Raw genomic sequence first — 43,859 nt, 5'->3', positions numbered from 1 at the left:
GACGAGGGGCACGACGGCCAGCGAGGCCGCCGCGACGATCAACGATGCCCAGCGCCAGCCGTGTTGCGTGGTGACGGCCGCGACGACAGGCAGGAACAGCAGTTGACCGGTGGCGCTGGCGGCGGTGAGCACACCGGTGACCAGTCCGCGGCGCTGTTCGAACCAACGGGTGGCGATGGTCGCCACGAATCCCATCGAGATCGACCCGGTGCCGATACCGACCAGCACGCCCCACAGCAGCACCAGCTGCCAACTGGCCGTCATCGCGATGCTGCACGCCGATCCGGTCGCGATCAGCAGCAGCGACACGGTCAGCACCGGCCGGACCCCGAAGCGGTCCATGAGCGCCGCGGCGAACGGCGCGGTGAGTCCGTACAACATCATGTTGACCGACATCGCCAGCCCGACCGTGCCGTGTGACCAGCCGAACTCGTGGTGCAGCGGATTCATCATCACGCCCGGAATGGACCGGAATCCGGCCGCGCCCAGGATCGCCACGAAACTCACCGCGGCGACCACCCAGGCCCAGTGGATGCGGATTCGCGTCGGGTTCGGTGGCGAGGTCACCTGACCACTGTCGTCGAGGGCGGCCGGATGGACCAGTGGCATAAACGACAGCAATCATCAAAAACGTGCCACACTGGCGTCGTGCACCGTGTTGCGGTTCTGCTGCTGGCTCCGGTGGTCGGCTTCGACGCCACCATCGCGCCGCTGTTGTTCTCCAACGCCTCCGACGGCGACGGGAATGCCCTCTACGACGTCGTGACGTGCGGGCTCACCACCGACCCGGTGCCGTCGACGAGCGGATTCGCGATGGTTCCCGCCGCGGGAGCCGAGGCGCTGGAGTCGGCCGACACTGTGGTGATCCCGGGTACCAGGTACGCCCCGGCGCGGGCCGACGGTGTGCTGGGCGCCGACGTCGCGGCCGCGCTGTCACGGATCCGCCCCGGCACCCGGCTGGTGTCGATCTGCACCGGGGCTTTCGTACTGGCCGCGGCGGGCCTGCTGGACGGCCGGCCGGCCACCACGCATTGGCGCTTCGCCGCGGACATGCGCCGGTTGCACCCCGAGGTTCTCCTCGACGAGGACATCCTGTTCGTCGACGACGGCGACGTGCTGACCTCGGCCGGCCTGGCTGCCGGAATCGACTTGTGCCTGCACATCATTCGCTCCGACCACGGTGCCCAGGTGGCGAACGCGGTGGCCCGCTACTGCGTGGTTCCACCGTGGCGCGAGGGCGGGCAGGCGCAGTTTATCGACCACGGATTCACGGTCACCGATCACGCCTCGACCGCGGCCACACGAGACTGGGCGCTGCGGCATCTCGACGAGGAACTCACCGTGACGCGGCTGGCCGCCCATGCCCACATGAGCGCCCGCACATTCAACCGTCGATTCCGTGAGGAGACCGGGCAGGCGCCGGGTGCCTGGATCCGCAGCCGCAGGCTGGATCTGGCCCGCGAGCTGCTGGAATCAGGGGGCCTGTCGGTCGACGAGGTGGCCAGGCGTTCGGGTCTGGGCACCGCGGGCAACCTGCGTCATCATCTGCGGCGCGGGCTCGGGATGTCCCCGTCGAGCTACCGCAAGGTGTACCAGGGCGCGTGAGCCGGCCGGTCGGCTGTCTACCATGACCGGCATGCCAGAGCCGCTGATCGTCTCCGTCGCCGGTCATACCCCGCAGATCGACCCGGACGCCTGGGTTGCGCCCAATGCCAGTGTGATCGGCCAGGTTTCGCTGGCCGCCGGTGCCAGCGTCTGGTACGGCGCCACGCTGCGCGCCGAGGTCGAGCCCATCGAGGTCGGTGAGGGCAGCAACATCCAGGACGGGGTGACCGTCCACGTCGACCCGGGTTTCCCGTGCCGGATCGCCACGGGGGTGACGGTGGGTCACAACGTGGTGCTGCACGGCTGCACCGTCGAGCAGGACAGCCTGGTCGGGATGGGTGCGGTGGTGCTCAACGGCGCGGTGATCGGCGCCGGCTCACTGGTCGCCGCCGGTGCGGTGGTGCCCCAGGGCATGGTCGTACCGCCGCGCTCGCTGGTGGCCGGTGTGCCCGCCAAGGTGCGCCGAGAACTCAGCGACGACGAGGTCGGCCACAACCAGCTCAACGCCACGGCCTACACGCACCTCACCGGGTTGCACCGAGAGGCGGGTTGAGCTGCGCGAACCCGTCTTGGCGGAAGTACGGGAAGTAGGGATACGGCGCGTCGCGGGTGCTTGCGGCGTCCAGTCGCGCAATCTGGCCGGCATCCAGTGCCCACCCGACCGCTCCGAGGTTGTCGCGTAACTGCCGCTCGTCACGGGCCCCGATGATGACCGACGACACCGTGGGTCTGCGCAGCAGCCAGTTGAGCGCTACCTGTGGCACGGTTCTGCCGGTCTCTTCGGCGATCGCGTCGAGTTCGTCGACGACACCGTAGAGAAGTTCGTCGTCGACCGGTGGCCCCGCGTCGGCGGTCGCGTGCAGTCGGCTGCGTTCCGGCAGGGGCCGGCCGCGCCGGACCTTCCCGGTCAGCCGGCCCCAGCCCAAGGGGCTCCACACCAATGCGCCGACCCCTTCGGCCATCGCCAACGGCATGAGCTCCCATTCGTAATCGCGCCCGATCAGTGAGTAGTACACCTGGTGTGCGATATACCTTGGGCGATGGTGCTTTTCGGCGAGGCTCAGGGACTTCATCAGCTGCCAGCCGGAGAAGTTCGACACTCCAGTGTGGCGCACCTTGCCCTGATCGACCAGTGTGTCGAGGGCCTGCAGCACCTCATCGATCGGGGTGAATGCGTCGTACGCGTGCAACTGGAACAGATCGATGCGGTCGGTCTGCAGACGTGTCAGCGCGGAATCGACGGCCCGCAGCAGCCGTGCCCGCGACGTTCCCCAGTCGTCGGGGGCGGTCGGCAGGGCGGCCTTCGTGGAGATCAGTACGCTGTCGCGGCGCCCGCGTAGCGCTGCGCCGAGTACCTCTTCCGAGGCGCCGTCCGAGTACACGTCCGCGGTGTCGAACAAATTGATGCCGGCCTCCAGGCTCAGGTCGACCATCGCCCGCGCCTGGTCGACCCCGGTGTCGCCCCAGGCGCCGAAGAACTCTCCTGTTCCGCCGAAAGTCGCTGCGCCGAAGCTCAGTTCGGAGACCACGAGCTCAGAGTCGCCAACCCTGCGATATTCCATTCCCACTCCTTAACGAGATTGTCTTCTCGATAGGGAAACGCAACTAACGGGACAATATTCCTAATAAGATGAGCCGAATGGCAGCCGAACGCCCGGGCGGGCGCACCGCGGCCGTCCGCGCTGCGGTGCTGCGCGCGACGGCCGACCTACTCATCGAGGCCGGGCTGGAGGGTCTGGAGCTGACGGCGGTCGCCGAACGGGCCGGCGTCGGCAAGTCGACGGTGTACCGGCGTTGGGGTTCGGTGCCGGCGTTGGTGGCAGACCTCTTGGCCGACATGGCCGAACACTCGGTGCCACGGACCGACACCGGTTCACTGCGCGGCGATCTCCGGGCCAACGCGACACTGGTACGTCGCACCCTCAACGATGCCCGCCAAGGCAGGTTGTTCAAGGCCGCCATCGCCGCGGCGACGTGCGACCAACGCACTGCGGCGGCGCTGCAGGTGTTCTACGACCGGCGGATCGCCGAGTGGGCCGGGTGTGTGACCGACGCGGTGGAGCGGGGCGAGGTGCCTGCCGGGACCGATGCCGCCGCGGTCATCCGGCAGGTCTCCGCCCCGCTCTATTACCAATTCCTCATCAGTACGAGGACTCTCACGGTCGCCGACGCGCATCGTGCGGTCGACGCCGCGATCGCCGCTGCCGTGGCGGGGGTGTTCACCTAGCGCAGCGGGTGCGCCAGCTCGTCGCGCGGCATTCGTGCCGCGGTGACGGCCACCGCGGCCAACACGGCAGGCAGCACCCCGGCCACCAGGAAGATGGACTCCATCGAGACCACCTTCGACAGCGGGCCGACGATCGCGAACGACAGCGGCATGAACGCCAGCGACACGAAGAAGTCCAGGCTTGAGACCCGGCCCAACATCTCCGTCGGCACCCGGCGCTGCAGCAGCGTTCCCCAGATCACCATTCCGGCACCGTCGGTGACGCCGATGCAGAACGTGGCCAATGCCATCAACGGGAACGACGAAGTGACGCCGACGACCACCAACGGGACCGAGCCGAGACCCCACATCAGCATCATCGTGGTCAGGTAGCGCCGCGGCATCCGGCGTGAGGACACCGTCAATGCCCCTAGCGCGCTGCCGAATCCGAAGAACGCCAGGATGAATCCGTAGGCCCGCGCGCCGTCGGCAAACCGGTCCTGGGCGATGAACGGCAGCAGTACCTCGATCGGCCCGAGGACGACGAGCACGAACATGCTCGCGAACAACAGTGTCGCCAGCAGCCACGGTGTGCGCACCATGAACGCGAAACCTTCACGCAGATCGCGTAATACGTGCGGGCGCTCGCCATCGTCCTGTGCCGCAACCGAATCCACGGTGGGGCGGGTGGCGACCAGCAGCGTCAGGCCCGCACCGAACAACGCCGCCACCACGACCGCGCCCAGCGACGGGAAGGTCGCGGCGATCACCATGCCTGCCACCGCCGGGCCGACCGAGCGCTGGAAGACAGGGCGCACCACGCCCTCGACGCCGTTGGCCGCCAACAGTTGTTCGGGCGGCAGGATGCGGGGCAACAGCGCGCTGTAGGCCGGGAAGAAGAATGCCGCGGCAATACCGAGAAGGCCTGCGGCGACGGCCAGATGCCAGATCTTGAGCAGATCGAGCAGGCCCAGCGCCGCGACGGTCGTGACCGTCACCAGATTGACCGTCTCCACCGCGATGATGATCGTGCGCTGGTTGATCCGGTCGGCGGTGATCCCGCCGATGAGAACGAAGGCCACCAGGCCGACACCCATGCAGGTGGCCACCAGCGACAGCGAGGTCGGATTGTTGTCGATCGCGATGACCTGCAACGCCATTACCACCGACCACATGCCCTCGGCGAAGATCGACAACGTGACCGCGGCGATCAGCAACCGGTATTCGCGGATGCGGAAGGGTGCGAGCACACGCCAGCCGCCGGTCTGATCAACCGGCGTCTGGATGTCGTGCGGCATGCTCACAACATTCGATGGTGCCCACTCGGAGTGGGTTGAGTCCAACGATTTTCGCCGGCGTGCGCCCCGGCGGACGCTTATTGCTGGGTGAACTCCGGGCGTCGGTTCTGCTGGAAGGCCTTGGTGCCCTCGCGGAAATCGTCGGACACCAGCAGCTGCAGCTGGCCCTGGCGCTCGCGGGCGAAGGCACCCTCGAGCTCGGTGAGAGTGGCCGCGTTGACGGCCTGCTTGGTCTCGCGCAGGGCCACCGCCGGACCTGAACGCAGCTTGGCGATGACCTTGTCCACCGCGGCGTCGAACTCGTCGGCCGGGTACACGGCGCTGATCAGACCCCAGTCGTAGGCGTCGGCGGCGGTGAGGCGGTCGGCCAGCAGCGCCAGTCGCATGGCCCGGATCCGGCCGATGTTCGCGGCGACGAGCGCCGATGCACCGCCGTCGGGCATCAACCCGATCTTGGTGAAGGCCAGCAGGAAGAAGGCCGCCTCCGAGGCCAGCACGACGTCGGACGCCAGTGCCAGTGACACCCCGACGCCTGCGGCGGGTCCCTGCACCACGGCCACGACCGGCTTGGGCAGCGCCACGATGGATGCGACGGCGCGGTTGGCGGCGTCGAGCACGCCTTCGGCGTCGTGGCTCTTGGCGTTCTGGTCTTCCTCGCTGATGCCGGCGCCCGAACTGAACCCGCGGCCCGCGCCGCCGAGGCGAACCACGCGCACCTCGGGGTCGGTGGCGGCGAGTTCCATGGCATCGGCGATCGCCACGAGCATGTCCTGGGTCAGCGAATTGAGGCTGTCGGGCCGGTTCAGCGTCACCGACAGCACGCCGCCCTCGAGGGACACGGTCACGTCTTTGACGTCGGGGTACTCGCGGGTCACGGTCATCTATGCACCTTAGGTCTGAAGGGCCAGTGGCCCGGTCCGGGCGGGGCCGGCTATGGCCATGCCAGTCGAGAAGGTTATACAAGTAAGCTATGTCACCGGTCAACCAAGGCCTAACACGCGAAGGGCGGAAGAGCATGGCAGGACCACTGCAAGGTTTGCGCGTTGTGGAGTTGGCCGGTATCGGCCCGGGCCCGCACGCGGCGATGATTCTCGGCGATCTGGGTGCCGACGTCGTGCGCATCGAACGGCCGGGCAAGGGCGCAGGCACGCCCAGCGCTGACACCATGTTGCGGAACCGCCGATCGGTGGCCGCGGACATGAAGAGCGACGAGGGCCGCGCGCTGGTGCTCAAGCTCATCGAGAAGGCCGACGTGCTGATCGAGGGTTTCCGTCCCGGCGTCACCGAGCGGTTGGGTCTGGGGCCTGACGATTGCGCCAAGGTCAACGAACGGCTGATCTACGCCCGCATGACGGGCTGGGGCCAGGAAGGCCCGCGGGCCCTGCAGGCCGGCCACGACATCAACTACATCTCCCTCAACGGCCTGCTGCACGCAGTCGGGCGCAAGGGCGAGCGGCCGGTGCCGCCGCTGAACCTCGCCGGTGATTTCGGTGGCGGCTCGATGTTCCTGCTCGTCGGCATCCTCTCGGCGCTGTTCGAGCGGCAGACCTCGGGCAAGGGGCAGGTGATCGACGCGGCGATGATCGATGGCTCGTCGGTGCTGATGCAGATGATGTGGAGCTTCCGTAGCCAGGGTCTCTGGTCAGACGAGCGCGGCACCAACATGCTCGACACCGGCGCTCCGTACTACGACACCTACGAGACCTCCGACGGCCGCTACATGTCGATCGGGGCGATCGAGCCGCAGTTCTATGCCGAGCTGCTCAAGGGTCTGGGACTGGACGATGCTGACCTTCCGGACCAGAACGACATGGCCCGCTGGCCCGAGCTGCGCGAGGCGTTCACCAAGGCCTTCGCCGCGCACGACCGTGATCATTGGGCCGAGGTGTTCGCGGGGACCGACGCGTGCGCGGCGCCGGTGCTGTCCTTCGCCGAGGTCCTCACCGAACCGCACATCGCCGAGCGCAACACGTTCTTCGACGAAGGCGGCAACCTGCAACCGATGCCGGCACCGCGGTTCTCCCGCAGCGTCCCGGCGGTGCCGACCCCGCCGGGCCCGCGCGGCGCCGACACCGAAGCCGTTCTGCGGGAATGGGTTTAGTTCACGTTTCGGTTCAACCACATCAATGGGTCGGCGGCATGCCGGCCGGAAAGGAATGCGGTAAGTGGAGATCAAAGACGCGGTAGCCGTCGTCACCGGCGGCGCTTCCGGCCTGGGGCTGGCCACCACCAAGCGCCTGCTGGACGCGGGTGCTCAGGTGGTGGTGATCGACCTCAAGGGTGAAGAGGTGGTGGCCGAACTGGGGGATCGGGCCAGGTTCGTCGGCACCGATGTCACCGATGAGGCGGGTGTGTCCGAGGCGCTCGACGTCGCGGAATCGCTTGGCCCGGTGCGCATCAACGTCAACTGCGCCGGCATCGGCAATGCGATCAAGACCCTGTCCAAGAACGGTGCGTTCCCGCTGGACGGGTTCCGCAAGGTGGTCGAGGTCAACCTGATCGGCACGTTCAACGTGATCCGGCTGAGCGCTGAGCGCATCGCCAGGACCGAACCGCTGAAGAACGAAGAGCGCGGGGTCATCATCAACACCGCCTCGGTGGCGGCGTTCGACGGTCAGATCGGGCAAGCCGCCTACTCGGCGTCCAAGGGCGGTGTGGTCGGCATGACCCTGCCGATCGCGCGGGATCTATCGCGTGAGCTGATCCGGGTGTGCACCATCGCGCCGGGTCTGTTCAAGACCCCGCTGCTGGGTTCGCTGCCCGAGGAGGCGCAGAAGTCGCTGGGCCAGCAGGTGCCGCACCCGGCCCGGCTGGGCGATCCCGATGAGTACGGCGCCCTGGCCGTGCACATCATCGAGAACCCGATGCTCAACGGCGAGGTGATCCGCCTCGACGGCGCGATCCGCATGGCACCCCGATGAGCGCTTGCGCGAAGAGTAGAAAGCACAGGAAGTAGGTCCGTTTATGGCATTGAAGACGAAGTTCACCGAGACGTTCGGGATCGAGCATCCCATCGTGCAAGGTGGCATGCAGTGGGTCGGCCGCGCCGAACTCGTTGCGGCCGTGGCGAATGCGGGTGCATTGGGTTTCATCACCGCGCTGACCCAGCCGACCCCGGCGGATCTGGCCCGCGAGATCGAGCGGTGTCGTGACCTCACCGACAAGCCGTTCGGTGTGAACCTGACGATCCTGCCGACGATCAACCCGCCGCCATATGACGAGTACCGCCAGGTGATCGTCGACTCCGGGATCAAGATCGTGGAGACCGCGGGCTCCAACCCGGCGCCGCACCTGCCGATGTTCCACGACAACGGCATCAAGGTGCTGCACAAGTGCACCTCGGTGCGCCACGCCGTCAAGGCGCAGAGCCTGGGTGTGGACGGCATCAGCATCGACGGGTTCGAGTGCGCCGGTCACCCCGGCGAGGACGACATCCCGGGCCTGGTGCTCATCCCGGCCGCATCGGCCAAGATCGATATCCCGATGATCGCGTCGGGCGGTTTCGCCGATGCGCGTGGTCTGGTGGCCGCGCTGGCGCTGGGCGCCGACGGCATCAACATGGGCTCGCGGTTCATGTGCACCGTGGAATCGGCGATCCATCACAAGGTCAAGGAAGCGATCGTGGCGGGCACCGAGCTCGACACCGAGCTGATCTTCCGCAGCCTCGGTAACACCGCCCGAGTCGCGAGTAACACGGTCTCACGTGAGGTGGTGCAGATCCTCAAGGACGGTGGCCAGTTCGAGGACGTCAAGGATCTGGTGGCCGGCAAACGCGGCGTGAAGGTCTATGAGATCGGTGATCTCGACGCAGGCATCTGGTCGGTCGGAACCTCGATGGGCCTGATCAACGACATCCCCACCTGCGGCGAACTCGTCTCGCGGATGGTGTCAGAGGCCGAACTGCTGATCAGCGGGCGTCTGCTGAACATGATCGGCGCGGACGAAGCCGAGCCTGAGAAAGAAGCAGTCCTCGCCTGAGCGAGGACTGTGGCCCGTGAAGGGGCAACCTACGGCAAACTCAAGATGGGGAAACGCGCGCCGCGAGGCGCGCGTTTTCTCATACTGCGGTGGGCAGTTCCTGGTAGTCGTCAAACTGCTCCGAGGTGTCACCCTCGACGAGGAAATCGCCGTGGTAGAGAGCCTCGAAGTCGACCTTGATGACATCTGCACTGGTGTCGTCGATCCACATGACACTGAGCGTATGGGTCACTATTAAGGAATCTTTGAGTCACGGTTCGGAAAATGGTGGCAATCCTACTTTTGGGTAGGTTTCTGGCGAGTAGCCCAGATCACCCGTGGCCACGAACGTGGGCCTCGTGCACAGATTCGGCGGAAATTCCGTGCACAAGGCCCACGCTGGCGTCTCAGGCGGCCGGCTTTGTGACGTGAATGGGGTTGGTGCCGTTCAGCGCGATCCAAGTCACCGCGGCGGCTGCGACGCCGATCACCAGGAGGCCCACCGCGGCCCCGGCCGACATCCGGGAGCGGCCGAAGACGCGGTCGTCGACCGAGAACGCGCCGGCGCCGGTGAACAGCAGCGCCGCGGCGGCGAATGCGGCCAGGAACGGAACGTTGAACGGCTGGGACCAGAAGGCGTCGGTTGACACGTTCACGGCCCAGGCGTCGACCATCGCGCCGATCACCGCGCACGCAGCCAGTGGGGTGAGGACGCCGAGGAGCAGACCGATGCCGCCGAGGGTTTCGGCCGCGGTCACCATGAACGCGCCGAACGCGGGTAGCCGCCAACCGCTGGATTCCATGAAACCCACGGCGGTGCCGAAGTCGAAAGCCTTGATCAGACCGGCCTGCAGCATCGTTGCGCCGATGGCGATGCGCAGGATGAGCAACCCGGTATCGGTCATGCGTGTGGTCGCAGTTTCGGCGTCGGTGGTGTTGGTCATGCCTTATTAGACGCATTGAATCGCCCGAACTCATCGCAGCGCGCCCGCCGGGTGAACCCTTCGGTGCCGCCGTCCGTGTGTAGAGCGAGAACCACGTTGACGCCGGAAACTTATCACTGTTAACTTAACGGCGATATCCATCGGGGAAGGACGCACTGTGCTGCATCGAATCGCCCATCTGGCCATCGCCGCACCACGACGTGTCCTCGCGGTGGCCGTACTGGCCATGGTGGCCGCGGGGATCTTCGGCATTCCGGTGGCCAACAGCTTGTCGGCCGGCGGGTTTCAGGATCCGACGTCGGAATCGGCACAGGCCACCCAGCTGCTCTCGGACAAATTCGCCCGGGGCGACATGCAGTTGCTCATCAGCGTGACCGATGAGAACGCCGGGGCGAACGGTACGGCCGCCCTGGCCGCGGGAACCGAGATCGCCGGCCGGCTCAAGGCATCGCCGTACGTGACCGAGGTCAGCTCCGCCTGGACCTTGCCGCCACCCGCGGCAGCCACGTTGATCAGTAAGGACGGTAAGACCGGGCTCATCCTGGCCGGAATCACCGGCGGGGAGAGCGGCGCGCAGAAACACGCCAAGGAGCTCACCGCTCAACTGGTTCACGACCGCAAAGGCGTGACCGTACGGGCCGGCGGCGAGGCGATGATCTACGTCCAGATCAACGGGCAGAGCGAAAAAGACCTCTTGATGATGGAATCCATCGCCATCCCGCTGAGCTTCCTCGTGCTGGTGTGGGTGTTCGGCGGATTGCTCGCCGCCGCATTGCCGCTCGCGGTCGGCGGTTTCGCGATCCTCGGATCCCTGGCAGTGCTGCGCGGGTTCACGATGGTCACCGACGTCTCGATCTTCGCGCTCAACCTCACCGTGGCGATGGGGCTGGCACTGGCCATCGACTACACCCTGTTGATCGTCAGCCGCTACCGCGAGGAACTGGCCGACGGCGTCGACCCGGACCGTGCACTGGTGCGCACCATGGTCACGGCCGGACGCACCGTGCTGTTCTCGGCGATGACGGTGGCGCTGTCGATGGTGGCGATGGTGCTGTTCCCGATGTACTTCCTCAAGTCGTTCGCCTACGCAGGCATCGCGGTCGTGGCGCTGGCGGCATTCGCGGCCATCGTGGTGGCCCCGGCTGCCATTGCGCTGCTCGGTGATCGTCTGGACGCCTACGACGTGCGCCGCTTCATCCGCCAGATCCTGGGCCGGCCCGAGCCCGAGCCCAAGCCCGTCGAGCAGACTTTCTGGTACCGCACGACCAAGCGCGTCATGCGCCGCTCGGTCCCGATCGGACTCGCGGTCATCGCGCTGCTGCTCATGCTGGGCGCGCCCTTCCTCGGGATCAAGTGGGGTTTCCCCGACGACCGCGTGCTGCCGTCCTCGGCGTCGGCCCGCCAGGTCGGCGACGAGCTGCGCCATGATTTCGCCGTCGATTCCTCGACCGCCGTCACTGTGGTGCTTCCCGACGTCACCGGCCTGCCGCCCGCCGCGATCGACCGCTACGCAGGCGATCTGTCGCGGGCCGCCGACGGGGTCTCGGTGTCCGCGCCAGGGGGCACGTTTGTCGACGGCCGCCGGGTCGGGCCACCGACCTCGGGCACCGGAATAGCCGACGGCAGTGCGTATCTGACCGTCGGAAGCGACGTACCGCTGTTCAGCGACGCCTCCGAGGCCCAGCTCGACGCCCTGCACGCGGTGCCCGCGCCGGCCGAGGTGAAGTTCACCGGCATCGCACAGGTCAACCGTGACAGTTCGCAGGCGATCACCTCGCGCTTGCCGATGGTGCTCGGCATCATCGCCGCGATCACCTTCGTGCTGCTGTTCCTGCTCACCGGCAGCGTGATACTTCCGCTGAAGGCGTTGGTGCTCAACGTGTTGTCGCTGTCGGCGGCGTTCGGTGCGCTGGTGTGGATCTTCCAGGACGGCCACCTGGGCGCGCTGGGCACCACATCGACGGGCACTCTGGTCGCCAACCTGCCGGTGTTGTTGTTCTGCATCGCGTTCGGGCTGTCCATGGACTACGAGGTGTTCCTGGTCTCGCGGATCCGCGAGTTCTGGCTGGCGCCAGGTCATACCCGCCCCGACGGCACCGAGATGTCCCCGCGCGAGCGGAACGACGAGAGCGTCGCGCTCGGCCTGGCCCGCACCGGCCGGGTGGTGACCGCCGCCGCGCTGTTGATGTCGATCTCGTTCGCCGCGCTGATCGCCGCGCAGGTGGCCTTCATGCGGATGTTCGGCCTCGGCCTGACCATTGCGGTGCTGGTCGACGCCACGTTGGTACGAATGTTGTTGGTGCCGGCGTTCATGCACCTGGTGGGGCAGTGGAACTGGTGGGCGCCTGCGCCGTTGGCCCGGCTGCACAAGCGATTCGGGATCAGTGAGTCGGGTCCCGCCGAGCTGGACCCTAACGCGCCCGGTGAGGTTCCACCGGGCGAGGACAAGCGGGACCGGGCCGGCGCAGGTATGACGGACGCCGGCTAGCGTGATGATCCAACCTCGTAAGAGGCGCCGCGCCCCGCGGGGTTCCGGTGAGTTGCTTCGTGACCAGATCCTTGATGCCACAACCGAATTGTTGTTGGAGACGGGTCACGCCAAGGCGGTGTCGATCCGGTCGGTGGCCCAGCGGGTCGGGGTCACTCCGCCCTCGATCTACCTGCATTTCGCCGACAAGGACACACTGCTGGACGCGGTGTGCTCACGGTACTTCGAGAAGCTCGATGAGGAGATGCAGCGGGCGGCCGCAGATCATTCCTCCACCATCGAGGTGCTGCATGCCCAGGGGCACGCATATGTGAACTTCGCCAGGCGCACGCCGGAGTTGTACCGGCTGGCGACGATGGGTGAGGGCAGGCCCGGCAGCGACGTCGACACCACACTCAACAGCTCGGCGTTTCAGCACATGCGCGCTGCGATGGAAGCGCTGATCGCCGAGGGTGTGTACCCGCCCGGTGACGCCACGATGCTGGCGCTGGAATTGTGGACCGCGGCGCACGGGGTGGCCGCCGTTCTGATCTCCAAGCCGTATCTGCCGTGGGGAGATGTCGAGGAGTTCACCGACCGCGTGCTGCGGGCGGTGTGCACCGGCCAGATCGTCTCGGGGATCATCGGAACCGACCTCGCTCCCGCCGAGGCCATCGCCCGGCTGAAGGGATTTGCCAGTGATTACGCCGATGGAGGACGACCGTGACTGACAGGACCGTGGACAATCCTCTCTTCGCCCGGGTGTGGAAGACGTTGTCGAGTTCGGAGCCGAAGGCGCTACGGCGGCTGCGGGGCGAGAACCTCGCCGGGCTCGGTGGCCGGGTCCTGGAGATCGGTGCGGGCACCGGGACCAACTTTGCCTTCTATCCCTCGACGGTGACCGAGGTGGTCGCCATCGAGCCTGAACGTCACCTTGCGGTGGTGGCCCGCAGCGCGGCGGCCAACGCCCCGGTCCCGGTGACCGTAACCAGCGACACCGCCGAGAAGTTCAGCAGCGCCGAACCGTTCGACGCCGTCGTCTGCTCATTGGTGCTGTGCTCCATCGATCAACCGGATACTGTTCTCCGCCAGCTATTTTCGCTGCTTCGTCCGGGCGGCGAGCTTCGTTATCTGGAGCATGTCGCGGGCAATGGATGGCGGGCCGGGATGCAGCGCGTGGCCGATGCCACGGTGTGGCCGCGGTTGTTCGGAAACTGCCATACCCATCGGCACACCGAGCAGGCCATCGCTGACAGCGGATTCGAGGTCGCGGTGGCGCACCGTGAATTGGCGATGCCGGCCTGGGTGCCGCTACCGGTGACGGAGTTCGCCATCGGCCGTGCGGTCAGGCCTGCCTAGAGCCCAGCAGCTTGGGCAACCGCTGCAGCAGGTTCGGCAGGGAACCCGCCGCGGTCTCGCGCAGTGAGATCGTCGCGCCGTCGGACAGCGGGGTGCGCTCGGGGTTGATCTCGACCACCACGGTGCCCGCGGCGATGGCGGCCTCGGGCAGGCCTGCCGCGGGATAGACGACCGAACTGGTGCCCACCACGATCACCACATCGGCATTGCCGACCGCCTGTACCGACCGCTGCCAGGCGTCGTCGGGCAACGGCTCGCCGAACCACACGACACTCGGCCGGATCAGGCCGCCGCACGGGCACACCGGGGGTTCGATCGTCTCGACCGGCTCCGGCATCGCGGGAAGGTCACCCTCGAACCTCGAACCGCAAGCATCGCAACGGAACTCGAACAGGTTGCCGTGCAGGTGGTAGACGTTGGTGCTACCGGCGCGCTCGTGCAGGTTGTCGACATTCTGGGTGATGACGTGTACGTCGGCGAAGTCCTGCCAGGCGGCCACGGCCAGATGTCCGCCATTGGGTTGCACGTGGGCCATCATGTAGTGGCGCCACAGATACCAGGCCCAGACCTTCTCGGGGTGCCGCTGCCAGCCTTCGATGCTGGAAATCTCATATGGGTCCACCTGTGCCCACAGGCCCGTCTCGACGTCGCGGAACGTCGGCACACCGCTTTCCGCCGAGATTCCGGCACCGGACAGGACAGTCACTTGCACATCACCAACGTAGTCGGTTTGGGTGATACTGGGCGTGTGGGTGAGTTGGGGGATTGGGTGCTGGTTGATTCGAGCGCGGATAAGCCGCTGTTCGATCAACTTCGGATCCAGATCATTGATGGGATCAGGCAGGGGAGGCTGCAGCCGGGTACCCGGCTGCCAACGGTGCGCGAACTGGCGGGGAAGGTCGGGCTGGCGGTGAACACCGTGGCCAGGGCTTATCGCGAGCTGGAGTCGGCTGGGGTCTTGGAGACCCGCGGGCGGTACGGCACATTCGTCGCACGTGCGGATCCGGCCGATGCCGCGATGGCCGCTGCTGCGCACTCGTTCGCCGAGGCCGCCCGCGCACTGGGGATCGGCAAGGCCGACGCCCTGCGTTATCTGGATACCGCATTCGATTGATCGGCTCACCCGGTCCGGTTGCCGTGCCACCGCACCACATCCAGTGCGACGGCGACTGCGACGCTGTTCTCGGCCAGTGGACGGGGCAGGAGCTCGTCAGCGCGGGCCAGTCGGCGCAGCAGCGTATTGCGATGCAGGTACAGCCGCGCCGCGGCGCGGCTGGCATTGCACTGTTCGTTGACGAATGTCCTTACTGTTTCCCGTAATTCGGTATCGGCGGTCTCGAATGCGCCCAGGTTGTGGCTGACGAACTCGGCGGTCCGGTCAGGGTCGGCGGTGATCAGCGCGACCAGCTCGACGTCGCTGAACCGCGCAATCTGTTGCGTGGAGTGCAGCCGGGCCATCATCTGCTGCGTGGTAATCGCATCGAAATGGCTGCGCCGGAAGCCATCCAGGCCGTCGGCGGCCGGGCCGATGGCGATCCGGACGCCGTCCAGCTCTGCGGCGGCGCGGGTCAGCGCCTGGAAGCCGTGCTGGATGTCGGCGTTACCCGCCGCCCACACCCATCGGGTGGCGGTGCTGGCCAGCACGCTCAACGGCCGCGGATCGCCGCAGTCCTGGCCGAATGCATCGGCGGCGCGGTCCAATCCGGACAGGTCGTCCGCCGAGTCTTCGCTCCAGATCACGGCCGCGGTGTGGGTCCCGGTCAGCGCGTGGCCCAGGCGTGCCTCGGCGCGCTGCCGGGGGATCGGGGCGCCCTCGAGCAGCAGCGCGACCGTCTCGCGCCGCTCGGCGTGGGTGCCGCGGGTCAGGTCGTCGCGTTCCAGGTCGATCTGGGCGGCGATCCCGGCCAGTGTGGCATCGACGAACGCGCTGATGGACTGCGAACACACGTCCAGCATCTCGTGCAGTTCGGCAGGGTCGGACGTGAGCTCGAAGGCGATCTCCATGAGGCGACGCCACGCCACGCCCTCACCGACCCGGTATGCATCGAGGGGAAACTCGTTGACGCCGCGGCGCACCAGTTCCCGTGCGATGCTCAGCGGCTCAGGTCCGGTGTTCGGCGGCACCGGGGCGCCCGGATCGCGCACATTCGCCGAGCCCCAGAAGAACAGGTTGGCGTGGTTGCTGCGGACGACCGCGGCGGCGAGCTCGGGGTCGGACGCGACGGTCGGACTGGCCGCCAGGACGGCGGAGTCGAATTCGTCGAGCCAGTCCGGGCGGGGATTGAGCACGATCTGTGCGCATTGCCGGATCAGGTCCTGCACCCGTGGTGACGGTGGCTGCCACGCCATCACCCCAGCGTAGAGCGGTGGTGCAAAGTGCACCATGGTATGGGTGATGTTTGGCACTTCCGACCTTGGGCGACACGCGGTCGGCCGCGACCATTGAGACATGAACCACACCGAACACGTCGACGTACTCATCATCGGCGCCGGTATCTCCGGCATCGGTGCTGCCTACTACCTACAGCGCGAACACCCGGGGCGCAGCTACGCGATCCTGGAGGCCCGCGGCGCCACCGGCGGCACCTGGGACCTGTTCCGCTATCCGGGAATTCGGTCGGACTCCGACCTCCACACTTTCGGATACGAGTTCAAGCCGTGGCGCGACGAGCATGCCATCGCCACTGCCGACAAGATCCTGGCCTACCTGCGTGAGACGGTCTCGGAGAACGGGATCGACCGCCACATCCGGTTCCACCACAAGGTGCTCGGCGCGGCCTGGGATTCAGCGCAGGCCACCTGGACCGTGGACGTGGAGCGGACCGACGGTGACGGGTCCGATCCGGAACTCGTGCAGATTTCGGCGAGCTGGCTGTTCTGCGGTGGGGGGTATTACCGCTACGACCAGGGCTATGCCCCGCACTTCGAGGGGAAGGACCGGTTCACCGGGCGCATCGTGCACCCCCAGCACTGGCCAGAGGATCTCGACTACACCGGCAAGAAGGTCGTCGTGATCGGCAGCGGTGCCACCGCGGTGACCCTCGTACCGTCGATGGCGCCGACGGCCGGGCACGTGACGATGCTGCAGCGCTCGCCCACCTACGTGCTTCCCGTCCCGGCCAAGGACAGCTTCGCCAACATCGCCAGGCGGCTGTTGGGCGATGACCACGGTTACGCCCTGGCCCGGCGCAAGAACGTCATCAAACAGCGCACCGTCTACACGCTGTGCCAGAAGTACCCGAAGGCTGCCCGGGCCGTGATCCGGTGGATCAACGCCGCCAAGCTGCCCGACGGGTATCCGGTGGACGAGCACTTCAGCCCCCGCTACAACCCGTGGGACCAGAGGCTGTGCGCGGTGCCCGACGGCGACCTGTTCAAGGCCATCAGCAACGGCAGCGCCTCGGTGGTCACCGACCGCATCGCGACGTTCACCGAGAACGGCATCCTGCTGGAGTCCGGCCGTGAGCTCGACGCCGACATCATCGTCACCGCAACGGGTCTCAACATCCAGCTGTTCGGCGGGATGTCGTTGACGGTAGACGGCGAACCGGTGGACCTCGCCGATACCGTGGCATACAAGGGCATCATGCTCTCGGGTGTGCCGAACTTCGCCTTCGCCTTCGGCTACACGAACTCGTCCTGGACGCTCAAGGTCGGACTGCTGTGCGAACACTTCTGCCGGCTGCTGAAGCACATGGACGACAACGGTTTTGACACCGTCCGCCCGGAGTTCGCTGGGGGCCGGACCCGCCCGCTCCTGGGATTCGGCGCCGGATACGTGCAGCGTTCGGTCGATGAGCTGCCCCGCCAGGGTGTCGACGGACCGTGGCAGATGACGATGAACTACACGCTCGATGCCGAGACGCTGCGCAACGGGCCCGTGGACGACCCGGCGCTGCGATTTGGATCCCAGCGAGTTGCCGGGAGTTCCGCACAGACGCCACAGCTCGTTCTCTGAGGCTCATTCCCAGGGCATCGCGTGCCGCGTGGCTATGCTCGATGCACATGGAGACGTTCTCGCCGGCACTGCCACCGGATATCGACGGCGTGCCCTCGGCCGTCGGCACGGAACTGCCACCAGGGCCGGTTCCCGGCCGGCCCTACGCGCTGCCCGCGGACGTGCTCGCCGAGCAATACGGGCCTCTGTTCTACGCGGACTTCACCGGCAGCCGGCGGCTCTACGCGTGTTCGCTGGCGCTGGTCGACGAACTGTGCGACGAGACACGCTTCGCCAAGGGCATCACCGACCGGCTCGACCGCTTCCGAACACTGGTCAACAATGGGTTGTTCACGTCGTATCCCGGCGAAAACGGTTGGCAGCAGGCGCATGACGTCCTGGTCCCCGGATTCAGCTTCAGCGGTCTGCGCAGCTACCACCCGGCCATGCTCGACATCAACCGCCAGCTCATCGCGTTGTGGGATGAAACCGCCGGAGCGGTCGGGCCGCGGTTGGTTGATGTCGCGGGGGATCTGGCGAAGCTGGCCATGGACACGGTGGGCCTGGCCGGATTCGGCGCCCGGTTCGACTCGTATCGCCAGGCCGGGCTCGCGGACATCCCGGCCAGCTTCGCGGCCGCGCTCACACAGATCATCGCCCCGGGAGGTGGCGACCGGACGGTCTTCGCCGCGGAGCGCGACAAGCTCTACGCTTTCATCGACGAATTGATCGCCGGGCACCGTGCGGGTGCGGTCGATCTGGACGATCTCCTCGCCCTGATGCTGGAACCGGCCGCCGACGGGGCTCCCCGCCTCGGTCACGACAGCGTCCGCAATCAGATTCTGACGTTCCTGATCGCCGGGCAGGACACCACGTCGACACTCATGCCGACCGCGCTGTACAGCATCGTCAAGCACCCCGCGGTGCTGCACCGGGCATGTCGTGAGGTCGACGGGTTGTTCGGGCCAGACGACGACCATGTGCCCGCATTCGACGAGATCGGCAAGCTCACCTACATCCGGCAGATCGTCGACGAAACGCTGCGGCTGTCCCCGCCGGTCCGGGAGTTCGACCGAATGGCATTGGCAGACACCGTCATCGGAGGCCAGTATCCGGTGCGCAAGGGTGAGGTTGTCACGGTGACGACCTCGGCGCTGCACCGGCAGTCCGAATGGGGCGACAACGTCGAGTTCTTCGACCCGGACCGGTTCGAGGCCGACCGGGCCGCCGGCCGGCCGGTCAACCTGTTCAAACCCTTCGGTACCGGAGCCAGATCCTGTATCGGCCGTCAGTTCGCCCTGCACGAAGCGACCATGGCGCTGGCCACCCTGGTCCACCGGTACCGCTTCCTGGACGTGGAGCACTATCAGCTGCGTACCCACAGCGACCTGCTGCGCAAGCCGGTCGGATTCCACCTGCAGCTGGCGCGGCGGACACCGCAGGAACGCCGGCACGCCGCCGGCCCCGCGCCGGAGACGGCGTCGGCGGCAAGGCCGCGCGCAGTGGCCGCGCCGGGATCGAAAGTGACTGTGCTGCACGGCTCGAACCTGGGCAATTGCCGGGCGCTGGCGCAGCAACTGTCCGACGAGGCCACCGACCTCGGCTATCAGGCCACCGTGGCGGCCCTCGACACGGCCGCAGGGGCACTGCCCACTGAGGGGGCGCTGGTGGTGATCGCCGCGTCCTACAACGGGCAACCCACCGACGATGCGCGGCATTTCGTCGAATGGCTGGACGACCCGGGCACACCATCGCAGCCGGCCATCCCGTACGCCATACTCGGCGTCGGAGACCGGAACTGGGCCGAGACCTACCAGACCATCCCCAAGCGTCTTGACCAGCGTCTCTCGGAACTTGTTGGCCCACCGGTGATTCCACGCGGGGAAGCCGATACGTCGGGAGACTTCGCCGGGACCGTCGAAGATTTCTCCGCGGCCCTGTGGGACGCCCTGGCCCCCACCGACGGCGTGCAGGCCCCGGCCGACAGTACCGCCGGCGAATCCCTGTACGAGCTGCGCGCCATCGACGGGCCGGTGACGTCGGCCATCGATGCACGTTTCGAGGTGCAGCCGGCCACCGTGCTGGACAACGTGGCCCTCGTCGACTCCGACGAACAGATGGGAAATGCCAAGCGGCTCATCCGGATAGCGCTTCCCGATGACCTCGTATACCAGACTGGTGATCACGTCACGGTCCTGCCCGACAACAGCCCCGAGGTCATCGACGAGGTCGCCGAACTGTTGGAGCTGCGTCTCGACCGCCGGATCTCGGTGAATCCGCGGCGCAGCACCCGGCGTGCCATCGCCATCGACCGTGAAGTCAGCGTGCGCGAACTGCTGACCCATTTCATCGAGCTCCGCAAGCCGGCCAGCCGCAGTCAGCTGCTGCGGCTGGCGGCGGCCAACCCGTGTCCACCGGAGCGTGCGGCTTTGACCGAACTGGCCGAGCAACCCGAGGCCCGTGCCCTGAGCGTCACCGAATGCCTGGCCGAGTACGCGGCGACCGAGCTGTCACGCGCCGAACTGCTGGAGTTGTTCGAGCCGATGGCGCCCCGGCACTACTCCATCGCCTCCTCGGCGCGCCGATCGCCGCGCGAGGTCGAACTGGTGGTCAGCGTCCTGGAGGGACCGGCCCGCTCCGGATACGGCGTCTTCCGCGGGGTGTCGTCGAGCTATCTCGCCGATGCCGTACCGGGACAACAGATCCGGATGCGCGTCGACACCGCAAGGCAGGCGTTCCGCGCCGGTGCCGAGCCGGCGAAGAACGTCATCCTGGTCGGCGCCGGTACCGGTGTCGCGCCGTTCCGGGGATTCATCGGGGACCGGCTGGCGGCGCAGGCCGCGGGCGCCCCGTTCACATCGGCATTGTGCTTCTTCGGCGTGCGTCACCCGGATGTCGACTACCTTTTCCGCGATGAATTCGAGGCGGCTGAACGTGCGGGCGTGGTGCGGATGCGCCCGGCCTTCTCGCGGCGGCCCCAAGACGAGATCCGGTACGTGCAAGATCGCATCACTGCCGACGCCGACGAGGTCTGGGCGATACTGGGCGACCCGGGCATGGACGGCCACGTGTACGTGTGTGGCGACGGAGCCCGGATGGCTCCCGCAGTGCGCGGCGCCTTCCGCGACATCTACCGCCGCTACACCGGGGCCGACGACGACGCTGCCGCGCACTGGCTTACCGGCCTGGTGAGTTCAGATCGCTATGTCGAGGACGTGTGGGCCCAATAGTCGCCTGATCCGGTGGTTCAACCGAACTCCAGCAGTCCCACCACCGGGCGGACCGGGTCGAAGATCGGCAGGTGCTGCGCCTGCAACAGGGCGTTGAACACCCTGCCGCGGCCCGGCGGCATCGGCAGGTCGCGCACTGCGCGCACCCCGGGGACGGTGTTGACCAGGTCGGCCAGCTGCGTGGGGGACAGGCTGAACGGCATGGGCGGCACCCGATAGCGCATCGAGGTCCGCATCCCTCTGCGGGTCAGGAACGCGAAGGACGCCGGCGGCAGATCGAAGATCATCTGTCCGCCCGGAAAGCGTTGAGCGCAGGCACGGATCAACGACATGGCCTCCGCGGGCTGCAGGTACATCAGCAGTCCCTCGGTGGTGATGAAGACACCGTCGCCGGTGTCGACCTGGTCCATCCAGCTGAAGTCCAGTGCCGACTGCGCGCACTGGGTGACCCGGTCGGGCTTCGGCAGCAGTTTGTTGCGAAGCTCGATCATCGGTTCCAGATCGACTGACAACCAACGGAACTCATGTCCGAGGTCGGCAGCGTCGAGCCGGTAGAAGCTGGTCTGCAGTCCTTCGGCCAGCGCCACCACGGTGGCCCGCGGATGGTCGCGCAGGTAGTGGCCGGTGGTCCGGTCGAACAGCAACGACCGCAGGGCCATGTCCTGGCGGCGGGTGTAGCCGAACTTGGCGAAGTCGAAATCGATCGAGTCGACCAGTTGCACCGCCATGGGATCGTCGATCAGACCGTCGGGGCGGCGCGCTTCGTGAGCGCGCACCTGCAGGGTCATCAGTGCGGTCTCGGAGACGCCGGTGAGCGCGTTACCGCTCACCTTGCGTGAGGTACCCGTCATTGGCACGAATGTACCGAAGCCCGAGCGCATGATGGCATGAGGTCGAAAACCGCTGATCATCCGATCGGGAAGGAGTCTGCCGTGCCTCGCTTCGCGGCCAACCTCTCCATGATGTACGTCGAGCACGCTTTTCTCGACCGGTTCGCCGCGGCGGCCGCCGACGGTTTCACGGCGGTCGAGTATCTCTTCCCATACGCCTACCCGGCAGACCAACTGCGCGGGCGACTCGACGCCAACGGCCTGCGTCAGGTGCTGTTCAATGCGCCACCGGGAGATTTCGAGTCCGGGGAACGCGGCGTCGCCTCGCTTCCCGGTCGCGAGACCGAGTTCCGTGACGGATTCCAGCGTGCACTGAACTATGCCGAGACCCTGGACTGCCCACGGGTGCATGTGATGGCCGGCCTCGTCCCGACCCATGTCGACCGCGCGGACCGGTGGGCGGTGTACCGCGGCAACCTTGCCTGGGCCGCCGAGCAGGCTGGGGGCCGTGGCGTCGACGTGCTGATCGAACCGATCAACCAGCGCGACATGCCCGGCTACCTGCTGAGCCTGCAGGACGACGCCCACCGGATGGTGGACGAGATCGCGGCGCCCAACCTCAAGGTGCAACTGGACCTCTACCACTGTCAGATCAGCGAAGGCGACGTGACGGTCCGGCTGCGGTCGGACATTCCGACCGGCCGGGTGGCGCATCTGCAGATCGCCGGCGTTCCCGACCGGCACGAGCCGGACAGCGGCGAACTGGCGATCGACTACCTGCTGGCGGTCATCGACGAGACCGGTTTCGAGGGCTGGGTGGGCTGTGAGTATCACCCCGCCGCGGGCACCAGTGCGGGACTGGGGTGGATGCGAAGCTCGCGCGGGTGACGCGTCAGCGCAACACCTTGTCCAGCGTGCGGAGGTTTCGTGTCGTCGTCGAGGATTTGTAGCGCTTCTTGCCCATGGTCTTGCCGATGGCGCTGTCCAGCGTGGCGGCCCGACGCACCTGCCAATAGAGCACGCCGTCACCGCGCTGCAGCTTCTCGCAGTCGCTTGGGGACAGGGCTGCGAGCTCGTCGAGCAACTCGGCGTCACTGACGAACGTGACGTAGGAGTGGTGGTCGGCGACCTCCCGCTCGAACGGGTATCCCTCGGAGATCTTCTGCAAGGTGGCCAGGTCGTACACCAACACCCACGCCTCGTAGCCGAAGGTGTCCCGTAGTGCACGCTCGGCCGTGCTTCGGACCTTCTCGGCATTGGATGAGCTGTCCAGCAAGACATTTCCGCTAGCCAGGATGGTCCGAACCTCGGTGAACCCGGCTGCCTCCATGGCCTTCGCCACCTCGGCCATCTTGAGGTTGACGCCTCCGACGTTGACGCCACGCAAGAACGCGATGTAGCGGGTCACGGCTCCAGCCTAACCAGTCATTTCACCGGCAGTTGGTCCAGTTCGGCCTTCGAAGTGGCCGTGATGAGGTGCAGCACACGGCGGAAGGCGGGAGAGCGCGGCGACATGATCGACGTGTGGTTCTCGCCGGGCAGCAGTTCGACGCTGGCCCGACCGCCGCGTTTCTTGAGCGCTGCCACGTAGCGCTGCGAATTAGCCGGTGCCACAACGGTGTCGAGTGTTCCGTGGACCGCGATCACCGGCACCTTCGGGTCGAGATTCTGGATCGGGTCGACTGAGGCGTACCGCTGCGGCACCTCGGCGGGGCGGCCGCCGAGCACCGCGGCGATGTGCCTGTCACCGTGGTTGGCGGCGTACACCATGTCGAGCGGACCGGCCAGCGAGATGACCCGGGTCGGCCGGAAGAGCGGCCGCGATCCGACCTCGTCATCGGGCAGGTCGTGCCGGGTACTGGCCCACACCGCCAACTGAGCTCCCGCACTGTGGCCGACGACAAGGGCATCGTCGACGGCCAGCTGCGGGTACTGCAGGGTCACCTGGGGGACGTAGTCCATGGCGCGAGCCACATCGTCGAAAGTGGTCGGCCACCCACCGCCCGATCCGACCCGGCGGTATTCGATGTTGTAGACGGCCAGGCCGTGGCGGGCGAGTTCGCGGGCCAAGCCGTCGAACACGCCGGCACCCATCGTGCTCTTCCACCCGCCGCCGTGGATTAGCACCACCAGCGGGAGCGAATTGAACGCCTGCGCTCCGGACGGCAGATACAGATCCGCCCAGTTCTGGTCGGGGTATCGCCCGCCCGCTTGTCCGTCGGACAGGTAGTGGAACCGGGTGACGGTCACCGTGCGCAGTGTGAGCACTTCGGGCACCACCGCAATCTCGGTAGTTCGCGCCTCCGTCGCGCACGACGGCGTGACCGCAATGATCAGCATCGCGGCGAGCACCGTCAGCAGGCGGCGGTTCAGTAGAGCCATATCGTCCCGGCCGGTCAGAAGTCCAGCACCGTGATGGACGGCCGGTTGCGGTGGATCGGGCCGATCCGGTCCAGCCATGGCTGGGCGGCCAGCTTGAACAGGCCGCGTCCCGGCGGCATCGCCACGTCGCGGGCCGACCGCACCCCGGCGACGGCGCCCGGTCCCGTCCCGGCCATGGCCAGGCCCTCGTCGGCAGTGAGGGCGAACGGCATCGGCGGCGCGATGTAGCGGTCCGACAGATGCAAACCCTTGATGGTGCGGCGGCTCGCCCAGTGCGGAATCGAGTCGAACATCATCCGGGCGCCGGGAAACCGTGCCGCGCAGTCGGCGATCAGGCTGCGCACATCGTCGGGTTCCAGGTACATCAGCAGACCCTCGGCGGTGATGAACACGCCGTCGCCTGCGTCGACCCGATCCATCCAACTGCGGTCGAGCGCCGACTGCGCCAGTGCCACGATCCGGTCATCATGGGGCAGCAGGCGTTCCCGGATCGCCATGACCGGCGGTAGATCGACCGAATACCAGGTCAATTCGTCGGCCACCCCGGCCTGATCGAGCCGCCAGAAACTGGTCTGCAGGCCCTCGGCCAGCGCCACCACGGAGGCCTTCGGGTGCGTCGTGAGGTAGTCGCGGGTCTCGAGGTCGAATGCGCGGGCCCGCAGGGCATGGGCCTGCATGTGCCTGCCGAACTTGCCGTATTCGAAGTCGATCGTGTCGAGCAGTGCCACCGCCCACGGGTCACGGATCACGCCGTCGGAACGCTTGGCCTCGCTGCCGCGATTGCTCAGGGTCCACAACGTGGTCGCCGAGACGCCGTCGAGGGTGTTGCCGTCAATCACACTCATCGAACCGATGGTAAAGACGTACGCTCGTCACATGGGGCGTCAGGTTTTCGACGACAAGCTTCTGGCCTTGATCGGCGGCAACTCGATGGGAGTTCTTGCGACGATCAAGCAGGACGGTCGTCCGCAGCTGTCCAATGTTTCCTACTACTTCGATCCGCGCGCGGTGCAGATCCAGGTGTCGATCACCGAACCGCGCGCCAAGACCCGCAATCTGCGGCGGGATCCGCGTGCGTCCATCCATGTCAGCTCCGATGACGGCTGGTCCTATGCGGTCGCCGAAGGGGACGCCATCCTCACCCCGCCGGCTGCTGCGCCCGACGACGACACAGTCGAGGGGCTTATTGCGTTGTACCGCAACATCGCCGGTGAACATCCGGATTGGGACGATTACCGGCGCGCCATGGTCGATGATCGCCGTGTGTTGCTGACGCTGCCGATCACGCACGTGTACGGGATGCCGCCGGGCCGGCGGTGAGGGCCCGCCTGAGGCGCGCTAATGCGCGTGACTACGGCATCGGAATCGGGCTACGCTGCCGCGTATGGCTGACGACAAACCGGAAGACGACAACAAGCGCAAATTCCGGGAGGCCCTGGAGCGCAAGAAGGCGCAGTCGGCGGGAGGCGCGGCGCACAAGGACGGCGGCCGCAACCAACCGCGGGCACACGGCCCGGTGGAGAACCGCCGCGAATTTCGCCGCAAGAGCGGATAGTCCGCATACGAGACTGCGCACAGATCGCGATTTCTCGCGGAATCGCGATCTGTGCGCAGTCTCGGCGTGTTGTGCGGGGTGTCGACGCTCCTCAATCACGTTGCCGGGCAACGAGCTGGCCGCGTTTCTCGATGGCGTCGAGCAGGACTTCCACGCTGAACTCGAAGACCTCGGTGGTGTCCGGGTAGATCGTCGGAGCAACGCTGGCCGACGATGGAAAGCGGCGGGGATCGAGCGCGGCGTAGTGCCTGCGCTGTTCGTCGCGTAGCTCGGTGTCGGTCAGCCAGGGCGACAAAGCTGCGACCAAGCCGTTTCCGACGGTGTGGTTGTAAATGGTCTGGTGGTAAAGGCCGAGTTCGCCCTCGTCGACTCCGGCCCGGATCAGCTCACGGACAGTCCATTCGGTGAGGTGGAACAGCTGCGGCTCGTCGTCGGGCTGACCGGCCATCGCCGCGGCCAGGCCTTCATGCCGGCGGTAGATCTGCCACCACTGGATCATCAGCTTGCGGAGATTGTCACGCCAGTGCCCCTGGGGGTCCGGTTCGTCCACCTCCAGCCGGAACAGGTCGTCGATCAGCGCCGAGATCAGCTCGGCCTTGTCCCGGAAATGCCGGTACATGGCAGTGGCGTCGACGCCGAGTTCGTTGCCGAGCCGCCGCAAAGTGAGTGCGCTCAAGCCGTCGCGGTCGCAGATCTCCTGAGCCGCTCGGAGGATCACGGCGCGGTCCAGCCGAACAGTGTTGCTACGGGTGGGCGATCCCTGGGCTCGTCGACTGCGGTCCACGGTCCACAGCATCGCACGTGGAACAGCCGGATCTGTGCAAGCGGAGTCAACATTGCAGACATCGCAGTTGTCATCGCTGTTGACACAGCTCGGAAGTATCGCCAAGATCACACCGTCCGGCTCGTATGGCCGGACCGCCGACACCGTCGGTGAGCCCCCCAGGTGGCCATGAGAAAGGCGCCGCATGAGCCAAACGCAGCCCGGCAGTCCCAGGGCCTACAAGCAAGAACTGAAACGCGACCTCAGTCTGTGGGAGAACTCGTCGCTGGTCATCTCCGCGACAACCCCGGCGACCGGCGCGTTCATCATCGCCCCCGTGCTCTTCGGGCTGAACGGCACCGGCGCAGCGTTGACGTTCTGCATCGCCGCAGTCCTCGGCCTGTCGCTGGCCTACTGCTGGGCGGAATTGGGTGCCGCCTATCCGATCGCCGGTGGCGACTACACATTCATCGCACGCATTCTGGGGCGTGCCCCCGGATTCGTCTCGATGTTCATCACCGGGCCCGTGCAGGCCGTGCTCATCCCGGCCGTCGTCGCGCTGGGGATGGCGGAGTACCTACGGGTCATCGTCAACGTGGACGCGAACATTCTCGGGGCCGTGATCATCATCGGCGGTGCGGTAATCGCGCTGTTCGGCGTCCGGCTCAACGCGATCGCGGTGACCGTCCTGCTCGTCGTGGAGATCTTGGCGGTCGTCCTGGTAGCAGTGTTCGGATTCATCAACGTGCAGCGGCCGTTGAGCACCCTGCTGCGGCCTGAGGTCTTCGACGCTCAGGGCATCGCCAGCCCGCTCACGCTCAGCGCACTGGTGGCGGGCATCGCGGTCGGCAGCTTCGCCTACAACGGCTTTCAGGGCGCACTGATCTTCTCCGAGGAAACCGTCGGCGCCCGCCGCAACGTCGCCCGCGCCGTCTTCATCGCCCTCGGCGTCGCTGTCGCCTGCGAGGTTTTCCCGGTGGCCGCCGCCACCCTCGCCGCCCCCTCCCTCTCAGAGCTGTCGAACTCGGACAATCCGTGGCAGTACGTCCTGACCGCGATCGGCGGCGACACCTTCAACACCGTGATCAGCCTCGGTATCGCGGTGGCCGTGCTCAACGCCGTCATCGCCCTCATGCCGTACTACGCGCGGATCCTTTACAGCACCGGCCGGGACATGGCGTGGCCGGGCGCCATCAGCCGGGCGCTGGCCGTGGTGCATCCGAAGTACGGAACACCTTGGCTGGCAACGATTCTGGTCGGGATCGGCGGGGCGGTGATGATCTTGTGCTCGGATGTGGCCACGCTGACCACATGGACCGGAGCACTACTGGCCGTGGAGTTCATCCTCGTCGCGACATCGGCGCTGGTGAGCCGGCTCCGCAACCCTGAGCTGGACCGCCCGTACCGGATGCCGTTGTGGCCGCTGTGGCCGATCGTCGCGATCATCATGTCGATCGCCGTGCTGAGCCAACAGGTTCGCGCGGACCTCGTCGTGGCAGGCGCGTGTGTTGTGCTTGCCCTGGTCTACTACGTCTTCTACCTGCGTCCGCGTGGTGAGACCCACTTCTTGATGCTGGCGCCACCGGACGAGGATCGTCGCGAAATGGAAGCGGAGATGGCCTGATGCAGTTGGATTTCGCGGTGGTCGATGACATCGCTACTGAGTTCCACCGCAGTGGGCGGGCCCCGGGACTGCAGATCGCAGTGCTCGCGGACGGCAGGGTGGCGCACTTCACCGGGTGCGGCGTCGCCGATTGCGTAACCGGTGCTGTCCCGGCGGCGGATCGGTTCTTCCGTATCGCATCGATGTCGAAGAGCTTCACGGCGGCCGCGATCCTGCAGTTGCGTGACCGTGGATCCCTCGGTCTCGATGCCCCCGTGATCGACTACCTTCCCTGGGCCACAGGTCTTTCCGGGCTCACCGCCGACTCGCCGAGAATTACCGTGCGCCACTGCCTGACGATGAGCAGCGGGCTGCCCAGTGACGATCCCTGGGCCGACCGGCAAGAGGAGATGACGCAGGCCGATTTCGACGACCTGTTGCGCCGCCCGGTGTGGGGCGCGTATGCACCCGGCACCGCCTTTGCCTACTCCAATCTCGGGTATGCGCTCCTCGGCCGCCTTCTGGAGGCCGTCACCGGCGGGCGGTTCATCGATTACGTGACCAGTGAGCTACTGCTGCCGCTGGGTCTGGCAGACACCACCTACGACTACCGCACTGTTCCGGCGGGGCGGCTGGCACAGGGTTACCGGCCTACCCCGAACGGTGAGTGGGAACCGCAGTCGTTCACCGCGCCAGGAAGTTTCTCCGCCATCGGGGGACTGCTCAGCACCGCGACCGACATTGCGAAGTGGGTCGCTTGGCTCGCCGACGCGTTTCCGCCGCGCGACGACGGTGACGATGCGGTGCTCACGCGAGCCTCCCGGCGGGAGATGCAGCAGTCACACCGCCTGCTTCCGTTCGACGTCGTAGACGACGCAGACGGCCGGAACCGGTTGATGAGCAAGGGCTTTCCCTGGGGTCTGTCCGGCTACGGCTACGGTCTGTTCGTCGAACCCGACCCGGCGGTGGGAGCCATCAGCCAGCACCCGGGTGGCTACCCCGGTTTCGGTTCGTACATGGGCTGGCACCAATCCAGTGGGCTTGGGGTCGTGGCCTTCGCCAACGGCACCTATGCCCCCGTCGCGGTACCCGCGCGGGCTGCGCTCGAGGCGCTGCTCCGGCAGCGGCAGGCCGGTCCTGACCGGGCGTTCGCCACCGAGCACCTGCGGTCCGCCGTCGATCTGGTCGAGGGTGTCATCGCGGATCCGTCAGCCCTGCGGGAACCCGCATTCGCCGGCAACGTGCTCCTCGATATCCCACTGGCCGAGCGGATCACCGCGATCACCGCCGCGCGTGAGGCGATGGGCGAGCGCAACGGCCAGACCGAGATCGAGGTGCGGTCACCGACCGAGGCGGTCTGCCGGATGACGGGTACGCGCGGACGGGTCGACGTGACCTTGGCGCTGACTCCGACGGATCCGCCTCGCATTCAGACGTTCACGGTGGAAGCCGTGCGGCTCGACTGACTGCGCGCAGGTCGCGAATTTCCGCAGAATCGCGACCTGCGTGGCGGCCACGCGGCACATGCCCTGGCAAATCGACTGAGAGTCAGATCAACTCGTTCGACGCTAAGGCCGCCCACAGGCGCCAGACGAGGACGGGGTTTCGATCACCGAACCGCGTGCCAAGACCGGCAACCTGCGAGGCGGCCTGAGAGCGACGCCACCCTTATCCGACTAGGGCGTCGTCGCATGATGACAGCGTGTGATCAGCAGCAGCGTGGCTGCGTCTCATTGCCTCTAGTTTGTGTCACTCGGTCGGCGCACCGGGCGAGGAGACAATCCACGCCGTCGACGAAGTAGCCGAACCCAATTGGACCATTTTGGTTGTGGCACATGCACGGGATTACCAACTGCGCGCTCGACGTTGTCCAGCAATTCCTCAACAACGACGTTGTGTGTCGGCTCGACAAAGAACCTCACCCACCATGCGAGCGCGAGGCTCCTGACTTCAATGTCGATGGTATGCCGTACCAGGGTCCCGGTACCGCGCGGTAGCAATTCGAATGCGTGGTGGCCATCGATTTGGCGGTCGGCGATTGAGTCGAACGTCAACTCCAACAGGCGATGCGGGATCAGGGCGGTGCAGTGGTATCGGACTGCGCCGTGGCCGCCAGCTGAACCTCGTCTCAGTGGCGACTCCAGCCGCGCCGGCGGCCAGTTGTCGCGGGGCCAGATCTTGTCGGCGTCGCTTCCGAGGCTTTCCAGCAGGGGCCACAACGTCGTCGGATCGGCGTCAATCCATCGTTCATGTACATTCCTGATCGGCAGGCCTGGCGTTACGCTACGTCCTCTCGACCGGGGCCGGCGCACTCTCGACCGGGGCCGGCGCACACGACGCGTCATCGAAGAAGGAACTCGATCGCGATGCGTTCGAATGCCTGCTTGGCTTCGATCATCACCCAGTGCCCGCAGTTTGAGAATATGTGCAACTCGGCGTTGGGAATGAGTCGCATCGGCGCCATGGCCATATCTGGCGGGCACTGCCGGTCCTCACGGCCCCACGCCAGCAATGTCGGACACCGCACCGTGTGCAGCATCGACCAATAGGGTGGCCTATTCGAGTTGGCCATCAATTGCTGCTGCGCGGCAAGGGCGCCGGAACCGTACATCGCTTCCAGCGTGTGGTGCGTCGCGGGATCTTTGGCGCTGTGCCAGCGTTCCTCGATCCGTTCCTCGGTGATTAGAGCAGGGTCGTGGACCATGCAGTTGAGCCATCGAACCAGCTTTTCCCGGCTGGGATCGTCGGCAAACTCCTGTAACAGTCGGGTGCCCTCACTCGGGTTCTGGCTGAAAAGATTTGGCCCAACTCCGCCGATGGTGACCAGCTTGCGAACTCGCTGCGGGTACTTCATCGCAACATTGACGGCGACGACCCCGCCCATCGAGTTGCCGATCATCGCAGCCGAGTCGATGTTCAGTGCGTCCATGAAGCGGACCACCGACGATCCCGCGGTCAGCACTGGATGGCCGTCGACCGGATCGCTCACCCCGAAACCGGGGAATTCGAGGATGTAGCAATGGAAGTGCTCGGCGAACACCCCGAGGTTGCCCCGGTAGTTTCGCCAGCCGCTGACGCCGATGCCTGAGCCGTGCAATAGCAGCAGTGGGGGGCCCTCGCCAGCCTCGTGGTAGCGCAGCACTCCGGAGTCAGTAACGACTTCCCGCTTCGTACCCTCGAATGTGATAGCCATACCGGCAACACTAGAACACGTTCCAATTCACTGAACGCGATCCGCTGCACATGCAGCGCGCCCCTGTTCCGGTTCGGGCTGACTGGGTTCGGCTGCCAGCCACCGCGCGGCTATCAGCGCCGTCACCATCACCGCTACGCAGTTCACGCCCTGATCCTTCAGGCCCCAGGCCACCGAGGTCAGTGTGGCCGCACCGGCCACGCAGAGCAGCAGGCCCACCACCGCACTGCGAATTCCGGTGCGGGCCACTGCGCCACCGTCCCACAGCGGCAGCGGGTTGTTCTCCAGCGGCCGTAGTGCGACGAACGCGACCGCGACCAGTCCGGCCATCAATGCCAGTTGCAGGACCGACAGGGCGACGAACCCGGGGGCGGAAGTGTCGTAGCGGTCCAGGCCCAGGTAGTCGAACACCAGGTGCAGGCCCAGCAGCAGCGGCATGTGCCACAGGTACAGCGTCATCGCGCCGGAGTTGCCGATCGCGGTCAGCCACCACACCCGCGGCCTCTGCGCCCACCGGTTGATGGCAGGGGCGGCGGCAATCGCGAACGCGCACATCATGATTGCGTGACCGGCCAGCAACAGTGACGGCGGCGTCATGTTCTTCAGGTGCTGGGTCTCGATGCCGACCAGGCTCAGCTCGTAGGGGCCGAAGTACAGCAGCGCCAGGTTCACCCCGAGCATGCCCATCCCGATCTTGAGCGCGGCGCCGCTGGACAGCAGGTTCCGACGGTAGGCGACACCGAACACGCCGGGGATCAACCACACCACGGTGTTGAGGTAACCCAGCGAGGCGTAGCCGTCCATGGTGATCCGGACTACGTCGATCGCCGCGATGAATGCGTAGGTGCCGATGACCGCGCCGGCCACCTGCGTGGTCGTGGTGATGCGGGCCAGCACCGGCACCGCCGCCAACACCAGGACGTAGGCGCCGAGGAACCACAGCAGCTGGATGGAGATGCCGGCGATGGGCTCGTAGACGTGCTCGGGCAGCACGAACCGCAACACCGCCAGGGTGACGGTCCAGAAGGCCAGGTAGTAGAACACCGGGCGGTACAGCCGGGTGCAGCGCTTGAGCAGCCAGCCGCCCCAGGACGAGCCGGGCCGCCAGGACTGCACGGATGCGGCGACCCCGGCGAAGAAGAACAGCGGCATGATCTGGAACACCCAGGTCAGTGCCTGAAAGACGATGGATTCCGTGAGTAGGTTGCTCCAGATGAACACGTCATCGCGGATCGTGCTGGTGGCCATCACGGTGTGGCCGAACACCACGCCGATCAGCGAGACGATCCGGATGACATCGATGGCGCGGTCCCGGTCAGCCGGAGTCTGGGCCTCGACCTCCGCAGGGGACGGGAACAGCCCCTTCGCGGGGGCTTTCTTGGCAGCTGTGTCAGCAGCAACGGTCATGGCAGAAACGCTAGGGCCCCGCGGCCGCGTAGTCCCTAGGTAGAAGCACCTAACTTCGCGTCAGCGCTCTGGTTCTGCCGGGCCTCCTCGATCAGGATGGCGGCGAGGCAGGCGGCCGCGAGCACAGCGACCGCGATTGCGAAGGTGATGCCGGCGGTGCGCAATCCCCAGACCTGGGCGGCGAATCCGACACCGACCACCGGCAACGACAGTGCCACGTATGCCACGACGAAGTACGTCGAACTGACCTCGGCACGCCGATCGGCGGGCGTCAGCTCGGCGACCGCGGCGAGCCCGCGGCTGAAGCTGATGCCCTGGCCGGCACCCGATACCAACGCGGCCGCGATCAGGCCCGGCAACGACGAGAAATTCAGTGCCACAGCCAGAATGATCATCCCGACGACCAGGATCGCGCAGCCGGCGGCGACCGCCCGCTGGGGTGGAATCCGGGTCGCGAAGATCTGGGCCAGCGCCGATGCCGCGAAGATCGACCAGGCCATCGCGCCGGCCACGGCATGGTTGGTGATGCCGATGACGTTGGCGAGGAACGACGGCGCCACCGCCGTGTACAGGCCGGTGACGGTGAAGCCGGCGAACGCGGCCAGCGCCGCGATGATGAACACCCGGCGCACTTCGGCGGGTACTGACAGCCGCTGCAGTCCGATGCTCCCGGCCGGGCTGGAGGTTTCCGGCACGATCAGCAGCGCGATGCCGGCCAGGACGGCCAGCACGATGTGCACTACGAACGGCAGCAGCAGCGGCTCCGGTGCGTACTCCACCAGCAGGCCCGCCAGCAGCGGCCCGGCGCCGAGGCCGCCGATATTGGCGACGGTGGCGACCGCCGCGGCCCGCGAGCGCCACGCGGGTGGGGCGGCCTCGATCACCGCAGCGGTGCCCGCCCCGGTGAACAACCCCGCCGATATGCCGGACAGCACCCGGCCGATCAGCAGCACCGGTACCGAGTCGGCGACCAGGAACACCCCGGCACTGGCCAGCGCGGCCACCACACTGGCCAGCAGGATGGGCCGCCGCCCGACCGCGTCGGACCAGCGACCGAACACCAGCAGCGCGAACAGCACGCCGCCGGCATACGTGGCATAGATGACCGTTGTGGTCAGCACCGCGAAATGCATGCGGTCGGCGTAGAGCGCATACATCGGCGTGGGCAGCGTGGTGCCCAGCATGATGGCCAGGAACGCGTATGCGAGGAGAGCGAACGCGAAGCGCCCCCGGAAGTCAGGCATGTGCCATTGAAACGTAACGGGGGCGCTTGAGCTTCCCGGGCTACTGTCCGTCGTGTTCGCCGATCTTTTTCATCACGTAGTCAGCCAGCAGCTCGTTCGCATGCGTGGTGAGGTGCTCGCCCGCGGCGAACACGTAGGTGCGGTCGGCGTCCGGGGACTTCCAGGCGTCGGCAGCGCAGAAGTCCTGCCCGGGCTCCTTACAGGCGTCCTCGTTGGCCCCGTGGGTGAATCCGTAGGTGTCGGCGTTCGTCAACAGGTCGTCGATGAAGGCTCCGGTGTCGAGCACCTGGATCTTCGGGTCCTTCGGCAGCGAGTTCACCAGGCTCGTGTTGTAGACGTCGGTCAGCTCGCCCACATACTTGCGTGACGCGTCCGACTCGAACCAGGGCAGAACCGCGAGATCGGCGAGCTTGAACACGACCAGGTGCTGCGCGCCGTTCGCCAGGATGTCCGAGGCGGTCTTCGCTTCGTCCTGGGCGGCCTTCTGCACCCGCGCCCGCTCAGTGGCCATGACCTCCGGCGAAGGACTGTGGTTGTCGCGCAGGGTTTGCGCCAGCGCCGGGTCCTTGGTCAGGTCGTAGTTGTACGCAACGTCATTCGTTCCGATGTACAGAGTCACGAGCTGGTCCGCGCTGAAGGATCCATGTTGATCCAGGAAGTGCTGGAGCTGCACCGCGGTGGAAATCGGAGTGCCTTCAGGATTCTGCGACACCGACGAATAGGGGCTGTTCGCCCGGGCGCCGCCCTGGGCGTAGTTCAGCCCGCCGGGGCCCTCGAGACCGGGCTTGCCCTGATACACATCGCTGTAGCTGGCGACATGCTCATTCGGTTCGGCCGATTGGCCGAGCCGTTCGGCAACGTGTTGGGCCCACGTCATGCCGGTGCCGGTGGTGAAGCGAAGACCGAACGCGCCGGGGTCGGTGAGGCTGTCACCGAAGAACACGGCTTCGCGGAACTTGGCCGGCGCGTCGGTGTTGGCCGCGGGCGTCTCGGCGGCACTGCACGCCGTGAGTGCACTGACCGTCATTGCCGCGGCAACCGCCGCCTGGACACGAACCGAAATGGGCATTCTGAATTCCTTTACTGCTGCTGAGGGTTTCGCATTGTGTGAGTTCCGTCTTGGTGGAGCAGGTCCTATGTGCGGTGATCAGTGCGCGACTGCCTTCTCCGCACCCACGCCGGTCAGCGACCGCACTTCCATTTCGGCATTGAGCTCCGGGCTCCCGCTGTCGGACGAGGTGAGCGTGCCGATGATGCCGAGCGCGAACGCCAGCGGGATGGACACGATGCCCGGATTGGCCAGCGGGAAGAAATCAAAGTCCGCGCCGGGGATCATCGCGGTCTTACTGCCCGAAACGGCAGGCGAGAACACGATCAGCACGATGGTCGAGATGAGGCCGCCGTACATGCTCCACAGGGCGCCGCGGGTGTTGAACCGCTTCCAGTACAGCGAGTACAGGATCGTCGGCAGGTTGGCCGCGGCCGCCACGGCGAATGCCAGGGCCACCAGGAACGCCACGTTCTGCCCGTTGGCCAGGATTCCCAGCCCGATCGCGAACACGCCCAGCACGACGGCGGTGATGCGCGACACCCGCACCTGCTCGGCTTCAGTCACCTTGTGCGACTTGAGCACTGAGGCGTAGATGTCGTGGGCGAAGGAGGCTGATGCCGTGATGGTCAGGCCGGCCACCACCGCCAGGATCGTCGCGAACGCCACCGCCGAGATGACGCCGAGCAGGATCACGCCACCGAGTTCGAAGGCCAGCAGCGGGGCCGCGGAGTTCACGCCGCCGGCCGCCCCGAGGATCCGGTCCGGGCCGACCATGGCTGCCGCGCCGTAGCCGAGGACCAAGGTGAACAGGTAGAAGGCGCCGATCAGCGCGATCGCCCAGACCACCGACCGCCGAGCCTCTTTCGCGGTCGGCACCGTGTAGAAGCGCATCAGCACGTGTGGCAGGCCCGCCGTGCCGAGCACGAGTGCCAGCGCCAGCGAGATGAAGTTGATCTGCGAGGTGAGCGACCCGCCGTACTGCGCGCCGGGTGCCAGCACGTCGCGGCCGGATACGCCCTTGGTGGTGGCTCCGGAGATCGCCGACTGCGCCGAGCCGAGGATGTCGGAGAAGTTCAGTCCGAACTTGCTCAGCACCATCACGGTCATCAGGGCGGCGCCGGCGATCAGCAGTACGGCCTTGATGATCTGCACCCAGGTGGTGCCCTTCATGCCGCCGACCAGAACGTAGACGATCATCAGGATGCCGACGACGGCGATCACGATCGACTGCCCGGCCCGGCTGTTGACGTCGAGCAGCAGGGCGACCAGGCCACCGGCCCCGGCCATCTGGGCCAGCAGGTAGAACAGCGACACCGTCAGCGTCGAGATCGCCGCGGCCAGCCGCACCGGCCGTTGCTTGAGCCGGAAGCTCAGCACGTCGGCCATGGTGAATTTGCCGGTGTTGCGCAGCAATTCGGCCACGAGCAGCAACGCGACCAACCAGGCCACCAGGAAGCCGATGGAGTAGAGGAAGCCGTCGTAGCCGTAGACGGCGATGGCACCGGCGATGCCGAGGAAGCTGGCCGCCGAGAGGTAGTCGCCGGCGATGGCGATGCCGTTCTGCGGGCCGGAGAAACCGCGGCCACCGGTGAAGAACTCGTCGGCGGTGGCGTTGCGCTTGCTGGCCTTGATCACCACGATCATCGTGACGACGACGAAGAGGCTGAAGATGCCGATGTTGGCGACGGGGTTGCCGACGGTTTCGGCGGCGAGGGTGGTGATCGTCATCAGGCGGTGCCCTCCAGCTCTTCGCGGATCGCGGTGGCCCGCGGGTCGAGCTCTTTGTTGGCGAAGCGCACGTACAGCCCGGTGATCAGGAACGTGGTCAGGAACTGGCCCAACCCGATCAGCAGGCCGACATTGATGTTGCCGAACACCGGGATTGCCATGAAGTCGTGGGCGAATGCGCCGAGCGCGACGTAGAGGGCATACCAGAGCAGGAAGAACGCGGTCATGGGAAAGACGAAGCGGCGCAGTCTGGTACGCAGCTCCTGAAATTCGGGACTGGTCTGCATGGCGAGGAACTGCTCCCCGGTGGGGGCAGACCGCTCGGGAAGGTCGGTTTCGGTCACCGAGGACTCCTGACAATTGGCTGTGTGTCGGTTGGGCACTGAACCTAATTGAGAGGTGGGTCACACAGGGGCCGTATCACGGTCGATACGCCGAATCCGGCCATCGTTGCGCTGAACGGTCGGTCGACGGGGCTGAGCGGCAGGCGGTCAGCCCGGGGGGACGCGCTCGACGCCCAGGCCCAGCCGTTCCGGTACGTGCATCCGCGCGAAGATCTGCGCGATGCCGGGAGTCGGCCTGGTGAACCGGCTGACCACGATCATCGTCAGAAAGGCGATCGGCACACTCACGGCCGCCGGGTAGCCCACCATCACCGCGGGCCAACCGCCGAGCACGGCGTCGTCCACGCCGCCGGTGATCGCCACGAGCACCGCGCCGCCGCACACGCAACCACCGACCACGAGCCCACAGGCCGCGCCGACAACCGTCAGGCCGCGCCACCAGATCCCGAGCACCAGCAGCGGACACAGCGTCGACGCGGCGACGGCGAAGGCCAAGCCGACGCTGCGCGACAACTCCAGCCCGGACACCATCAGCGACAACGGAATCGGGATCAACCCTCCGATCACCGCGGCGATCCGGAAATCTCGGACCCGGCCGCGCAGCACATCGGTGGCCAGTGCGCCGGCGATGCTGACCAGCAGCCCCGACGAGGTGGCCAGGAAGGCCGCGATCGCCCCGGCGGCCACCAGCGCGGCCAGCAGTTGGCCGCCGATTCCGCCGACGGCGGCCCCGGGCGCCAAAAGAACGGCAGCGTCGGCGGTCCCGGTGATCAGCAGCTGCGGGACATAGAGCCGGGAGAACACCCCGAGCAGGACCGGGAAGATGTAGAACACCGACAGCAGCGCCACCACCGCGAGCGCGGTCCGGCGCGCGGCCCGCCCGTCGGGGTTGGTGTAGAACCGGACCAGCACGTGCGGCAGGCCCATGGTGCCGAGGAATGTCGCGACGATGATGGACAGCACCTGATAGAGCGGATGCCCGCCGCCCAGGCCGCCGCCCGAGGCGATCCACTCGCTGCCGGTGCCCGGGGTGCCGGCCACCACGGGCGTGGCCGCACCGGCGGCAAGCGTCAAGGTTGTGCCCGCGCCGAGGGTGTGTTGGCCGGGCGCCGTGATCCTGGCGGACTCGACGTGGCGGCCGTCGAGATCGCCGGACACGGTGATGCCGGCCGGTTCGATGACCTGGACCATGACAGCGGTGTCGATCTGCACGGTGGTCTGCTGCTGTACGGTCGGCGGTAGCGGGCCGCCCAATTCCCCTCGGTCGCTGATGAACAACCCGAGAAGCGCCAGCGCCGGGACCGCGACGGCGGTGAGTTTGAGCCAGTACTGGAACGCCTGCACGAAGGTGATCGATCGCATGCCACCGGCCACCACGTTGGTGATGACGATCGCGGCGACCAGCAGCGGGCCGACCCAGACCGGAACGCCCAGAAGCGTTTTCAGGGCGAGTCCGGCCCCCTGGTACTGCGGGGCCAGATAGAACAGGCAGATCACCACGACGACGAGCATGGCCACCTTGCGCAGCCGGGCCGAGCCGAGCCGGAATTCGGCGAAGTCGGGGACGGTGTAGGCCCCGGAGCGGCGCAGGGGCGCTGCCACGAACAACAACACGCCCAGATAGCCCGCGGTGAACCCGACCGGATACCACAGCGCGTCGGCCCCGTATTTCGCGATCAGCCCGGCCACTCCGAGAAACGAAGCAGCGGAGAGGTATTCACCGGAGATCGCGGCGGCATTCCATTGCGGGCCGACACTGCGCGAGGCCACCAGGAAGTCGGAGGTGGTGCGCGACAACCGGACTCCGTAAGCCCCGATCGCGATGGTGGCCACCACGGCGGCCAGCAGGGCGGCGGCGGTCAACGGTGCGCCGGTCATGGTTCGCTGTCGACGACCCGGACGAAGTCCCGTTCGCCCTGCTCTGCCAGCCGCACGTACAGCCGCCCCACGCCGTACAGCAACGGGTAGAGCAGCCCGGCCAGGATCAGCCAGTTGAGTCGGATCCCGAACACGGTGAGCGCGGCCAGATCCGGCACGGCGGCATTGAGCAGCAGAAGCGCCACCACCGCTACGACTACGACGCCGGCCAGCCGCAGCGCGAGGCCGAGCTGGGTCCGCACCAGGCCGCGGACGAGCGCGTCGCCGACCTGTGTCTGCTCCTGGACCTCGACGCGGGTTCGCACCATGCGGGTGCCGCGGCGGTGGGCGAGGACCACCCGCTCACGTTGAGGAGTGGGCCGCTCACTCATCGCTGCCCGCCGGCTTGAGGGAACGCATCGGATCGCGGACCAGCCGGTCGCGCAGTTCCCGGGCCTGGCGTCGGCTCACCGGCAGTTCGACAGCGGGCGAAGTTCCGTTGGCGCGCAACCGAACCAGAACCGCGCCATCGGACGTGCGGAGCCCGGTGACCTGTCGCAGGGACACCAGGTAGGACCGGTGGATGCGCTGGAACCCGTGGTCGCGCCAGCGGGTTTCCAAGGTGCTCAACGGGATTCTCACCAGGTGCGCACCGGTCGCCGAGTGCAGCCTGGCGTAGTCGCCCTCGGCCTCGACCCAGCCGATGCTGTCGCGGGGCACCAGGTGAGTGATGCCGCCCAATTCGGCGGGCACGACATCCCAGTCCTGATCCTCGGCGGTGGCGCCCCCCGCCGCCTCGGCCGGTGGTCGTAGTGCCGCCGAGGCGACCCGGCGCACGGCCTCATCCAGGCGGTTCTGCCGGATCGGCTTGAGCAGATAGTCCACGGCGCCGACGTCGAAGGCGGCCACCGCCTTGTCCTCGTGGGCGGTCACGAATACCACGGCGGGCCGGTTCGTGTAATTGGCCAGCACACCGGCCAATTCGATCCCCGACAGCCCGGGCATGTTGATGTCGAGAAACACCGCGTCGAAGGCGTGCTGGTTGAGTTCGCGTAGCGCCGAGGTGGCGTCGGACGCGGTGTGCACCGCACCGATGTCGGGGTGCCGGCCCAGCAGGTAGGCCAGCTCGTCGAGTGCGGGTGCCTCGTCGTCGACGGCGAGCACGGTCAGGTTGGCACTCACCTGAACACACCTCCGCCGGCTCGGACCCCTGAGCGGAACTTCGGCACGCGCATCACCACTTTCGTGCCCGCCCCGACCGCTGTCTCGACCACAAGACCGTAGTCGTTGCCGAACGCCGCGCGCAGCCGGTGATCGACATTGGTCAGCCCGACGTGGGCGGACTCGCCGGTGCGGTCGGCCAATGCGTCGCCGGGTCCGGCGCGCAGCGTGTCCGGATCCATGCCGGTGCCGTCGTCCTCGACGGTGATCACGCATTCGGTGCCTGCGTCGCGCGCGATGATCTCCACCGATCCGCCGCCTTTGCCGGCCAGCCCGTGCCGCACCGCGTTCTCCACCAACGGTTGTAGCGCGAGGAACGGCACCACGACATTGAGCACCTCGGGGGCCACCTGCAGCCGCACCCTCAGGTTGGCGCCGAACCGGGCCCGCTCCAGAGTGAGGTAGCGGTCGATATTGCGCAGCTCGTCGGCCAACGTGGTGTATTGCCCGGCCGCGCGGAATGAGTACCGGGTGAAGTCGGCGAATTCGAGGATCAGCTCACGGGCCCGGTCGGGGTCGGTGCGGACGAACGACGCAATCGTGTTGAGCGCGTTGTAGATGAAGTGCGGGCTGATCTGGGCGCGCAGCGCCAGCACCTCGGCCCGGTCCAGCCGGGCGCGCGACGCGTCGAGCTCGGCGAGCTCGATCTGGCTGGCCGCGTAGCGGGCCACCTCGCCGACCGCGCCGAGCATGCCCGGGCCGGGGCTGGCCGGTGCCAGCACGACGAGGGCGCCGAGCACCTCGCCGCCCTCGGTCAGCAGCGGCTGGGCCACCACCGCCGTCGAGCGAGCCGTGCGCAGCACGCGGCGCCCGGCGGCGATCGACTCCCGTGCGGTGTCGGCGCAGACGTCGACGGTGTCGGACTGCCAGATCGCCTCGTCGTCGTGGTCGCGGGCCAGCAGGGCCGCGTCGTCGTCGAACAGCGCCAGCCCTGCGGTGCCGGTCAATTCACGCAGATAGGGCGCGGCGGTCCGAGCGGATTCGGTGTCCAGACCCTGGCGCAGTGCACGGGCCGCCTGGGCCGCGGTGTGCAGTGCGGCGTGCACGGCACGCTCGGTGGGGGTGGCCACCACTTTTCGGGTGCGCACCACCACGACGGCGGCGAATGCCGCCAGGATCAGCGCCAGGGCCAGCGCGACTGCAACCTCGCCGGACATCGTGCGGCCAACCTTAGATGGCTTTGCGGGAAAACCGCAGCTAGCTCACCTATTGAACGGGGCAGGCGTACTTTCTGGCCACGTCGTACACCCGCTGCTCGGCGCCCGGGCCGATCACGCCCTGTGCGGCCAACTCCCAACTGATGTACCCCGGGATGCTGCCCGTACAAGCCTGGTGAGCGACGCGCCATGCAGTATCCGGGTTGAGGTGGAATCCATTGCGGTCCAGGCCCTGCATGTAGTTGTCGAAGTCCGGCGTGCCCTGGTCGGGGATCGCGTTGGCCGTGGCGGCCAAGGCAATCGCGGTAACCACCGCTGCAATAAGTGGTGCAACGACGCGTCTCATGTCCAACTCCTATGGGCATATTCACCGGTTATCGCGTACACATTCGCACACTGGACCGACACAGACGTCAAAAACGTGCGGAGTCCTAGACTGGCGCCGTGGGAAAACTGCAGCTAGTCCAAGATCCGGACGCCGACGCGCTGCTGGAGTCCAACCCGTTCGCGCTTTTGGTGGGGATGTTGTTGGACCAGCAGATCCCGATGGAGACGGCATTCGCCGGGCCCAAGAAGATCGCCGACCGTCTCGGTGACGTCGATGCCCGCGAGATCGCCGACTACAACCCGGACGAATTCATCGCGGTGGTTTCGCAAACCCCTGCCATTCACCGGTTTCCGGGGTCGATGGGCAAGCGGGTGCAGGACCTCGCTCGGGCCATCGTCGACGAGTACGACGGTGACGTGACGGCGCTGTGGACCGGCGGTGACCCCGATGGCAAAGAGGTGCTGCGCCGGCTCAAGCGTCTGCCCGGGTTCGGTGATCAGAAAGCCCGGATCTTCTTGGCGCTGTTGGGCAAGCAATACGGGGTCACCCCGGAGGGCTGGCGTGAGGCGGCGGGGGATTACGGCACTGCCGGCAGCTTCATGTCGGTGGCCGACGTGGTGGATCCAGGGTCGTTGCAGAAGGTTCGCACCCACAAGAAGCAGATGAAGGCCGCGGCGAAGGAAGCCAAGGCCGCCAAGGCCTGATTGGCTTCGAGCCTGCGCACAGATCGCCGACTCTGCGGTGAGATCGTGTTTCGGCGCGAAATCGCGATCTGTGCGCAGACTCGACGATCGATCTAGAACGTCGGCCCGTCGAAGCGTTCGCGGCTGGCGATCTCGGCGACCGACACGCGCTTGAGTTTGGTCAACTGGCGTACGGGCTTGCCCAGCGGCACCACCGCGGCGACCGCGAACGGTTCGGGTATCCCGAGCAATGCCTTGACCTGGGGCTCCTCTGCCACGGCCATGGTGGTCAGCACGCCGCCGTACCCTTCGTTGCGCGCGGCGAGCAGGATGTTCCACACGAACGGATACACCGACGCCCCGGAAACCACGCCGATGCGGTCGAGATCCTGGTCGATTGCCGCGACGACGCCGAGGTCGACGCAGACCACGAGGACCACGTCGGCGTCGAGGAGCAGGGTGGCCCGCGGAACCTGCACGGCGGCCACTTCGTCGGCGGATACACCCATGGGATGCACCGGGTTCCAGGGGTTCTCGCCGTTTCGCTGTTGGGCGAGATAGCGGCGCGCGCCGGTGACGCTGAGGTCCGCGAGTGACTCTCGGGTGTCGCGATCGCGGACAACTACGACGCGCGTGCCCTGACGGTTACCGCCGCTGGGTGCGAACCGGGCGTTGTCGAGGATCCGTTCCAGCACATCGTCGGGCAGGTGTTCGTCGGTGAACTCGCGAGTGGCCCCGGTCGTGCGCATGACGTCGTATAAGTCCATGACCAGATCCTTTTTTCGGCAGGCGACCTATGCAAAGGTGAATATATGGCGAAGACACACCTGAATTGCCCGTGCGGCGAAGCGATCAGCGGGACCGATGAGGACGACCTGGTCGAGAAGGCCCAGGCGCACCTGGCTCAGCAGCACCCCGGGCGTGAGTACGACCGGGAAATGATCCTGTTCATGGCTTACTGATTCACGGCCTACCAGGCCCCCAGACTTACAGCCCCTGACAAAATTCCCGGTCGCCGGCCATGAGGCCAGCGACCGGGAATTTCGTTTCCCCATTCATATGGTGTGGTCAGGGCACCACCGTGGATCCGATGGTGGGCATGAACTGGCACTGCATCTCGGTCGTCGTGACCTGTCCGAAGATCGTCGTCATGATGCTGCCCGATCCGGTGTCGGCGATCGCGGTCAGCGTGGTCGGGCCCTCGGGGTTGAGGTCCGAGCGCGGCTGGAGCGTCACACTGCCGGACTTGCCGGTCGTCAGGTTCACCCATGTGGCGTTGAGCGGAAGCTTCTGCTCGGCGGCCGGGCCGGGGGTACCGATCGCGGTGAACACGTACGCGGTCTGGCCTGGCTTCGGGCCAGGCAGCGGGATGGTGGCGGGCCCGGCCACTGAGATCGCGGTTGCCAGAACATTTCCGCCGTCTTTGAGGCACCCGTTGCTGATCGACGGGTACATGAAGTCCTGCTTCGTGGGTGTGTTGGGTCCGAAGCCGGGGGCCGCGGCGCCCGCC

45 protein-coding genes are annotated in these 43,859 nt (G+C 66.9%); 19 read left to right on the top strand and 26 right to left on the bottom strand.

Annotated features, from left to right (window positions below):
- Positions 1–609 (bottom strand): MFS transporter (locus EYZ64_RS32490; RefSeq protein ID WP_286175113.1); only part of this gene is annotated, 609 nt, incomplete at its 3' end.
- A gap of 39 nt (positions 610–648) precedes the next feature.
- Between EYZ64_RS32490 and EYZ64_RS24330 the strand changes: the two genes are divergently transcribed.
- Together EYZ64_RS24330 and EYZ64_RS24325 are read left to right on the top strand one after the other, a co-directional pair.
- A complete protein-coding gene (locus EYZ64_RS24330) occupies positions 649–1,605 on the top strand; it encodes a GlxA family transcriptional regulator (protein ID WP_135457460.1) in 957 nt (318 codons plus the stop codon).
- A 31-nt stretch (positions 1,606–1,636) separates the two neighbouring features.
- Entirely contained in the window at positions 1,637–2,158 is a 522-nt protein-coding gene (locus EYZ64_RS24325) for a gamma carbonic anhydrase family protein (protein ID WP_135457458.1), read from the top strand.
- Here the strand turns inward: EYZ64_RS24325 and EYZ64_RS24320 are convergent.
- Complete coding sequence (locus EYZ64_RS24320) at positions 2,130–3,167, bottom strand: aldo/keto reductase (RefSeq protein ID WP_135457456.1); 1,038 nt, start codon at positions 3,165–3,167, stop codon at positions 2,130–2,132. The genes EYZ64_RS24325 and EYZ64_RS24320 overlap by 29 nt on opposite strands.
- A gap of 77 nt (positions 3,168–3,244) precedes the next feature.
- Here EYZ64_RS24320 and EYZ64_RS24315 point away from each other — a divergent pair, with 77 nt between their 5' ends.
- Positions 3,245–3,832, top strand: coding sequence for a TetR/AcrR family transcriptional regulator (locus tag EYZ64_RS24315; protein WP_135457454.1), 588 nt, complete (start codon positions 3,245–3,247; stop codon positions 3,830–3,832).
- Here EYZ64_RS24315 and tet(V) read toward each other — a convergent pair.
- A complete protein-coding gene (gene tet(V) / locus EYZ64_RS24310; protein ID WP_135460220.1) occupies positions 3,829–5,109 on the bottom strand; it encodes a tetracycline efflux MFS transporter Tet(V) in 1,281 nt (426 codons plus the stop codon). The genes EYZ64_RS24315 and tet(V) overlap by 4 nt on opposite strands.
- 77 nt (positions 5,110–5,186) lie before the next feature.
- The gene (locus tag EYZ64_RS24305; protein WP_135457452.1) at positions 5,187–5,990 is read right to left on the bottom strand and encodes an enoyl-CoA hydratase; all 804 of its coding nucleotides are present in this window, start codon (positions 5,988–5,990) and stop codon (positions 5,187–5,189) included.
- 134 nt (positions 5,991–6,124) lie between these two features.
- On the opposite strand from EYZ64_RS24305, the gene EYZ64_RS24300 reads away from it, so the two are divergent.
- From EYZ64_RS24300 to EYZ64_RS24290, 3 genes are all read left to right on the top strand, one after another.
- The gene (locus EYZ64_RS24300) at positions 6,125–7,210 is read left to right on the top strand and encodes a CaiB/BaiF CoA transferase family protein (RefSeq protein WP_135457449.1); all 1,086 of its coding nucleotides are present in this window, start codon (positions 6,125–6,127) and stop codon (positions 7,208–7,210) included.
- Positions 7,211–7,274: 64 nt separating this feature from the next.
- Complete coding sequence (locus EYZ64_RS24295) at positions 7,275–8,030, top strand: 3-hydroxyacyl-CoA dehydrogenase (RefSeq protein ID WP_135457447.1); 756 nt, start codon at positions 7,275–7,277, stop codon at positions 8,028–8,030.
- 43 nt (positions 8,031–8,073) lie between these two features.
- On the top strand, positions 8,074–9,087 hold the full coding sequence (locus tag EYZ64_RS24290; protein WP_135457445.1) for an NAD(P)H-dependent flavin oxidoreductase: 1,014 nt from the start codon (positions 8,074–8,076) through the stop codon (positions 9,085–9,087).
- A gap of 79 nt (positions 9,088–9,166) precedes the next feature.
- On the opposite strand, the gene EYZ64_RS32485 is transcribed toward EYZ64_RS24290, so the two are convergent.
- Together EYZ64_RS32485 and EYZ64_RS24280 are read right to left on the bottom strand one after the other, a co-directional pair.
- On the bottom strand, positions 9,167–9,298 hold the full coding sequence (locus EYZ64_RS32485) for a hypothetical protein (protein ID WP_088305117.1): 132 nt from the start codon (positions 9,296–9,298) through the stop codon (positions 9,167–9,169).
- 175 nt (positions 9,299–9,473) lie between these two features.
- Complete coding sequence (locus EYZ64_RS24280) at positions 9,474–10,010, bottom strand: DoxX family protein (protein ID WP_135457443.1); 537 nt, start codon at positions 10,008–10,010, stop codon at positions 9,474–9,476.
- A 157-nt stretch (positions 10,011–10,167) separates the two neighbouring features.
- Here EYZ64_RS24280 and EYZ64_RS24275 point away from each other — a divergent pair, with 157 nt between their 5' ends.
- From EYZ64_RS24275 to EYZ64_RS24265, 3 genes are read left to right on the top strand one after another with little or no spacing between them, the layout of a single operon-like run.
- Positions 10,168–12,498 carry an MMPL family transporter gene (locus tag EYZ64_RS24275; RefSeq protein WP_135457441.1) on the top strand — a complete coding sequence of 777 codons (2,331 nt, stop codon included), beginning with the start codon at positions 10,168–10,170 and terminating at the stop codon, positions 12,496–12,498.
- Between the two features lie 4 nt (positions 12,499–12,502).
- Positions 12,503–13,204 (top strand): TetR/AcrR family transcriptional regulator, encoded by a 702-nt coding sequence (locus EYZ64_RS24270; protein ID WP_135457439.1) that lies wholly within the window; start codon positions 12,503–12,505, stop codon positions 13,202–13,204.
- Entirely contained in the window at positions 13,201–13,836 is a 636-nt protein-coding gene (locus EYZ64_RS24265; RefSeq protein ID WP_135457437.1) for a class I SAM-dependent methyltransferase, read from the top strand. Before EYZ64_RS24270 ends, EYZ64_RS24265 begins: the two co-directional genes overlap by 4 nt.
- On the opposite strand, the gene EYZ64_RS24260 is transcribed toward EYZ64_RS24265, so the two are convergent.
- Complete coding sequence (locus tag EYZ64_RS24260; protein ID WP_135457435.1) at positions 13,823–14,548, bottom strand: NAD-dependent deacylase; 726 nt, start codon at positions 14,546–14,548, stop codon at positions 13,823–13,825. The two genes, EYZ64_RS24265 and EYZ64_RS24260, sit on opposite strands and share 14 nt — an antisense overlap.
- Before the next feature lie 36 nt (positions 14,549–14,584).
- Between EYZ64_RS24260 and EYZ64_RS24255 the strand changes: the two genes are divergently transcribed.
- A complete protein-coding gene (locus EYZ64_RS24255; RefSeq protein WP_167857949.1) occupies positions 14,585–14,950 on the top strand; it encodes an Rv1152 family transcriptional regulator in 366 nt (121 codons plus the stop codon).
- A 5-nt stretch (positions 14,951–14,955) separates the two neighbouring features.
- On the opposite strand, the gene EYZ64_RS24250 is transcribed toward EYZ64_RS24255, so the two are convergent.
- Entirely contained in the window at positions 14,956–16,185 is a 1,230-nt protein-coding gene (locus EYZ64_RS24250; protein WP_135457433.1) for an Rv1453 family transcriptional regulator, read from the bottom strand.
- Between the two features lie 100 nt (positions 16,186–16,285).
- Between EYZ64_RS24250 and EYZ64_RS24245 the strand changes: the two genes are divergently transcribed.
- Positions 16,286–17,794, top strand: coding sequence for a flavin-containing monooxygenase (locus EYZ64_RS24245; RefSeq protein WP_135457431.1), 1,509 nt, complete (start codon positions 16,286–16,288; stop codon positions 17,792–17,794).
- A gap of 47 nt (positions 17,795–17,841) precedes the next feature.
- Positions 17,842–21,003: a bifunctional cytochrome P450/NADPH--P450 reductase gene (locus EYZ64_RS24240; protein WP_135457429.1), complete on the top strand. Its 3,162-nt coding sequence runs from the start codon at positions 17,842–17,844 to the stop codon at positions 21,001–21,003.
- Positions 21,004–21,020: 17 nt separating this feature from the next.
- Here EYZ64_RS24240 and EYZ64_RS24235 read toward each other — a convergent pair whose 3' ends face one another.
- Complete coding sequence (locus EYZ64_RS24235; RefSeq protein WP_135457427.1) at positions 21,021–21,854, bottom strand: class I SAM-dependent methyltransferase; 834 nt, start codon at positions 21,852–21,854, stop codon at positions 21,021–21,023.
- Between the two features lie 81 nt (positions 21,855–21,935).
- Here EYZ64_RS24235 and otnI point away from each other — a divergent pair, with 81 nt between their 5' ends.
- A complete protein-coding gene (gene otnI / locus EYZ64_RS24230) occupies positions 21,936–22,721 on the top strand; it encodes a 2-oxo-tetronate isomerase (protein ID WP_135457425.1) in 786 nt (261 codons plus the stop codon).
- A 4-nt stretch (positions 22,722–22,725) separates the two neighbouring features.
- Here otnI and EYZ64_RS24225 read toward each other — a convergent pair whose 3' ends face one another.
- From EYZ64_RS24225 to EYZ64_RS24215, 3 genes are read right to left on the bottom strand one after another with little or no spacing between them, the layout of a single operon-like run.
- Positions 22,726–23,241, bottom strand: coding sequence for a DUF1697 domain-containing protein (locus tag EYZ64_RS24225; protein WP_135457423.1), 516 nt, complete (start codon positions 23,239–23,241; stop codon positions 22,726–22,728).
- 17 nt (positions 23,242–23,258) lie between these two features.
- Entirely contained in the window at positions 23,259–24,215 is a 957-nt protein-coding gene (locus tag EYZ64_RS24220) for an alpha/beta hydrolase family protein (RefSeq protein WP_135457421.1), read from the bottom strand.
- Positions 24,216–24,229: 14 nt separating this feature from the next.
- Complete coding sequence (locus tag EYZ64_RS24215) at positions 24,230–25,060, bottom strand: class I SAM-dependent methyltransferase (RefSeq protein WP_135457419.1); 831 nt, start codon at positions 25,058–25,060, stop codon at positions 24,230–24,232.
- A gap of 31 nt (positions 25,061–25,091) precedes the next feature.
- Between EYZ64_RS24215 and EYZ64_RS24210 the strand changes: the two genes are divergently transcribed.
- On the top strand, positions 25,092–25,535 hold the full coding sequence (locus EYZ64_RS24210) for a PPOX class F420-dependent oxidoreductase (RefSeq protein ID WP_135457417.1): 444 nt from the start codon (positions 25,092–25,094) through the stop codon (positions 25,533–25,535).
- 64 nt (positions 25,536–25,599) lie between these two features.
- Complete coding sequence (locus EYZ64_RS24205) at positions 25,600–25,770, top strand: DUF5302 domain-containing protein (protein ID WP_090428085.1); 171 nt, start codon at positions 25,600–25,602, stop codon at positions 25,768–25,770.
- A 91-nt stretch (positions 25,771–25,861) separates the two neighbouring features.
- Here the strand turns inward: EYZ64_RS24205 and EYZ64_RS24200 are convergent, their stop codons facing one another.
- Entirely contained in the window at positions 25,862–26,488 is a 627-nt protein-coding gene (locus tag EYZ64_RS24200; RefSeq protein ID WP_167857948.1) for a TetR/AcrR family transcriptional regulator, read from the bottom strand.
- 250 nt (positions 26,489–26,738) lie between these two features.
- On the opposite strand from EYZ64_RS24200, the gene EYZ64_RS24195 reads away from it, so the two are divergent.
- Complete coding sequence (locus tag EYZ64_RS24195) at positions 26,739–28,157, top strand: APC family permease (RefSeq protein ID WP_135457413.1); 1,419 nt, start codon at positions 26,739–26,741, stop codon at positions 28,155–28,157.
- Positions 28,157–29,602 (top strand): serine hydrolase domain-containing protein, encoded by a 1,446-nt coding sequence (locus EYZ64_RS24190; protein WP_135457411.1) that lies wholly within the window; start codon positions 28,157–28,159, stop codon positions 29,600–29,602. The genes EYZ64_RS24195 and EYZ64_RS24190 overlap by 1 nt, the downstream gene beginning before the upstream one ends.
- 875 nt (positions 29,603–30,477) lie before the next feature.
- Here EYZ64_RS24190 and EYZ64_RS24185 read toward each other — a convergent pair.
- The 11 genes from EYZ64_RS24185 to EYZ64_RS24135 form a co-directional block, all read right to left on the bottom strand.
- A complete protein-coding gene (locus EYZ64_RS24185; RefSeq protein WP_135457409.1) occupies positions 30,478–31,329 on the bottom strand; it encodes an alpha/beta fold hydrolase in 852 nt (283 codons plus the stop codon).
- A 27-nt stretch (positions 31,330–31,356) separates the two neighbouring features.
- The gene (locus EYZ64_RS24180; protein WP_135457407.1) at positions 31,357–32,736 is read right to left on the bottom strand and encodes an acyltransferase family protein; all 1,380 of its coding nucleotides are present in this window, start codon (positions 32,734–32,736) and stop codon (positions 31,357–31,359) included.
- A gap of 35 nt (positions 32,737–32,771) precedes the next feature.
- The gene (locus EYZ64_RS24175) at positions 32,772–33,980 is read right to left on the bottom strand and encodes an MFS transporter (protein ID WP_135457406.1); all 1,209 of its coding nucleotides are present in this window, start codon (positions 33,978–33,980) and stop codon (positions 32,772–32,774) included.
- Positions 33,981–34,020: 40 nt separating this feature from the next.
- The gene (locus tag EYZ64_RS24170) at positions 34,021–35,049 is read right to left on the bottom strand and encodes an SGNH/GDSL hydrolase family protein (RefSeq protein WP_135457404.1); all 1,029 of its coding nucleotides are present in this window, start codon (positions 35,047–35,049) and stop codon (positions 34,021–34,023) included.
- Between the two features lie 78 nt (positions 35,050–35,127).
- The gene (locus EYZ64_RS24165; protein ID WP_135457402.1) at positions 35,128–36,759 is read right to left on the bottom strand and encodes a monocarboxylic acid transporter; all 1,632 of its coding nucleotides are present in this window, start codon (positions 36,757–36,759) and stop codon (positions 35,128–35,130) included.
- Positions 36,759–37,103 (bottom strand): DUF485 domain-containing protein, encoded by a 345-nt coding sequence (locus EYZ64_RS24160; RefSeq protein WP_135457401.1) that lies wholly within the window; start codon positions 37,101–37,103, stop codon positions 36,759–36,761. The genes EYZ64_RS24165 and EYZ64_RS24160 overlap by 1 nt, the downstream gene beginning before the upstream one ends.
- A gap of 147 nt (positions 37,104–37,250) precedes the next feature.
- Entirely contained in the window at positions 37,251–38,981 is a 1,731-nt protein-coding gene (locus EYZ64_RS24155; protein ID WP_135457398.1) for a sodium/solute symporter, read from the bottom strand.
- Positions 38,978–39,352 carry a hypothetical protein gene (locus tag EYZ64_RS24150; protein WP_167857947.1) on the bottom strand — a complete coding sequence of 125 codons (375 nt, stop codon included), beginning with the start codon at positions 39,350–39,352 and terminating at the stop codon, positions 38,978–38,980. The genes EYZ64_RS24155 and EYZ64_RS24150 overlap by 4 nt, the downstream gene beginning before the upstream one ends.
- On the bottom strand, positions 39,345–40,142 hold the full coding sequence (locus EYZ64_RS24145; RefSeq protein WP_135457396.1) for a LytR/AlgR family response regulator transcription factor: 798 nt from the start codon (positions 40,140–40,142) through the stop codon (positions 39,345–39,347). The genes EYZ64_RS24150 and EYZ64_RS24145 overlap by 8 nt, the downstream gene beginning before the upstream one ends.
- A complete protein-coding gene (locus tag EYZ64_RS24140; RefSeq protein ID WP_135457394.1) occupies positions 40,139–41,338 on the bottom strand; it encodes a sensor histidine kinase in 1,200 nt (399 codons plus the stop codon). Before EYZ64_RS24140 ends, EYZ64_RS24145 begins: the two co-directional genes overlap by 4 nt.
- Before the next feature lie 49 nt (positions 41,339–41,387).
- On the bottom strand, positions 41,388–41,684 hold the full coding sequence (locus EYZ64_RS24135; RefSeq protein ID WP_135457392.1) for a DUF732 domain-containing protein: 297 nt from the start codon (positions 41,682–41,684) through the stop codon (positions 41,388–41,390).
- A gap of 98 nt (positions 41,685–41,782) precedes the next feature.
- On the opposite strand from EYZ64_RS24135, the gene EYZ64_RS24130 reads away from it, so the two are divergent.
- Complete coding sequence (locus EYZ64_RS24130; RefSeq protein ID WP_135457390.1) at positions 41,783–42,370, top strand: HhH-GPD-type base excision DNA repair protein; 588 nt, start codon at positions 41,783–41,785, stop codon at positions 42,368–42,370.
- A 92-nt stretch (positions 42,371–42,462) separates the two neighbouring features.
- On the opposite strand, the gene EYZ64_RS24125 is transcribed toward EYZ64_RS24130, so the two are convergent.
- Positions 42,463–43,116: a nitroreductase family protein gene (locus tag EYZ64_RS24125; RefSeq protein WP_135457388.1), complete on the bottom strand. Its 654-nt coding sequence runs from the start codon at positions 43,114–43,116 to the stop codon at positions 42,463–42,465.
- Between the two features lie 45 nt (positions 43,117–43,161).
- Here EYZ64_RS24125 and EYZ64_RS24120 point away from each other — a divergent pair, with 45 nt between their 5' ends.
- Positions 43,162–43,311: a DUF1059 domain-containing protein gene (locus EYZ64_RS24120; protein ID WP_003882209.1), complete on the top strand. Its 150-nt coding sequence runs from the start codon at positions 43,162–43,164 to the stop codon at positions 43,309–43,311.
- A gap of 106 nt (positions 43,312–43,417) precedes the next feature.
- On the opposite strand, the gene EYZ64_RS24115 is transcribed toward EYZ64_RS24120, so the two are convergent.
- A partial coding sequence (locus EYZ64_RS24115; RefSeq protein ID WP_502702987.1) for an Rv1157c family protein occupies positions 43,418–43,859 on the bottom strand: 442 nt, incomplete at its 5' end.

This window comes from Mycobacterium sp. DL99 (assembly GCF_004762045.1).
Classification (GTDB): domain Bacteria; phylum Actinomycetota; class Actinomycetes; order Mycobacteriales; family Mycobacteriaceae; genus Mycobacterium.
This window is presented reverse-complemented; position numbering and strand designations above follow the sequence as displayed.

Bases quoted from the DNA above. Each gene is read 5' to 3' on its own strand.
- EYZ64_RS24190 (WP_135457411.1), top strand. From the start codon at position 28,157: ATGCAGTTGGATTTCGCGGTGGTCGATGACATCGCTACTGAGTTCCAC.
- EYZ64_RS24170 (WP_135457404.1), bottom strand. From the start codon at position 35,049: ATGCCCATTTCGGTTCGTGTCCAGGCGGCGGTTGCCGCGGCAATGACG.
- EYZ64_RS24235 (WP_135457427.1), bottom strand. From the start codon at position 21,854: ATGACGGGTACCTCACGCAAGGTGAGCGGTAACGCGCTCACCGGCGTC.
- EYZ64_RS24195 (WP_135457413.1), top strand. From the start codon at position 26,739: ATGAGCCAAACGCAGCCCGGCAGTCCCAGGGCCTACAAGCAAGAACTG.
- EYZ64_RS24210 (WP_135457417.1), top strand. From the start codon at position 25,092: ATGGGGCGTCAGGTTTTCGACGACAAGCTTCTGGCCTTGATCGGCGGC.
- EYZ64_RS24320 (WP_135457456.1), bottom strand. From the start codon at position 3,167: ATGGAATATCGCAGGGTTGGCGACTCTGAGCTCGTGGTCTCCGAACTG.
- EYZ64_RS24245 (WP_135457431.1), top strand. From the start codon at position 16,286: ATGAACCACACCGAACACGTCGACGTACTCATCATCGGCGCCGGTATC.
- EYZ64_RS24140 (WP_135457394.1), bottom strand. From the start codon at position 41,338: ATGTCCGGCGAGGTTGCAGTCGCGCTGGCCCTGGCGCTGATCCTGGCG.
- EYZ64_RS24120 (WP_003882209.1), top strand. From the start codon at position 43,162: ATGGCGAAGACACACCTGAATTGCCCGTGCGGCGAAGCGATCAGCGGG.
- EYZ64_RS32485 (WP_088305117.1), bottom strand. From the start codon at position 9,298: ATGTGGATCGACGACACCAGTGCAGATGTCATCAAGGTCGACTTCGAG.
- EYZ64_RS24305 (WP_135457452.1), bottom strand. From the start codon at position 5,990: ATGACCGTGACCCGCGAGTACCCCGACGTCAAAGACGTGACCGTGTCC.
- EYZ64_RS24240 (WP_135457429.1), top strand. From the start codon at position 17,842: ATGGAGACGTTCTCGCCGGCACTGCCACCGGATATCGACGGCGTGCCC.
- EYZ64_RS24280 (WP_135457443.1), bottom strand. From the start codon at position 10,010: ATGACCAACACCACCGACGCCGAAACTGCGACCACACGCATGACCGAT.
- EYZ64_RS24300 (WP_135457449.1), top strand. From the start codon at position 6,125: ATGGCAGGACCACTGCAAGGTTTGCGCGTTGTGGAGTTGGCCGGTATC.
- EYZ64_RS24135 (WP_135457392.1), bottom strand. From the start codon at position 41,684: ATGAGACGCGTCGTTGCACCACTTATTGCAGCGGTGGTTACCGCGATT.
- EYZ64_RS24205 (WP_090428085.1), top strand. From the start codon at position 25,600: ATGGCTGACGACAAACCGGAAGACGACAACAAGCGCAAATTCCGGGAG.
- EYZ64_RS24185 (WP_135457409.1), bottom strand. From the start codon at position 31,329: ATGGCTATCACATTCGAGGGTACGAAGCGGGAAGTCGTTACTGACTCC.
- EYZ64_RS24165 (WP_135457402.1), bottom strand. From the start codon at position 36,759: ATGACGATCACCACCCTCGCCGCCGAAACCGTCGGCAACCCCGTCGCC.
- EYZ64_RS24215 (WP_135457419.1), bottom strand. From the start codon at position 25,060: ATGAGTGTGATTGACGGCAACACCCTCGACGGCGTCTCGGCGACCACG.
- EYZ64_RS24125 (WP_135457388.1), bottom strand. From the start codon at position 43,116: ATGGACTTATACGACGTCATGCGCACGACCGGGGCCACTCGCGAGTTC.
- EYZ64_RS24250 (WP_135457433.1), bottom strand. From the start codon at position 16,185: ATGGCGTGGCAGCCACCGTCACCACGGGTGCAGGACCTGATCCGGCAA.
- EYZ64_RS24315 (WP_135457454.1), top strand. From the start codon at position 3,245: ATGGCAGCCGAACGCCCGGGCGGGCGCACCGCGGCCGTCCGCGCTGCG.
- EYZ64_RS24220 (WP_135457421.1), bottom strand. From the start codon at position 24,215: ATGGCTCTACTGAACCGCCGCCTGCTGACGGTGCTCGCCGCGATGCTG.
- EYZ64_RS24150 (WP_167857947.1), bottom strand. From the start codon at position 39,352: ATGAGTGAGCGGCCCACTCCTCAACGTGAGCGGGTGGTCCTCGCCCAC.
- EYZ64_RS24180 (WP_135457407.1), bottom strand. From the start codon at position 32,736: ATGACCGTTGCTGCTGACACAGCTGCCAAGAAAGCCCCCGCGAAGGGG.
- EYZ64_RS24155 (WP_135457398.1), bottom strand. From the start codon at position 38,981: ATGACCGGCGCACCGTTGACCGCCGCCGCCCTGCTGGCCGCCGTGGTG.
- EYZ64_RS24270 (WP_135457439.1), top strand. From the start codon at position 12,503: ATGATCCAACCTCGTAAGAGGCGCCGCGCCCCGCGGGGTTCCGGTGAG.
- EYZ64_RS24325 (WP_135457458.1), top strand. From the start codon at position 1,637: ATGCCAGAGCCGCTGATCGTCTCCGTCGCCGGTCATACCCCGCAGATC.
- EYZ64_RS24175 (WP_135457406.1), bottom strand. From the start codon at position 33,980: ATGCCTGACTTCCGGGGGCGCTTCGCGTTCGCTCTCCTCGCATACGCG.
- EYZ64_RS24290 (WP_135457445.1), top strand. From the start codon at position 8,074: ATGGCATTGAAGACGAAGTTCACCGAGACGTTCGGGATCGAGCATCCC.